This window comes from Kitasatospora sp. NPDC059973 (assembly GCF_042737525.1).
In the GTDB taxonomy this organism is placed as follows: Bacteria; Actinomycetota; Actinomycetes; order Streptomycetales; family Streptomycetaceae; genus Kitasatospora.
Genome location: NZ_JBHWUI010000063.1, coordinates 1 through 44,175 on the forward strand (window position 1 = coordinate 1; position 44,175 = coordinate 44,175).

Here is a 44,175-nt window from a genome sequence, read left to right on the forward strand (position 1 = left end):
ATGACGGCTTCGGTGCGCAGGGGGTTGATCTCGGAGACGGCGCCGACGAGCGTGGTCTTGCCGACACCGAAGCCGCCGGCGACGACGATCTTCGCGGAGGTGGTGGCGCGGGTGGGGGCGGCCGCGTTAGAGCTTGCGAAGTCCACTGAGGACCCTTTCGAGCAGCGTGACGTCGGGCTGGTTTCCGGATTCGCCGCCGGAAGCGGGCTGGTGGATGGCGACCAGGCCGGCTTCGGCCAGGTCGGCCACGAGGATGCGGGCCACCCCCAGAGGGAGGGAGAGCAGCGCCGACACCTCGGCGACGGACTTGACCTCGGTGCACAAGGTGCAGATCCGCTGGTGCTCGGGGAGCAGGGTGGCCAGGCGCTGCGGGTCGACGTCGGCCGAGACGAGCGCCTCCAGCGCCAGCTCGTAGCGCGGTCTGGTCCGCCCGCCGGTCATCGCGAACGGCCGGATCAGCGGGCCCGAGTCGTAGTCGTCCTCGAACTCCTCGACGTACCCCGGCTCCTGGGCCGGCTCCTGGCCGGGACCGGAGTGGTGCCGGCCGGGCTGCGGGGCGGGGGCGGAGTGCCGGCCGGGGAGGTGGCCGTCCGTCCTGCCCGGGGCCGGCCAGCCGGCCGGGGGCGCGTCGTACGAGGGCTGCTGCCGGCCGTACTGGTCGTACTGCTCCTGCGGGTACGGCTGGCCGTACTGCTGCTGGCCGTACTGGCCGTACTGGCCGTGCTGCTGACCGTGGCCGGCGACGCCGGGTGCTCCGAAGGCGTCATGGCCCGTGCCAGGGTACGGAACGCCGTACTGGCCGCTGCGGTCGTCGGGCGGTGTCACGGTTCCTCTCCTCACAAGGTGCGGCGGTGCGGTGCGAGCTCCGGACGGGTCCGGAGCCGGTGGTGCGAAGGCCGTACAACGTCCGAACCCGAGCCCGCCGAAGCGGGCCCGGGACGGGCGTGGAGGTGCTTCGAATACCAGGACGGTATCCGACGAACCGTCAGTGCAGGAGACTGCCCTGGAGTTCTGCGCGGAGCGCGGGGGTGAGGACGGCGCCGGCGCGGTCGACGAGCAGTGCCATCTCGTAGCCGACGAGACCGATGTCGGAGTCCGGGGAGGCGAGGACGGCGAGGGCGGAGCCGTCGCTGACGGCCATCAGGAAGAGGAAACCGCGCTCCATCTCGACAACGGTCTGGTTGACCTCGCCGCCCTCGAAGATCCGGCTGGCGCCGGAGGTGAGGGAGGTGAGGCCGGAGGCGACGGCGGCGAGCTGGTCGGCGCGGTCGCGGGGGAAACCTTCGGACATGCACAGCAGGAGGCCGTCCGCGGAGACCACCACCGTGTGCGACACCCCAGGGGTGTTGTCCACGAAATTGGTGATCAGCCAGTTCAGGTTCTGTGCGGCCTGGCTCATCTGACTCAACTCAACGCTCCTGGTGGTTCGAGCCGCCGAAGAGATCGGTGCTGCGGTTCTGCTGTCCGTTGCCGGACGGGTCTACCTGATCGGGGTCGATCCGGAAGCTTCCGGTGTTGCCGGCGCTGCGGCCCTGCTCCACGCCGCGGCGCAGGTTGGTGAGCCGGCCGCGGACCTCCTCGGGGCTGCGGGAGACCTGCGGCCCGTCCTGCGGAGTGGGCTTGGCGTTGCCGGCCACCAGGTTCTGCTTGGGCACCCGCCGGGGCAGGCCGGACGAGGTGGTCCCGCCGGAGGCGGGCTCGCGCAGCTGCTCGGCACGCTGCCAGGCGCCGTCGTTGGGCGACTGCCAGGCGGCGCTGGTCGGGCCGGTCGGTCCGGTGGGACCGTAACCGCCCAGCGCGGACACCTCGTGTCCGCGCGGTTCGGCGGGCGCCGAGGTGTCCTTGGCGCCGGTGAACCAGTTCGGGGTCTCGCCGGTGTCCTGGCCGCCGCCCTGCTGCGGCGCGGCGGCGGGGCCGCCGCCGGCCAGCTGCTGGCCGGGGCGGCGCTGCGGCAGCCCGGACGGCAGGGTGGCGGCGGGCTGGGCGGACGGCAGGGCCGGCGGCTCCGGGGTGTACGGGTGGCCGGCCGGGGCCTCCTCGGCCCCGTACTGCTCGTCGGCGTAGCCGTCGTAGCCCGGGTACTGGCCGTACTGGTCGTCCTGGCCCTGGTTCTGGCCCTGGTTCTGGTCCTGACCGTACTGGTCGTCGCCGTAACCCTGCTGGGGGAACCGGCCGTAGGCGTCCTGGCCGTAGTCGTTCTGCCCGTACTCGGCCCCGGCGTAGCCGTCCTGGGCGTACCCGTCCTGGGTGTAGCCGCCCTGGTCGTAGCCGTACTGCTGGTCGGCGTAGCCGGACTGGTCGTAGCCCTGCTGGGGGTACTGGCCGTCCTGGCCGTCCTGGCCGTAGCCCTCGTCGTTGCGCCGGCCGTACGCCGGGTACTCCTCCTCGACCTCGGCGTCGAGCACCTGCCGCTCCTCCGGCCCGAGCGGGCCGGACTCCAGGGCCGCGCGGCGGACCTGGTCGAGCCGCTGCGAGCGCTGGACGGCCTCCAGGGCCGGGCTGAAGCCGCTGGACCCGGCGCTGCCGTTGCCGGTGAGGTGGTCGTCGAAGCCCAGCTCGGCGGCGCTGCGCGGCTGGTTCTGCTGGACCTCGGCGGCCCAGTCGGCCGCAGACGGCTCCTGCTCGGCGAAGATCCGGGAGACGGTGAACTGCTCCTCCGGCTCCGGGGCGGCGCCCATCTGGGTCAGGAACGGCGGGAGCATGACCAGCGAGGTGGTGCCCGCGGACTCGCCCGAGGGGCGGAGCTGGACGCGGACGTCGTGCCGCTGGGAGAGCCGGCCGACCACGAAGAGGCCCATGCGGCGGGAGATGGTGGCGTCGACGGTGGGCGGCTCGGCCAGCTTCTCGTTGATCTCGGCGAAGTCCTCGGCGGTGAGGCCGATGCCCTTGTCGTGGATCTCGACCAGCACCCGGCCGTCCGGCAGGCGGGTGGCGTTGACCAGCACCCGGGTCTGCGGGCTGGAGAACGAGGTGGCGTTCTCCAGCAGCTCGGCGAGCAGGTGGACGAGGTCGGTCACGGCGGCGCCGACGACCTCGGCCTCGGGGATGCCGGAGAGCTCGACGCGCTCGTACTGCTCCACCTCGGACGCGGCGGCGCGGAGCACGTCGACCAGCGGGACCGGGGTGTTCCAGCGGCGGCCGGCCTCCTCGCCCGCGAGGACGAGCAGGTTCTCACCGTTGCGGCGCATACGGGTCGCGAGGTGGTCCAGCTTGAAGAGGTTCTCCAGCTGGTCCGGGTCGGCCTCGTTGTTCTCCAGGTCGGTGATCAGCGCCAGCTGGCGCTGGATCAGGCTCTGGCTGCGGCGCGACAGGTTGGTGAAGATCGCGTTGACGTTGCCTCGCAGCAGGGCCTGCTCGGCGGCGAGCGCGACCGCCTGCCGGTGGACCTGGTCGAAGGCCCGGGCGACCTCGCCGATCTCGTCCTTGCCGTGCAGCGGGATCTGGCTGACCGAGGTGTCCACCCGGTCCGGGTCGGTCTTGGAGAGCCGCTCGACGAGGTCCGGCAGGCGGTGGTCGGCGATCTCCAGGGCGGCGTTGCGCAGGGTGCGCATGCCCAGGATCATCGAGCGGGCCACGTAGCCGGTGAGGACACCGGCGAGGACCAGCGCGGCGAGCACGATCGCCGAGTTGAGGATGGCGTCGTAGAGCGCGTTGTCCCGCAGGTCGGCGGCGTCGTTGAGGACGTCGTCCAGCAGCGCGACCTCGGTGGCGCGCAGGCTGGCGATGTGGGTGTTGGAGGCCTGCTCCCAGTTCTCCTTGGTCAGACCGGCGTCCTTGGCCTCCTTGTAGGCGGCGTCGGCGGCGGCCTTGCCCTTGGACTGGCCCTCGGCGGCGGCCTGCGTGTAGGCGGCGCCGAGGCCCAGCAGGCCCGTCATGGTCGGCACGCTGCCGTTCGGCATCCGGTACGCGGCGCGCTGGTCGGCGGCGGCCTGGGCGACCTGGGCGTCGGAGTAGCGCTGGGCGTCCTCGGGGGCGCTGCCGGTGTTGAACTCGGAGAGCGAGACCTGCTCCAGCTTCTGGGAGACCAGGAGCTGCTGGATCAGGTCGGCGTTCTCGTACCGGGTGGTGGACTGGGCCGAGATGCCGACCAGCAGGTGGAGCATCAGCGCGCGCTGGGTCGAGGCCGAGGCCTTGGCCAGCGACATGGCGTAGATCGCGCGGCCCTTGCTGGTGATGTTGCTGCTGCCGAGGCCGACCGAGTTGTCGTAGGCCAGCAGCGGCGCGATCATCGTCGAGTACGCGGACTGGGTCGCGGTGGCGAACAGCTCGGGCTTGTAGGCGACGTCGCGCAGGTGCGGGAGGAACAGCACCATGCTCTGGAAGGCCGCGTGCCGGTGGGGCAGTTCGGCGGACTTGTCGCTGGCGTCGTAGGCCGCGTTGTACGCCTTGAGCGCGGCGTCGGTGGTGGCGCGGGTCTTCGGGACGTCGCCGTTCGGGTCCTGGCCGGTCAGCAGGGGGCTGAGCGACTTGTCGCGCTCGTTCTCCAGCGCCTCGGCGAGTTCGGTGGCCGCCTTGGCGAGGCGGGCGGTCTTCTCGGCGCGGGAGGCCTTGACGTAGCCGTCGACCGAGGTGTTGACGCGCAGGCCGCCGAAGATCAGGCCGATGATGACCGGGATCATCAGGATGGCTATCAGACGGGCCGGCACACGCCAGTTCCGCGGCCGGAGGAAGTCGTACCGACCACCCTTGCCGCCGCTGCCTCCGTCGTCCGCCGAGCCACCGCCGCGGCGCTCCGTGGAGGCGGCCGGCGGCTTGGGGGCGGGGGCCGGGGGTCGCTCCTCGACCGGCGTGAACGCGGAGAATCCGGCCGGGTCCGTTGCGGTACCGTTCGGCTCGCTCTGGCGGGGCTCGGAGCGCCGCTGCGGGGCGACCTGCTGCTTACGCCTCACTCGACAACAACCTCTCGGCCGATTGGCGGCCATGGATCAATCCAGCGCTACCCCTGGCAGCGGCCCGCTGGTGGTGGGACTGCCGAAATGGATTTAGGGGTAGCTGGAATTTCAGCACGTGCAGGGATGGGGGACAAACAGGTGTCGATGGCGGCCTGCTGCGGAGCAATCCGGACATTAGCCGACATCGAGGGGCAAAACCGTGGTCTTCTGGCGCTGAGCGATGCTAATTCGCTACGCATGGTCACTGTTGATCACAAAATGCCTACCGAACTGTTATCCGCTGCTTATGTGGGGGTCTTGCGTGGGCCGCCGCGGCGACACCCGCGCCCTAGCCGCAGCTGCCCCGGTGCCCGACCGTGACGGCGGGGCACCGGGGCGTGCGACCTGCGGGTTCCCGCTCAGCGCAGGCGGGCGAGGAGGGCGTGTTCGACGAGGGTGATGAGGGCGCTCTTGGCGCTGTCGCGTCGTCGGGCGTCGAGGGTGATGACGGGGGTGTCGGGGCCGAGTTGGAGTGCTTCGCGGACTTCGTCGCCGGTGTGGGGCTGGTGTCCGTCGAAGCCGTTGAGGGCGACGACGAAGGGGAGTCCGCTGTTCTCGAAGTAGTCGAGGGCGGGGAAGCAGTCGGCGAGGCGGCGGGTGTCGACGAGGACGACGGCTCCGATGGCGCCTCGGACGAGGTCGTCCCACATGAACCAGAAGCGGTCCTGTCCGGGGGTGCCGAAGAGGTAGAGGATGAGGTCTTCGTCGAGGGTGATGCGGCCGAAGTCCATGGCGACGGTGGTGGTCGTCTTGCCGGAGACGTGGCTGAGGTCGTCGATGCCGGCGGACGCGGAGGTCATGACGGCTTCGGTGCGCAGGGGGTTGATCTCGGAGACGGCGCCGACGAGCGTGGTCTTGCCGACACCGAAGCCGCCGGCGACGACGATCTTCGCCGAGGTCGTGGCGCGGGTGGCTCCGTTAGAGCTTGCGAAGTCCACTGAGGACCCTTTCGAGCAGCGTGACGTCGGGCGTTCCGCCCGACTCGCCCGCGGCGGCGGGCTGGTGGATGGCGACGAGACCGGCCTCGGCAAGGTCGGCGACCAGGATGCGGGCGACACCGAGCGGCACGCCGGCGAGTGCGGAGATCTCCGCGATGGACTTGACCTCACGGCAGAGGTTCACGATCCGGGCGTGCTCGGGCAGCAGGCCGCCGGTCCGCTCGGCGGAGCTGGTGGTCGAGATCAGCGCCTCGATCGCGAGCTGGTACCGGGGCCGGGTGCGGCCTCCGGTCATCGCGTACGGGCGGACCAGCGGCTGCTGCTCGTAGCCGTCGGACTGCTGCCCGCCGTAGCCGCTGCCGTACCCGCTGCCGTACGAGCCGGCGGGTGTCGAAGGCGGGGTCATGGGTCCTCCTTGTGCTGCAGCCTTGGGCAGCCGGTTCCAGCTGGGGCGATGCCAGCTGAGGCGAAATCAGCTGCCTGAGGGTAGCTGAGGGTGAGGCGCCGGGCCTGGTCGGGTCAGGCCCGGCGGGGAGGTGGGACGGGTGGGGTCGCCGCTCAGGGCACTCAGTGCAGGAGACTGCCCTGGAGTTCTGCGCGGAGTGCGGGGGTGAGGACGGCGCCGGCGCGGTCGACGAGCAGTGCCATCTCGTAGCCGACGAGACCGATGTCGGAGTCCGGGGAGGCGAGGACGGCGAGGGCGGAGCCGTCGCTGACGGCCATCAGGAAGAGGAAACCGCGCTCCATCTCGACAACGGTCTGGTTGACCTCGCCGCCCTCGAAGATCCGGCTGGCGCCGGAGGTGAGGGAGGTGAGGCCGGAGGCGACGGCGGCGAGCTGGTCGGCGCGGTCGCGGGGGAAACCTTCGGACATGCACAGCAGGAGGCCGTCGGCGGAGACCACCACCGTGTGCGACACCCCAGGGGTGTTGTCCACGAAATTGGTGATCAGCCAGTTCAGGTTCTGTGCGGCCTGGCTCATCTGGTTCAACTCAACGCTCCTGGTGATCTGCGCCGTTGCCGTCGGTGCGGCCCCCGAAGCTATCGAATCCGGACTGCTGGGCACCATGCTGCGGGCCCGCCTGGTTGCCCTGGCCCGGGCCCTGGCCGGCCGCCTGCTCGGCGCCGACCCGGCGGCCCTGCTGGATGCCGCGGCGCAGGTTGGTGAGCCGGCCGCGGACCTCCTCGGGCGCACGGGACACCTGGGGGCCGGTCAGCGGGGACGCCTCGGCGGTACCGGAGACCAGGTTGGCCTGCGGGGTCCGCCGGGGGAGACCGGACATGGTGACGCCGCTGGTCGAGGGCTCCCGGACCTGCTCGGCCCGGCGCCAGCGCTCGTCGTTCGCGGACGGGCGCCACGGCGCGTCACCCGGCCCGCCCGGCCCGCCCTGCGGGGCCTGCTGCGGCTGGCCCTGCTGGGGGGCCTGCTGCTGAGCCTGGTGGGGAGCCTGCTGGGCGTGCTGCTGCTGGGCGTGCTGGTGCTGCTGCGGGGCCTGCTGGTGCTGGCCCTGCTGCTGGACGCCGGGCGCACTGGTCCCGGGCCGACGCGGCTGGTACTGACCCGCCCGCGCCGCCTCGGCCTGCTCGGCCGACTCGAAGATCGGCGCACCGCCCTGCGGGCCGCCGTCGGACGGACCGGTCGGCAGCGCCATCGGCTCCTGGCGGACCGGCTCGGGGCGGAGCTGCTCCTGGCGGACCGGCTCCGGACGCGCCGGGTTCGGCAGCACCGGCTCGACCAGACCGAGGCCGAGCGGGTCACGCGGGTCGATCTCGCTCGCCTCGAAGCGCGGCCGGGCGAACTGCGCGGTGCTCTCCATCGACGAGGGCTCGGCCGCGGGGAGCGGCTGGGCCTGCTGCGGCGGGAGCTGCTGCTGCTGCCGCTCGCGCTGCGGTGCGTCCGGGCCGGGGCGCTGCGGACGGCGCGGACCCTGCGGGCCCTGGCCGCCGGGGCCGCCCTGACCCTGCGGTGCCTGGCCCTGCGGTGCCTGACCCTGCGGTGCCTGGCCCGGCTGGCGGCGCTGCGGCAGACCCTCCTGCGGGCGGTTGCCCGGGCGGGCGCCCTGCGGCGCGCCCGGACGGCCCGACTGGTCGGCCCAGCCGTGCTGCGGCTGCTCGCCGGTCCGGGGGCCCGGACCGCCGGCGAAGTCCCCGCCGGGGCGCGGCCGCTCCTGGCCGGGGCGCCGGCCCTGGCCCTGCTGGCCCTGGCCCGGCTGACCCGGACCGGGCTGGCCCTGGCCGGGCTGCTGCTGGCCGCGGCGCGGCAGCGCACCGGGACCGCCCTGCGGCGGAGCCTGCCGGCCCGCACCGCGCTGCGGCAGACCGCCCTGCGGGTTCTGGCGGGCCTGCGGGGCCTGCTGGCCCTGCTGCTGACCCTGGGGGGCCTGCTGGCCCTGCGGCTGGCCCTGGAGCGACTGGCCGACCTGGCGGGTCGGCAGCGCGCCGCCGGCCCGTCCACCGGGGCCGCCCTGGCCGCCCGGAGCACCGGGACCGCCCTGGCCGAGCTGCGGACGGCCCTGCGGGGCACCGCCCGCCGGACCCTGGCCGAGCGCGGCCGGGCCGCCGTTCGGGCCGCCGGCCGGACCGCCGGGCACCTGGCGCTGCTGGCGCGGCGTCGGGGCGACCCCGCGCTGCTGCTTGGCCTGCGCCGAACCGGGGCGGGCCGGAGCCCGGCGGTCGGCGGAGTTGGTGACGTCCACCGGGAGCATGACCAGCGCGGTGGTGCCGCCGGAGTCGCTGGGGCGCAGCTGGATGCGGATGCCGTGGCGCAGGGACAGGCGACCGACCACGAAGAGGCCCATCCGGCGGGAGACGGAGACGTCCACCGTCGGCGGGTTCGCCAGGCGCTCGTTGATGTCGGCGAGGTCGTCGGGGCTGAGGCCGATGCCGGTGTCGTGGATCTCGACCAGCACCCGGCCGTCCGGCAGGGCGTGGCCGGTCACCCGGACGCGGGTCTGCGGGCTGGAGAACGAGGTGGCGTTCTCCAGCAGCTCGGCGAGCAGGTGGACGAGGTCGTTGACGACGCGGCCGGCGACCTCGGCCGACGGCACGGTGGCCAGCTCGATGCGCTCGTACTGCTCCACCTCGGAGGCGGCGGCGCGGAGCACGTCGACCAGCGGGACGGGGCGGGTCCAGCGGCGGCCCGGGTCCTCGCCCGCGAGGACGAGCAGGTTCTCACCGTTGCGGCGCATACGGGTCGCGAGGTGGTCCAGCTTGAAGAGGTTGGCCAGCTGGTCCGGGTCCGCCTCGCGGCTCTCCAGCTCGGAGATGAGCGACAGCTGGCGCTGGATGAGGCCCTGGCTGCGGCGCGAGAGGTTGGTGAACATCGCGTTGATGTTGCCGCGCAGGAGGGCCTGCTCGGCGGCGAGGCGGACGGCCTCGCTGTGCACCATGTCGAAGGCGTGGGCCACATGGCCGATCTCGTCCGCGGAGTCGATGCCGACCGGTTCGACGGTGACGTCGACGTCGTGCGGGTCGCTCTCGGACAGCGTCTTGACCAGCTCGGGCAGTCGCCGCTCGGCGACGTCCTCGGCCGCGGACTGCAGCCGGGTCAGCGAGCGCACCATCGAGCGGGCGATCAGACCGGCGCCACCGAGGGCGACCAGCAGCACCAGCGCGACGGCGGCACCGATGATCAGGGCCTCGGTGTCGGCGGCGGACTGCAGCTCCTGGGCCTTGCCGTCGAGGTCCTCGATCAGCTTCGACTCGATCCGCCGCTCGGCGGTGATCTTGGCGGTGGCCTGCTCGTACCAGTCCTTGAAGCTGACCGGCTCGGTCTGGTGGATACCGCTCTGCTGGAGCACCGAGCGCGCGTACCGGTCGGCGGCGGCGACCACCGAGTTGTAGCTGAGCTGGCCGCGCAGGTTGTCCAGGTCGTGCGAGGTGTAGATGTTGTTGAAGCTGGTGAGCGCGTTGTCGTAGGAGGCGCGCAGCCGGATACCGAAGGACTCGTCGCTCAGGCTGAGGTCGGGGGCCTTGGGGTTGGCGAGCGCGGCGCTGATCAGGGCGCGCTGCTGCGAGGTGGCGTTCTTGGCCAGCGAGAACTGCTGGAGGGCGCGGGTGGCGCGGACCAGGTCGCGGTTGTTGGACGCGAGCGCGATGTCCTGGGTGATCGACAGCAGGTCTCGGATGATCACGTCGTAGGCCGTGATCGTCGACTGGATGTTCTGGTTGTTCTGGTACGGGGTGTTGCGCGCGTCCGAGATCGAGTTCAGGTCCTTGCGGATCTGGAACAGCAGCGCCTTGCCGCCGGAGAGCTCCAGGTTCTCGAACTTGTCCGAGGACGCGGTGAAGGTCCGGCTCAGGTCGTCGGTGATCTTGCGGGCGTTGACGATGTCGTCGTCGAGCGGGGCGTTCGGCTCGTGGGTGATCGGCCCGGCGCTGATGTCCCGCTCGGTCTGCAGGGCGTCGGCGAGGTTGGTCGCCTTCTTCGCCAGGTCCGAGAGGTTGGCCATCTGGGCGAGCTGCTGCGAGGCCTCGAGAGAGGTCTGGATGCGCAGCCCACCGAGCACGAGGGCGACCAGCACCGGGAGCGCGAGCAGCGCGATGAGGCGGGTACGGATCCGCCAGTTGCGCATCGCCAGCCGGCTCATGCCCTTGGCCCGTCGGCGGGTCAGCGTCTTGCGGAGCTTGCCCCGGGCCGATTTCCGGTCCTGTTCGGCGTCGTCCTCCGGGCGGCCGACCGCCTCGGGTGCCGGCTCGACGGGGCCGCCGGGCACCGCCGCCTGCTGGGGTGGTGCCACGGGCTCACGCGACTCCGGGTCACCCGCGGCGCCGCTACCCCTTTTGAAACGTCCCTGCACTGGCGTCGCAACCTCTGGACCGGGCGTCCCGCCGCGTCGCCGCAGCCTGGACGGTGTGGAGTTTCCATCCGCACCCCGGCCGGTCCGGGAGAGCGGGCACCGGGGTGGACTACTCCCTACCCACGGTCCGTGGCATTCCAGCACAGCCGGGGAATCCCAACAAGGGCCGCCAGGGCGAGTGGGGCCACACTACCGACCGCGCGCGCGATTTCACTGACTGTGCGGTAACCGGACCGGAATACCGCCTTTTTCGGACACTTGCCGGATACATGCCAACCGGACCCGAGATCAACGGGAGGTGCAGAGGTTCCCGAATGCCCGATATGCGGGACTTTGTCGGCGAAACTTGATGAAGCGATATGTCGGATATCGGAGAATTGCTCTTCAATTTGTGAGCAAAATCACAGCACAATGTGTAGCTTTGGTCACGGCGGCTGTGGAAAGAGATCCGTAACCTTGCTGTCTCCGGCGCACGGCCTCGATCAGCCTGCCCAGAATCTCCCCGAATCACTCAGGCCGGTGCCGCGCCACGTCGACGCGCCGGTCGCGACCCCGAGGTGCTGACGAGATGTCCCAGGCGAACACGGCCGCCACCAGTCCCGAGCTCTCCAGCCGTTCCACGGCGAACCCGCGCCGGACGACGCTGGCCTCGGTCGAGGACTTCAGCGGGATCCCGGGCGCCCGCCGGGCCGAGCACGTGGCGACCTACGCCACCGAGCTGCCCACCAACACGGCCAACCCGCGCCGCACCCAGCTGATGGTCGCCCCGGCGGTGGCCCCGCGGAGCTGACACCCCGCACGAACCCGGAAGGCGCCGCACTCGCGGCGCCTTTCGGTTTGCTCCCGCCAGGTCGGGCGCAACCGCGCTGAACAGGGGCAAAGCGGTCGGGGGAGGCCCCACGCGATAGCCTGGTCGACGATTGAGCGGGGCCGGGCCCACACGGGCGCGGCGCCCACCAGCGCCCGGGCGCGCCCCGGGCGGCCGACGAAGCGAGGGGTAGCCCAGCCGTGCGCATTGCCAGGTTTTCCGTCCGGGAGGGGAGCCCTGCCGCCGGCACCGTCTCCTTCGGTGTGGTCGAGGGTGACCCGGCGCAGCCCGAGTCCCTCGTGGTCCACGCCCTGGCCGGCCACCCGTTCGGGCAGCCCCAACCCACCGGTGAGAGCTACCGCTTCCAGGACGTGCGGCTGCTCAGCCCGATGCTGCCGAACAAGATCGTCGCGGTCGGCCGCAACTACGCCGCCCACGCGGCGGAGCTCGGCCACGACGTCCCGGACGTCCCGCTGACCTTCTTCAAGCCGTCGACCTCGGTGATCGGCCCGACCGAGTCCATCGCGTACCCGCCGTTCTCCTCCGACGTCCACCACGAGGCCGAACTGGCCGTGGTCATCGGCCGGATGTGCCGCGAGGTCCCGCTGGACCGGGTGCCCGAGGTGATCTTCGGCTACACCTGTGCCAACGACCTCACGGCCCGCGACATCCAGCAGCGCGAGGGCCAGTGGGCCCGCGCCAAGGGCTTCGACACCGCCTGCCCGCTCGGCCCGTGGATCGAGACCGACCTCGACCCGAGCGACCTCGCCGTCACCTGCACGGTCAACGGCGAGCTCCGGCAGGCCGGCCGCACCTCCCAGATGGTCCGCTCGGTCGCCGAGCTGATCGTCCACATCTCCGAGGCCATGACGCTGCTGCCCGGCGACGTCATCCTCACCGGCACACCCGCTGGGGTGGGCCCCCTCAACGTCGGCGACGCGGTCGCCGTCTCCATCGAAGGCATCGGCACTCTCACCAACAAGGTGATCAAGCGTGGCTAACACTGACCCGAGCGTTCGGGTTCGCTTCTGTCCGTCCCCGACCGGCAACCCGCACGTGGGCCTGGTCCGCACGGCCCTCTTCAACTGGGCCTTCGCCCGCCACAACGGCGGCACGATGGTCTTCCGGATCGAGGACACCGACTCCGCCCGCGACTCCGAGGAGTCGTACCGGCAGCTGCTCGACGCCATGCGCTGGCTCGGCTTCGACTGGGACGAGGGCCCGGAGATCGGCGGCCCGCACGCGCCGTACCGGCAGTCGCAGCGGATGGACATCTACGCGGACGTGGCCCGCCGGCTGCACGAGGCCGGCCACGCCTACCACTGCTACTGCTCCACCGAGGAGCTCGACGCCCGCCGCGAGGCCGCCCGCGCGGCCGGCCGCCCGTCCGGCTACGACGGCCACTGCCGGGAGCTGACGGACGACCAGGTCGCCGTCTACAAGCTGGAGAAGCGCGAGCCGATCCTGCGGTTCCGGATGCCCGACCGCACCATCGCCTTCGACGACCTGGTGCGCGGCACGCTCAGCTTCGAGCCGGAGAACGTGCCCGACTACGGCATCGTCCGGGCCAACGGCGCACCGCTCTACACCCTGGTCAACCCGGTCGACGACGCCCTGATGGGCATCACCCACGTGCTGCGCGGCGAGGACCTGCTCTCCTCGACCCCGCGCCAGATCGCGCTGTACGCGGCGCTCGCCGAGATCGGCGTCGGCGACGGCAGCACCCCGCGCTTCGGCCACCTGCCGTACGTGATGGGCGAGGGCAACAAGAAGCTCTCGAAGCGCGACCCGCAGGCCTCGCTCAACCTGTACCGCGAGCGCGGCTTCATCCCCGAGGGCCTGCTCAACTACCTGTCGCTGCTCGGCTGGTCGCTCTCCGCGGACGACGACATCTTCTCGGTGGAGCAGCTGGTCGAGGCGTTCGACATCGCCGACGTCAACGCCAACCCGGCCCGCTTCGACCTCAAGAAGTGCGAGCACATCAACGCCGAGCACGTGCGCCGGCTGGCCCCGGAGGACTTCGTCCGCCGCCTGGTGCCGTACCTCCAGGCGCCCGGTCTGCTGCCGGCCGAGCCGACCGCCGAGCAGCTGGAGCTGCTGGCCAAGGTGGCACCGCTCACCCAGGAGCGGATGGTCGTGCTGAGCGAGATCGTCACCATGGCGGGCTTCCTCTTCGTCGACCCGGCGGACTTCACGCTCGACCCGGACGACGCCGCCAAGGTGCTCACCGCCGACGCCCGTCCGGTGCTGGAGGCGAGCATCAAGGCGCTGGAGGAGCTGGCGGACTTCTCGCCCGAGCCGATCCAGGCCGCGCTGCGCGCGGCGCTGGTGGACGGGCTGGGCATCAAGCCCAAGTTCGCCTTCACGCCGCTGCGGGTGGCCGTCACGGGCCGCCGGGTGTCCCCGCCGCTCTTCGAGTCGATGGAGCTGCTCGGGCGCCCCGAGACGCTGCGCCGGCTGACCGCCGCGCTGGCCGCCGTCCCGGCTGCCTGAGCACCGCCACCGGCGGCCGCGGGCCGGGTTCTGACCTGGCCCGCAGCCGCCCCGGCCGCGGCCTGGGCTTATCGATTTTGGACCGGGGCCGGACGTCGGGTAATGTTCTTTCTGCGCCGCCCGGGAGGGAACGGACGAGGGAGCGAAACCCCGTCGGGACCGAGCGAGGGGCGCAACGCCTGAGAAGGGCCCGCAGGGGTTCAACTCTGGTGGGGTATGGTGTAATTGGCAGCACGAGTGATTCTGGTTCATTTAGTCTAGGTTCGAGTCCTGGTACCCCAGCGCAGTACAGGCACTGTCGGCTCCGTCGCAGTGCAGGCACCACCGCAGTACAAACAAAGATCCAAGCCCCCGTTGTGTAGCGGCCTAGCACGCTGCCCTCTCACGGCAGTAGCGCCGGTTCGAATCCGGTCGGGGGTACTGATCCCGCAAGGGATCGCCAGGATGCCCCCGTTGTGTAGCGGCCTAGCACGCTGCCCTCTCACGGCAGTAGCGCCGGTTCGAATCCGGTCGGGGGTACCAGAGCATTAAGCCGGTGGGCTTGCCCATCGGCTGAATTGCTTTGTTGGGGTATGGTGTAATTGGCAGCACGAGTGATTCTGGTTCACTTAGTCTAGGTTCGAGTCCTGGTACCCCAGCCAGAAATTAGCAAGGCCCTGGTCCGCCGGGGCCTTTTGTGTTTTCCGCCCGCATTTCCGGGTGATTTGGAAAAGGGCCCGCGCACCGAGGTGCGCGGGCCCTTTCCGACGTCGGCGGGTAGGGGTGGTCAGCCGCGGCGCAGGGCCTCGGTGAGCCGGTTGGCGGCCTCGATGATGGCCTGGGCGTGCAGCCGGCCCGGGTGGCGGGTCAGGCGCTCGATCGGACCGGAGACGGAGACGGCGGCCACGACCCGGTTGGAGGGGCCGCGCACGGGGGCCGAGACGGACGCCACACCCGGCTCGCGCTCGCCGATCGACTGGGCCCAGCCGCGGCGCCGGACGCCGCTCAGCGCGGTCGCGGTGAACCGGGCGCCCTGGAGGCCCCGGTGGAGCCGCTCGGGCTCCTCCCAGGCGAGCAGGACCTGGGCGGCCGAGCCGGCCTTCATCGGCAGGGTGCTGCCGACCGGGACGGTGTCCCGCAGGCCGGAGAGCCGCTCGGCGGCGGCGACGCAGATCCGCATCTCGCCCTGCCGGCGGTAGAGCTGTGCGCTCTCGCCGGTGACGTCGCGCAGATGGGTCAGGACCGGGCCCGCGGTGGCGAGCAGCCGGTCCTCGCCCGCCGCGGCGGAGAGTTCGGAGAGACGGGGGCCGAGGATGAACCGGCCCTGCATGTCCCTGGTGACCAGTCGGTGATGTTCGAGTGCGACGGCGAGCCGGTGGGCCGTGGGCCGCGCCAGACCGGTGGCGGCGACCAGCCCCGCCAACGTGGCGGGGCCCGACTCCAGTGCGCTCAGCACCAGAGCGGCCTTGTCGAGAACGCCGACGCCGCTAGAGTTGTCCATGCCCTAAGACTGCAGTCTCATTCCGCGAGACGCAAGTTCAATCCGGCGAGAAAAGCGCCACTCTGGATGCAGCAGCCCGGGAGACATCCAGAATGCGGCCTCAACAGAGTGTCCGCATGGTGGACACCGATCCGGCGTGCAGGTCACGCGGCGCGCCTCACAGGGCGGCGCAGGCAGTGACCCCGATGAACACGAGAAGGCCGGCAACGCGGCCGGCTGGAGGGAATCCGATGGGACGGACACTCGCAGAGAAGGTCTGGGACGACCACGTCGTCCGGCGCGCGGAGGGCGAGCCCGACCTGCTCTTCATCGACCTGCACCTGCTCCACGAGGTCACCAGCCCGCAGGCCTTCGACGGCCTCCGGCTGGCCGGGCGCACGGTCCGCCGGACCGATCTCACGATCGCGACCGAGGACCACAACACCCCGACCCTGGACATCGACAAGCCGATCGCCGACCCGGTCTCGCGGATCCAGCTGGAGACCCTGCGCCGCAACGCCGCCGAGTTCGGCGTCCGGATCCACTCGCTGGGCGACGTCGAGCAGGGCGTCGTGCACGTGGTCGGCCCGCAGCTCGGGCTGACCCAGCCGGGCACCACCGTGGTCTGCGGAGATTCCCACACCTCCACCCACGGCGCCTTCGGCGCCCTGGCGTTCGGCATCGGCACCAGCCAGGTCGAGCACGTCCTGGCCACCCAGACCCTCCCGCTGGCGCCGTTCAGGACGATGGCGATCACCGTCGAGGGCGAGCTGCCCGAGGGCGTCACGGCCAAGGACCTGATCCTGGCGATCATCACCCGGATCGGCACCGGCGGCGGCCAGGGCTACGTCCTGGAGTACCGCGGCTCGGCCATCCGCAGCCTCTCCATGGAGGCCCGGATGACCATCTGCAACATGTCCATCGAGGCGGGCGCCCGGGCCGGGATGATCGCCCCCGACCAGACCACCTTCGACTACCTGGAGGGCCGTCCGCACGCGCCGAAGGGCGAGGACTGGGACGCCGCGGTCGAGTACTGGAAGACCCTGGGCACCGACGAGGACGCGGTCTTCGACCACGAGATCTTCATCGACGCGACCCAGCTGACCCCGTTCGTCACCTGGGGCACCAACCCGGGCCAGGGCGCGCCGCTCGGCGCCCAGGTGCCGGACCCGGCCTCCTTCGCCGACCCGCAGGAGCGGATCGCCGCCGAGAACGCCCTGAAGTACATGGGCCTGGAGGCCGGCACCCCGCTGCGCGAGGTCGCGGTGGACGCCGTCTTCGTCGGCTCCTGCACCAACGGCCGGATCGAGGACCTGCGGGCCGCCGCGGCCATCCTGGACGGCCGGACCATCGCCGAGGGCGTGCGGATGCTGGTCGTCCCCGGCTCGGTGCGGGTCGCCCTGCAGGCCGTCGAGGAGGGCCTGGACAAGGTGTTCACCGCCGCCGGCGCCGAGTGGCGCCACGCGGGCTGCTCGATGTGCCTGGGCATGAACCCCGACCAGCTGGCCCCCGGCGAGCGCTGCGCGTCCACCTCGAACCGCAACTTCGAGGGCCGTCAGGGCAAGGGCGGCCGCACCCACCTGGTGTCGCCGCAGGTCGCCGCCGCGACCGCGGTGCTCGGCCGACTGGCCGCACCCGCCGATCTCCCGTCCGACGTCGCTGTGGAGGCCTGAGCAGCATGGAGAAGTTCACCACCCACACCGGTCGCGCCGTGCCGCTGCGCCGCAGCAACGTCGACACCGACCAGATCATCCCGGCCCATTGGCTCAAGAAGGTCACTCGTTCCGGTTTCGAGGACGGCCTGTTCGAGGCCTGGCGCAAGGACGAGTCGTTCGTCCTGAACCGGCCCGAGTACCAGGGCGCGACCGTCCTGCTGGCCGGCCCCGAATTCGGCACCGGCTCCTCCCGGGAGCACGCCGTCTGGGCATTGCAGAACTACGGGTTCCACGCGGTCGTCTCGTCCCGCTTCGCCGACATCTTCCGCGGCAACTCGCTGAAGAACGGCCTGCTCACGGTCGTGCTGCCGCAGGAGACGGTGGAGCGGCTCTGGGCGCTGGTGGAGGCCGATCCGACGGCCGGGATCACCGTCGACCTGGAGGCCCGGGAGGTGCGCGCCGAGGGCGTCACGGCCCCGTTCGAGCTGGACGACAATGTCCGTTGGCGGCTGCTGAACGGGCTGGACGACATCAGCATCACCCTGCAGAACGAGCCCGACATCGCGGCCTTCGAACAGACCCGGCCCGCCTTCAAGCCGCGTACTCTGCCGGTCGCCTGAGCGGCTCGGGAGAACAAGCATTCTGACGTTCCACCGGATGGTCCGCCTCCCCTCGGGGGGGCGGACCATCCGCCGTTCCGGGCCCGGAGTTACCCCCCGGCGCCGGCCCCCGATTGCCGATTTGGCATTGCCGCAGAGGCCCCGCGCAAGCACAACTGCGGGTAGATGGCACAATCAGTACATGCACCGGCACCATGAACCTCCGTACGCGGGCGGCGAACCCGCGTCACCGGAGTCCACGGGCCGGGGATCCGAACGCCGAATTGACGATCGGCCGGACGCCGCCACCTCACCTGCTGAGGGGCCGGACGACCCGGAAGTCGCAGCGCTCTACGCGCTTGTGGCCGAGCGGTTGAAGCAAGCTCACGCCCGCGTGCATGCGCTGAACGTGTCTGCCGATGCAAAGACCGCTCTCACCCGTCAACTCCTGATCGTCACCGAGGCCGCCAAGCGCGATCTTCCGGAGGCGGCAAGGCGGTTGAGTCGCTTTGTGCATGACCTCGACGAGGGGCGCCCGCCCGTCGCCTGAGGTCGCCGACGCGCAAATCCATTGCGACACTAGGGTGATTCGCGCGTTTGGTAATTGAAAGTCCGCAGATACATACCTAACGTGCGAAATGAACGGATGGAATCATCCGGCGCCCGTTTCCGAAGGGGAAGACGTGAACAAGGCTCAGCTTGTCGAAGCGGTGGCCGAGCAGCTGGGCGGTCGCAAGGCTGCCGCAGAGGCCGTCGACGCAGTGCTCGACACCATGGTCCGCGCCGTCGTGGCCGGTGACCGGGTGTCGGTCACCGGTTTTGGCACCTTTGAGAAGGTGGAGCGCTCCGCGCGCTTCGCCCGCAACCCGCAGACCGGCGAGAAGGTCAAGGTCAAGAAGACCTCGGTGCCCCGCTTCCGTCCCGGCCAGGGCTTCAAGGACCTGGTCAGCGGCAGCAAGAAGCTGCCGAAGGAAGGCCCCTCGGTGAAGAAGGCCCCCAAGGGCTCCCTCACCCCGGGCAAGAGCGGTGTCGCCGCGACCCCGGCCGCCAAGCGCGCCGCCACCAAGCGCGCCGCCTCGGCCGCCGCCGCGGCCCCGGCCGCCACCAAGAAGGCCGCTGCCAAGAAGACGGCGACCACGGCCGCCGCCAAGAAGACCACGGCCACCCCCGCCAAGAAGGCGACCGCCACCAAGAAGACCACGGCCGCCGCCGCCAAGAAGACCACGGCCGCCGCGACCAAGAAGACCGCCACCGCCGCCAAGAAGACGGCGACCACGGCCGCCGCCAAGAAGACCACGGCCACCGCCAAGAAGGCGACCGCCACGGCCAAGAAGACGGCTCCCGCGAAGAAGACCGCCACCCGCAAGACCACGGCGCGCAAGACCAGCGCGAAGTAGTCCTCGGACGGCTCTCCAGGGCCGTGGCGCACCCCCTCCCGGAATTCCGGGTGGTCGGGCCGCCACGGCTCTTCGGTTTTCCGGGGCCTGTCCCGGCCCCGGCGCGCGGCTGTGGAGCGGCGCGGGCCGTCAGGCCTCGGCGGGGTCCGGGAAGGTCTGCAGCGTCAGGAAGACCACCCGGCGGGCGTCGCCCGCGCCCTCGGTGCGGATCCGCACCCGCTGGCCGGGGCGCAGCAGCCGCAGGCCGCCGGCGTCGAAGGCGGCGGCGTCGAACGGCACCGGGGTCCCGTCGTCGAGCAGCACGGAGCCGGCCCGGGTGGCGGGGTCGAAGGTGAACGCGGTGGCCTGCATGGAAGCAGCATAGCGAGCAGCACCGACAGGCCCCCGGGGCAGCTCGCGGAGACGGCCCGGCGCGGGTGGGGAGTTGCTCGCGCGCCCGTCCGGAGCGGGGGTCAGAGTTGCTCGCGCGCCCGTCCGGAGCGGTTCGCGGCGGGGAGTCCGAGCGCCTGCGCGAGCCGGGCCGACAGCGCGCCGGTGTGCGGGCCGACGCCGAGTGCGAGCGCCGCGCCGAGGTCGGCGCCGGTGTCCACGTCCCGGCGCACCGACTCCACGTCGTCCAGCCGCAGTTCGCGGGCGCCGCCGGCCGCGTGCCGGGCCCGGGAGCCGTCGCCGAAGGCGGGTGCGAGCGGACCGCCGGGGGAGCGGGCCAGCAGCGTGGTGCCCAACCCGGGGGCGTCGGCCAGGAAGGACCGCCCGGCCGGCCGGGCCGCGGCCAGCACCCGGGCCAGTTCGGCCGGGCGCAGGGCCGGCAGGTCGGCGGAGAGCGCGGCCAGCGGGGCGTGCGGGGCGAGCGCCAGCGCGGCCGCCGCGCCGTGCGCCAGCGCGTCGTTGAGGCCGCCGCCCGGTTCGTCGCCGACGACGACCGCGCCCAGCGCGGCCAGCCGCTCGCCGGCGGCGCCGTCCCGGGTGACCACCAGGACGCGGGACACGCCCGGGGTGGCCAGCGCGGCGGTCACGGTGTCCAGGGCGAAGGAGAGCGCCAGGTCCGCGCGGTGCGGCCCGGCGAAGGGCGCCAACCGGCTCTTCGCCAGGGCGAGCCGCTTGAGCGGCAGCACCAGCGACCAGCCTGCGGTGGGTGCGGGGGGCGCGACGGGCCCGCTGGGGCGTACGGTGTCCTGGGTCATCGGCGTCATTGTGACGCCGGTCCCGGAACCCTCGCCAGGCCGTCCGAACTGTGCGGACGTGCGTTTGGTCACGCCCGCCCGACGTGCTGGCGGGGTTGCTCGACAGCCGCTCCGCGGTCGGGCGAGACTGTTCCGCGCCCCGACCCCGTCCGACGGGGGTCGCGGGAGGCGAGAGACTGCGGCACCCCGCGTGCCGCACCGGATGAGGAGGACCTGGGGTGGCCCGCCGCTCGTATGCCGGCTTCGGCAACGCCGATTACGGCATCTGGTACCGCTTCGCGGCCGTGCTGGTGAAGCCGGTGACGACCGCGCTGGTCAAGCCAGACTGGCGGGGCTGGGAGCACCTGCCGAAGGAGGGCGGCTTCATCGCCGCCGTCAACCACAACTCGATCATCGACCCGGTGGTCTACGCGCACTGGCAGTACAACAGCGGGCGGCCGCCGCGGATCCTCGGCAAGTCCTCGCTGTTCTCGGTCCCGTTCATCGGCTTCATGCTGCGCAAGACCGGCCAGATCCCGGTGTTCCGCGAGTCGACCGACGCCGCGCACGCGTTCCGGGCGGCCATCGACGCGGTGAACGGCGGCCAGTGCGTCCAGTTCTACCCGGAGGGCACGCTCACCCGGGACCCGGACCTGTGGCCGATGACCGGCAAGAGCGGGGTGGCCCGGGTCGCGCTGATGACCGGTGCGCCGGTGATCCCGGTGGCGCACTGGGGTGCGCACGAGATCATCCCGCCGTACGGCCGGGGCGGCTCGGGGAAGGGCCGGTTCAACCTGTTCCCGCGGCACCGGGTGACGGTGGCGGCCGGGCCGGCCGTGGACCTGAGCAAGTACCAGGGCCAGGAGCTGACCGCCCAGGTGCTCCGGGACGCGACCGAGGACATCATGCGGGCGATCACCGCCGTGCTGGCCGACATCCGCGGCGAGGAGCCGCCGGCCGAGCGCTACGACATGCGCACGGCGGCCCGGCACCGGGCGGAGGCGGCCGCCGCCGAGCGGCAGCGGGCCGCCGGCACGCGCAAGAACAGCACCGAGGAGGCCGGCAAGTGACCCGATGTGCCGTGTTCGGAACGGGTTCCTGGGGGACCGCGTTCGCGATGGTGCTGGCCGACGCGGGCTGCGAGGTCACCCTCTGGGGGCGCCGGCCGGAGCTGGTGGACGCGATCCACACCACCCACGTCAACCCCGACTACCTGCCCGGCGTCCCGCTGCCCGGGTCGGTCCGGGCCACCGTGGACCCGGCGCGGGCCCTGGCCGGCGCCGACTTCGCGGTGCTGGCGGTGCCCTCCCAGACGCTGCGCGAGAACCTCGCCGCCTGGGCCCCGCTGATCGAGCCGCAGACCGTGCTGGTGAGCCTGATGAAGGGCATCGAACTCGGCACCGCCAAGCGGATGAGCGAGGTCATCGCCGAGGTCGCGAAGGTCGGGGCGGAGCGGGTGGCCGTCGTCAGCGGCCCCAACCTGGCCCGGGAGATCGCCAACCGGCAGCCCGCCGCGAGCGTGGTGGCCTGCACCGACGAGGCGGTCGCCAAGCGGCTCCAGGCGGCCTGCCACACGCCGTACTTCCGCCCCTACACCAACACCGACGTGATCGGCTGCGAGCTGGGCGGCGCGGTGAAGAACGTGATCGGCCTGGCGGTCGGCATGGCGGACGGCATGGGCCTCGGCGACAACACCAAGGCCACGCTGATCACCCGGGGCCTGGCCGAGACGACCCGGCTGGGGCTGGCGCTCGGCGCCGACGCGTACACCTTCGCCGGGCTCGCCGGGATGGGCGACCTGGTGGCGACCTGCTCCTCGCCGCTCTCCCGCAACCACACCTTCGGCACCAACCTCGGCCGCGGGATGTCGCTGGCCGAGACCATCGCGGCCACCCGGCAGACCGCGGAGGGCGTCAAGTCCTGCGAGTCCGTGCTCGACCTGGCCCGGCGCAGCGGCGTCGACATGCCGATCGTCGAGGCCGTGGTGGACGTGGTGCACAACGGGCGCCCCACCCAGGAGGCGCTGCGGGCGCTGATGTCGCGCTCGGCCAAGGCCGAGCGGCACTGACCGCACGACGCCGGGCGACCGGGGCGGTTGACGTCCCGGAAACGGCTCGCACGGTAGTCTCACACCCGATATGAGCATCGAACAGACCCCCCCGAATCCGTCCGCGAAGCCGCGCGTAGCGCTCGTCTTCGGTGGCCGCAGCTCCGAGCACGCCATCTCGGTGTCCACCGCGGGCAGCGTGCTCAGGGCGATCGACCGCGAGAAGTACGACGTGCTGCCGATCGGCATCACCCACGAGGGCCGCTGGGCGCTGGTCAGCGACGATCCGGCCCGGATGGCCATCACCGACGGCCGGCTGCCGGACGTCGCCCAGGTCGCCGAGGCCGTCGACGGCCAGGTCGTGCTGCCGGTCAGCCCGGACAGCCGCGAGGTGGTCTGGAGCGAGCCGGGGGCGGTGCCGAAGGCGCTCGGCGAGGTCGACGTGGTCTTCCCGCTGCTGCACGGCCCCTGGGGCGAGGACGGCACCCTCCAGGGCCTGCTGGAGCTGTCCGGAGTGCCGTACGTCGGCAACGGCGTGCTCTCCAGCGCGGTGGGCATGGACAAGGAGTTCACCAAGCGGGTGCTGGCCTCGCACGGCCTGGGCGTCGGCTCGTACACCATCGTCCGGCCGCGGGAGTGGGAGAGCGAGGCCGGCCGCGCCGCCGTCCGCGAGCGGGTCGGGGAACTCGGTCTGCCGGTGTTCGTGAAGCCCTGCCGGGCCGGCTCCAGCATCGGCATCACCAAGGTCAAGGACCTCGCCGGGCTGGACGCCGCGATCGAGGAGGCCCGCCGGCACGACCCCAAGCTGATCATCGAGGCCGGGGTGTCCGGGCGCGAGATCGAGTGCGGGGTGCTGGAGTTCGAGGACGGCCCGCGGGCCAGCGTCCCGGCCGAGGTCCTGGTCGGCGGCGACTACGAGTTCTACGACTTCGAGGCCAAGTACATCGACTCCTCCGAGGTGCGCATCCCGGCCGAACTCGGTGCGGCCGAGCTCGCCGAGATCCGCCGTCAGGCGGTCGCCGCGTTCGAGGCGCTCGGCTGCGAGGGCCTGGCCCGGGTGGACTTCTTCCTGCTGGACGACGGCAGCTGGATGATCAACGAGGTCAACACCATGCCCGGCTTCACCCCGATCTCGGCCTACCCGAAGATGTGGGAGGCCAGCGGGCTGTCGTACCCGGAGCTGATCGACCGGCTGCTCCAGGCGGCGCTGCGCCGCCCGACCGGGCTGCGCTAGCCGCCCGGGCAGCACCAGCCGCACACGCGCGCAAGGGCGGTCCGGGAGCTCCCGGACCGCCCTTCCCCTGCTCTCGGCCGCTACGGGATGCTGGCCTTCACCACGCCGTTCAGGGCGGAGACCGGGTCGAGCGGATTACTGAAGGCCCCGCCGGGGACGGTCACCTCGACGTACGCCCGGCGCATCGTGGTGATGAACCGGTATCCGCCGTCGTCGAGCTTCTGCGCCCACCAGGTGACGTCGTCGATGGTGGGGGAGAGGTCCTTGGCGTGCTCGCCGTTCAGCGCCTCCGGCCGGTCCACCCCGCAGCGCAGCACGGTGCGCGGCGAGCTGGCCCAGGCCGCCACGTACGGGGAGCCGGGCGACGGGTCCTTGCGGGCGTGGCCGAGCACCTCCTGGGGCAGCGCCGCGGCCAGGTCCCGGCAGTAGCCGGCGGCCCTCCCGGTCGGCTTCGGCACCTCGATCGCCGCGGGCGCGCTCCAGCTGCCGAGCAGCACCACGACGGTGCAGCTCAGCGCCAGCGGCAGGGCCAGCCACCGGACGGGGGCCGGCAGCGCAGTCAGGAAGCGGGGGACGCGGAGTTCTCGGGCCACCCGCCGATGGTAGCCGGGGCCTACAGGTGGACCACCGGACAGGTGAGGGTGCGGGTGATGCCCTCCACCTGCTGGACCTTGGCCACGACCAGGCGGCCGAGGTCGTCCACCGTCTCGGCCTCGGCCCGCACGATCACGTCGTACGGTCCGGTGACGTCCTCGGCCTGGAGGACACCGGGGATCTCGGAGATGGACCGGGCCACGGCGGTGGCCTTGCCGACCTCGGTCTGGATCAGGATGTATGCCTGTACCACGGGGGGACCTCCCGGCGGCTGGGAACGGGGATCGGCGCCGTGATCGCCCGCTCGGGCGTTCGGGGGTGGGGAACGGACTCACCGGCATTCCGATCACCACGCTACCGCGCAGCGGGCCGGGGAGGGGAGACTTCTGCACCCCCGGAGGGCGTACGCTGCGCGCGGGGGAGCGGGGGGCACCAGTTCCGATTCGGATGGAAACGCGAGAGGACGGCAGATGCAGGGGACCGTGGGCGAGCTCGGCGAGTTCGGACTCATCAGGGAGCTGACGGCCCGGGTACCGCTCACCGACGCGGTCGACCTCGGTCCGGGCGACGACGCCGCGGTGGTGAAGACGCCGGACGGCCGGGTGGTCGCCACCATGGACGTGCTGATCGAGAACCGGCACTTCCGCCGGGACTGGTCGACCGCCTACGACGTGGGCCGCAAGGCCGCCGCCCAGAACCTCGCCGACGTGGCCGCGATGGGCGCGGTGCCGACGGCGATCCTGCTCGGCCTGGTCACCCCCGCCGATCTGCCGACCACCTGGGCCACCGAGCTGATGGACGGGCTGCGCGACGAGTGCCAGGTGGCCGGTGCCACGGTGGTCGGCGGCGACGTGGTGCGCGGCGACGTCATCACCCTCGCCATCACAGCGCTCGGGGATCTCCAGGGGCGCGCACCGGTGACGCGCGCCGGGGCTCAGGTGGGCGACGTGGTCGCCGTCACCGGCTGGCTCGGCTGGTCCGCCGCCGGGCTGACCGTGCTGCAGCGCGGGTTCCGCTCGCCGCGCGCCTTCGTCGAGGCGCACCGCCGGCCCGAGCCGCCGTACCACGCGGGCCCGGCCGGCGCCGAGTTGGGCGCCACCGCGATGGTCGACGTGAGCGACGGGCTGGTGGCCGACCTCGGCCACGTCGCCCGGGCCAGCGCGGTGGACATCGACCTGCGGGCCGCCGACTTCGACGTCCCGGCGCAGATGGCCGACATCGGGCAGGCCGTCGGGGTGGACCCGCTGGTCTGGGTGCTCTCCGGCGGCGAGGACCACGCGATCGTGGCGACCTTCCCGCGCGGGGTCCAACTGCCCGCCCGCTGGCGGGTGGTGGGCGAGGTGACCGGCCGGGCCCGGCCGTCCCGCGGTGGCCGGGTGACGGTGGACGGCGAGCCCTGGGACCGGGTCGGCGGCTGGGACCACTTCGCGGAGTGAGCGGAGTGAGCGGAATGAGCGCGGCGTCAGCCGCCCGGCGGGAGGCCGCGGGCCGGCGCGGGTGCGCGCATCGGCCCGGACGCGCGGGGCGCCCCGGCGAGCGGCGCGCGGGCCCGCGCCGGGGGACGGCGTAGGCTTGCGCTGAACCGGATCCACCTGCTGCTCCTCGGGCGCGGATGGTCTGAACCACTGCGGAGCGGGAGAGCACAGCCACCATGCGCATCGGTGTCCTGACCAGCGGCGGAGACTGCCCCGGGCTCAACGCGGTGATCCGCTCCGTGGTGCACCGGGGAACCGATGTGCACGGTGACGAGATCGTCGGCATCGAGGACGGCTTCCTCGGCCTGATCGAGGGCCGCACCCGGCCGATCTCGCACGACGACGTCACCGGCTTGCTCACCCTCGGCGGCACCATCCTGGGCTCGGCCCGCGTGCAGCGCGACCGGATCGCCTGGGCGGTGGAGAACGCCGAGACCCTCGCCCGGGACATCGGCATCGACGCGCTGATCGCGATCGGCGGCGAGGGCACGCTGACCGCCGCCAAGATGTTCAGCGACGCCGGACTGCCGGTGGTCGGCGTGCCGAAGACCATCGACAACGACATCGACGCGACCGACGTCACCTTCGGGTTCGACACCGCGGTCCATGTCGCGACCGACGCGATCGACCGGCTGAAGACCACCGCCGAATCCCACCAGCGGGTGATGGTGGTGGAGTTGATGGGCCGGCACACCGGCTGGATCACCCTCACCGCCGGAATGGCCGGCGGCGCCCACGGCATCCTGATCCCGGAGAAGCCCTTCGACATCGAGGCGGTCGCCCGGATGGTCGAGGACCGCTTCTCCCGGGGCAAGAAGTTCGCCATCATCGCGGTCGCCGAGGGCTCGGCCCCGATGCCCGGCACGATGCGCTTCGACCACGGCGTCGTCGACCAGTTCGGCCACCGGACCTTCGGCGGGATCGGCAACCGGCTCGCCAACGAGCTGGAGAACCTGCTCGGCAAGGAGGCCCGGCCGGTCATCCTCGGCCACACCCAGCGCGGCGGCACCCCCACCGCCCGGGACCGGGTGCTCGCCACCCGGTTCGGCTGGCACGCGGTGGAGGCCGTCCACAAGGGCGCCTTCGGGCACTTCACCGCGCTGCGCGGCAACGACATCGAGCTGGTGCCGGTCGCCGAGGCGGTCACCCACCTCAAGACCGTGCCGCAGGACCGCTGGGCGGAATCCGAAGCCGTGCTCTGAGGCGGCGCGGGTAGGTTGGGGCCCATGTCCCTCCCGTCTTCCGCCCCCGCTCCCGGCGGCCGCCCCCAGGGCGGCCCCTTCTCCGCACCCCCGCGGGTGCTCACCGTCGCCGGATCCGACTCCGGCGGCGGCGCCGGCATCCAGGCCGACCTCAAGGCGATGCTGGCCCTCGGCGTCCACGGCATGAGCGTGATCACCGCCGTCACCGCGCAGAACTCGCTCGGTGTCCAGGGCTACTGGGAGCTGCCGGCCGAGGCCGTCCGGGCCCAGTTCTGCAGTGTGGTGGACGACATCGGCGTCCAGGCCGTGAAGACCGGGATGCTCGCCTCGATCGAGCTGGTCGAGACCGTCTCCGAGCTGCTGACCGGGGTGGACGCCCCGGTGGTGGTCGACCCGGTCGGCGTCTCCAAGCACGGCGACGCGCTGCTGGCCGCCGAGGCCGTCGCCACCGTCCGGGAGCGGCTGCTGCCGGTCGCCACCCTGGCCACGCCCAACCTGCACGAGGTGACGCAGCTCACCGGGCGCACCGTCGAGGACGAGGCGCAGATGCTCGACGCGGCCAAGGCGCTGCTCGACCTCGGGCCGCGCTGGGTCCTGGTGAAGGGCGGGCACCTGGAGGGCGAGGCCGCCGACCTGCTGTACGGCGGGCCGGGGGAGGAGCACTGGTACCGGGCGCCCCGCTACGACAACCGGCACACCCACGGCACCGGCTGCACGCTGGCCAGCGCCATCGCCGCCGGGCTGGCCAAGGGCGAACCGCTGCCCGCGGCGGTGGCCTCGGCGAAGGCCTACATCACCGGCGCGATCGCCGGCGGCTTCGCGCTCGGGTCCGGCATCGGCCCGGTGGACCACGCCTGGCGCTGGCGCTGAGCGCACCGGGGCCGCAAAACGACCACGGGCGGGCCCGAGGGCCCGCCCGTGGCGGCTCCGGGCAGGCCCGGAGAGAGGGGTCGGCACTGGAGAGCCGGGATCCAGAAACAGGAAGCCGGCCCATCCGAGGATGGACCGGCTTCCTGGAGGACCGGCTTACCGGTCTGCGCGTCAGCGCGAGACCTTACCGGCCTTGATGCACGAGGTGCAGACGTTGAGCCGCTTCGGCGTCCGCCCAATCACAGCGCGCACCGTCTGAATGTTGGGGTTCCAACGACGGGGGGTACGGCGGTGAGAGTGGGAGATGCTGTTGCCGAAGCCCGGCCCCTTGCCGCAGACGTCGCAGTTGGCAGCCACAGGAGTCACTCCAAGACTTCAGATCATTTACGTTCGAAACCCCGCCAACCCACCGGAGCACTCACGTGAACCAGATCAGATCAATGGGGTGAGCCTGGACTGTTCCAGGCAACCGGAAGAGCATACAACGCTTGCTTCCGTTCAACGAAACTACCACGTCTGCGCAGGTGATCGCCGCGCTCGGCGCTTCCGGCGGCGGCCCCCGGCCCCCGATAACCTGCCGGTACCAACCCTCGCCGTTCAACCTCAGGCCATCACGGCGTCCCATCCGGAGGAGACCTGGTGCTGACCACGCTCGACGCCCCGGCCGTGCGCAGCTGGTGCCAGCTGGCCCTGCGCGCGCTCGGCCAGGCCCGCGAGGAGATCGACGCACTCAACGTCTACCCCGTCCCGGACGGCGACACCGGCACCAACCTCTACCTGACCGTGGAGTCCGCCGCCGCCGCGGTGGAGAGCCGGTTCACCGACCCGGCGGGCGGCCCGGCCCCCGGGCTCGCCGAGACCGCCCGGGCGATGGCCCGGGGCGCGCTGGTCGGCGCCCGCGGCAACTCCGGCGTGATCCTCGCCCAGTGGCTGCGCGGCACCGCCGAGCAGCTGGCCCGGGGCGGTGGCGCCGACCAGCTGCGGGCCGCCCTCCAGGGGGCCGCGGACGCCGCCTACCAGGCCGTCGCCGAGCCCGTCGAGGGCACCCTGCTGACCGTCGCCCGGGTGGCCGCCCGGGAGGCGACCCGGGCCGGCGACGGGCTCGGCCAGGTCGCCGACACCGCGTACCGGGCCGCCCGGGACGCGCTGCGGCGCACTCCCGAGCAGCTCTCCGTGCTGGCCGAGGCCGGGGTGGTGGACGCCGGCGGGCGCGGCCTGGTCGCCGTCCTCGGGGCGCTCGCCGACGCGGTGGCCGGCCACCAGCCGATGGGCCCGGTCGCGCTGCGCGGTGACGTCCGGCCGGTCGAGAGCTGCCAGGGGCACGTCCGGCCGCCCGGCCCGGGCCACCCCGCCTTCGAGGTGATCTACCTGCTGGACGCCCCCGACGAGGCGCTGCCCGCGCTGCGCGAGCGGCTCGCCGGACTGGGCGACTCCCTGGTGATCGGTGGCGGGGACGGCCTCTGGAACGTGCACGTCCACGTGGACGACGCGGGGGCCGCGGTGGAGGCCGGGCTGGGGGCCGGGCGGCCGCACCAGATCCGGATCACGCACTTCGCCGAGGCCGCCGCCCGGGCCGGGACCGCCGACGACCGCGGCGAGCACGAGGAGCGCACCCGGGTGGTGCTCTCGGTGGTCTCCGGCGCGGGACTGGCCGACCTCTGCGAGCAGGCCGGCGCCGTCGTGCTGCACGCCGACCCGGACCGCCCGCCGGCCAGCGCCGAACTCGCCGCCGCCGTCCGCCGGGCGGGCGCCCGGGAGGTCGTCCTGCTGCTCAACGACCCCGAGCTGCGGGCCGCCGCCGGGGCCGCCGCCGACCAGCTGCGCGAGGAGGGGGTGCGGATCGCCGTCCTGCCCACCCGGTCACCGGTCCAGGGGCTGGCCGCCCTCGCCGTGCACGAGGCCGGCCGCCGGTTCGACGAGGACGTGGTCGCCATGACCTCGGCGGCCGGCGCCACCCGGTACGCCGAGCTCGCCGTCGCCGAGGGCGAGTCCTGGACGATGGCCGGGGTCTGCCAGGCCGGGGACGTGCTCGGGCTGATCGACGGGGACGTGGTGGTGATCGGGGCCGCCCCGGCCGAGGTCGGCGCCAGCGTGCTCGATCGGATGCTCGGCGCGGGCGGCGAACTCGTCACCCTGATCCTCGGCGACGGCGCGGACGAGGAGCTGGCCGACCGGCTGGTGGCGCACGCCCGGCACCGGCGGCCGGAGGTCGACGCGGTGGTCTTCCACGGCGGGCAGGAGTCCGCGCCGCTGCTCATCGGCGTGGAGTAGCGGTCCGGGCGGCGGGCGCCGCGGTCCGGCCGGGGCGCCGGGCAGCGGGTGGCGCCCGGAATGTCGGTCCGGTGGTGTAAACAAGGGCCTGATGGGCGCTCTCGATGAACCACTGACCAAGCTCGTCGGCGACCGTACCGCCAAGGTGCTCGCCGACAGCCTCAAGCTGCGCACGGTCGGGGACCTGCTGCACCACTATCCGCGCCGCTACGTCGAGCGCGGCCAGCTCACCAGCCTGGACGAGCTGGAGATCGACGAGCACGTCACCGTGCTGGCCCGGATCGAGAAGGTCACCCTGATCCCGTTCCGCGGCCGCAAGGGGGACCGCCTGGAGGTGGTCGTCACCGACGGCCGCAGCCGGCTCTCGCTGGTCTTCTTCAACCAGGGCTGGCGGCAGAAGGAGCTCCGCACCGGCGCCCAGGGCCTGTTCGCCGGCAAGGTCGGCGTCTTCAACCGCACCCGCCAGCTGGTCTCGCCGGACTACCAACTGCTCGACGAGGACACCGGGTCGGACGCGGCGCAGCAGTTCGCCGGCCGGCTGATCCCGGTCTACGGCGCCAGCGCCCAGATGCCCAGCTGGAAGCTCTCCCTCTGCGTCGAGACCGCCCTCACCAAGCACCTCTCCGACGTCGGCGAGCCGCTGCCCGCGGAGCTGCGCGAGCGGCACGAACTGATCCCGCTGCCCGAGGCGCTGGAGCTGATCCACCGCCCGCGCGGCCAGGCCGACCGCGAGCGCGCCCAGAGCCGGCTCCGCTGGGACGAGGCCTTCGTCCTCCAGGTCGCGCTCGCGCAGCGCCGGGCCGCCGACTCCGCCCTGCCGGCCAAGCCCCGCGAGCCCCGGGCCGGCGGCCTCCTGGACGCCTTCGACGCCCGGCTCCCGTTCACCCTCACCGACGGCCAGTTGAAGGTCTCCGCCGAGATCGCCGCGGACCTGGCCACCGAACACCCGATGCACCGGCTGCTCCAGGGCGAGGTCGGCTCCGGCAAGACGCTCGTCGCGCTGCGCGCCATGCTCGCGGTGGTCGACGCGGGCGGCCAGGCCGCCCTGCTGGCGCCCACCGAGGTGCTGGCGCAGCAGCACCACCGGTCGATCGTGGAGATGATGGGGGACCTGGCCGAGGGCGGCCTGCTGGGCGGCTCGGACCTCGGCACCCGGGTGGTGCTGCTGACCGGCTCGATGGGCGTCCCGGCCCGCCGCCAGGCGATGCTCGACATGGCCTGCGGGGACGCGGGCATCGCGATCGGCACCCACGCGCTGATCGAGGACAAGGTGCAGTTCCAGGACCTCGGCCTGGTCGTGGTGGACGAGCAGCACCGCTTCGGCGTCGAGCAGCGGGACGCGCTGCGCGCCAAGGGCGAGCAGCCGCCGCACCTGCTGGTGATGACGGCCACGCCGATCCCGCGCACCGTCGCGATGACCGTCTTCGGGGACTTGGAGACGTCGGTGCTGGACCAGTTGCCGGCCGGCCGCTCGCCGATCTCCACCCATGTCGTCCCGGCCCTGGAGAAGCCCAACTTCCTGGCGCGGGCCTGGGAGCGGGTCCGCGAGGAGGTGGCCAAGGGCCACCAGGCGTACGTGGTCTGCCCCCGGATCGGGGACGAGGAGCCCGCCCCCGACGCCAAGCGGAAGCGCCGGCCGGTCCCGGCCGAGGACTTGGAGGAGCTCACCGGCGCGGAGCCCGACGCGGGCGCCGGGAGCGACGACCGGCGCCCCCCGCTGTCGGTCGTCGAGACCGCCGAGAAGCTGCTGAAGGGCCCGCTGGCCGGGCTGCGGGTGGAGATCCTGCACGGCCGGCTGGCGCCCGACGCCAAGGACGAGGTGATGCGCCGGTTCGCGGCCGGCGCGGTGGACGTCCTGGTGGCGACCACGGTGATCGAGGTCGGGGTCAACGTCCCCAACTCCACCGCGATGGTGATCATGGACGCCGACCGCTTCGGCGTCTCCCAGCTGCACCAGTTGCGCGGCCGGGTCGGGCGCGGCAGCGCCGCCGGCCTCTGCCTGCTGGTCAGCGACATGCCGGCGGGCAGTCCGGCCCGGGCCCGGCTGGACGCGGTGGCCGCCACCCTGGACGGCTTCGAGCTGTCCCGGATCGACCTCGAACAGCGGCGCGAGGGCGATGTGCTGGGCCAGGCGCAGTCCGGGGTGAAGTCCTCGCTGAAGGTGCTCTCCGTACTGGAGGACGAGGAGGTCATCGTGACCGCCCGGGCCGAGGCCACCCGGCTGGTCGCCGAGGACCCGGAGCTGGCCGCCCACCCGGACCTGCGCACCGCGCTGGAGAGCCTGCTGGACGCCGACCGCGCGGAGTACCTGGAGAAGGGCTGAGCCCCCGGGGGCCCGGCCGGCGGGCCGGTGCCCGGGCCGCCCGTGCGGGCTGACCGTCGGGGCCGACCGCCAGGGCCGATTGTCAGACCCCCGCGAGAGAATGTAGTTGTTCAGGACGCACCCTCAAGGTGCGTACCTGGCACGACACTTGGGGGTCCTGCCATGGCATTCCGTCATCTCAACGAGCTCCCGCTCGGCGACAAGGTCTTCCGGATCGAACTCGCCAGCGACGACGACCGCGAGGTCACCCTCACCCTGACCGGCTGGCGCGAGGGGGCGGCCGCCGCGCCGCTCGCCTCGGGCAAGCTCCGCCTGCCGGTCGAGGACGTCGCCTCGCTGCGGATCGCGCTCAACCGCGCGCTCCGGGCCCTGGCGATCGTCGCCGACGTCTCCGAGCCCATCCCCGACCGTGACGTGCTGCGCGAGCTCTACCCCGGACACGGCGCCCCCTGGGTGCCGCAGCACGAGGAGGAGCTGGTCCGGCGGTTCCACGACAGCGAGACCGTCGCCCGGATCGCCGCCCGCTTCGGCCGCACCCCCGACTCCGTCCGCACCAAGCTGCGCGAGCTCGGGCACGACCCGCGCCGCCCCGAGTTCTGCCCGCCCGACGGCTGCCTCTCGTGGTCCCGCTACGCCTCGCCGGCGCTGCTCGGCGCGGCGATCCCGCCCCAGTCGACGGCGGCCGACGCGAGCTGATCCCGCGGCCTCGCCGCGACCTTCGCCGCAGCCCTCCGCCGGGGCTGCGGCGAGGGGTTCGGGGCGGCCCTTCGGGTGGGAGCCGTATAGCGTGGTCGGGCAGCGACGAAAGGACCTCCCACCACCATGACCCGCGTCATCGCCGGGGCGGCCGGCGGCCGCCGGCTGGCCGTACCGCCCGGCCGGAGCACCCGCCCGACCTCCGACAAGGCCCGCGAGGCGATGTTCTCCACGCTGGAGGCCCTGCGCGGCACCCTGCACGGGGCCCGGATGCTCGACCTGTTCGGCGGATCGGGCGCGGTCGGCCTGGAGGCGCTGTCCCGCGGCGCCGAGCACGTCCTGCTGGTCGAGGCCGACGGCCAGGCGGCCCGGGTGATCCGGGAGAACGTCCGGACGATCGACCTGCCGGGCGCGGTGGTGGTGGCCTCCCGGGCCGAGAAGGTGATCGCGGGACCGCCCCCGGAGACCCCGTACGACCTGGTCTTCCTCGATCCGCCGTACGTCGTCACCGACGACGAGGTGCGCGAGATGCTGATCACACTCCTGGCCGGGGGCTGGCTCGCGGCCGACGCACTCGTCACCGTGGAGCGCAGCACCCGAGGCGGCGAGTTCGGCTGGCCCGAAGGCTTCGAGGTACTGCGCTCGCGCCGCTACGGCGAGGGCACGCTCTGGTACGGTCGCGCCGCCGCCGAGGGCCGCCCACACTCGTAGCGGGCCGAGGCCCGCAGGACCCGTCACCCCACGAGGGAGCATCCACGCCATGCGCCGCGCCGTCTGCCCCGGATCGTTCGACCCGATCACCAACGGTCATCTCGACATCATCGAGCGGGCCTCGAAGCTGTACGACGTGGTGCACGTCGCGGTGGCGGTGAACCGGAACAAGCAGGGCATGTTCACCATCGAGGAGCGGATCGCGCTGATCGAGGAGACCACCGCCAAGTACGGGAACATCGTGGTCGAGTCGCACCTCGGCCTGTTGGTGGACTTCTGCCGGGAGCGCGGCATCCCCGCGATCGTCAAGGGCCTGCGGGCCGTCAGCGACTTCGACTACGAGCTGCAGATGGCCCAGATGAACCACGGGCTGAGCGGGGTCGAGACGCTCTTCCTGCCGACCTCGCCGACGTACAGCTTCCTGTCGTCGACGCTGGTCAAGGAGGTCGCCTCGTACGGGGGCGACGTCTCGCACCTGCTGCCGGAGACGGTGCACCGCCGGCTGGTCGAGCGGATCGCGCAGCGGAAGGCCCAGTAGCCGCCGGGCCGGAGCCGGGCCGGTCCGTTTCTGCCGATTCGTCACCAGTTGTCCGGGGGCCGGTCCGGCCGCCCGGTCCGGGCGTTGTGACCTCGCCCCGCCGTGGCCGTAAAGTCTGTGTTCCTGCCCTGCGGTGAGGTCCACCGCGCCGGGCCTGCCTCCGCCGGACCGTCGGCGGCACACGGAAAGACGAAGCCCCGTGGACGTGCAGAACAAGGTCGACGAGATCGTCGCGGCCGTCGAGAACGCCCGCTCGATGCCCATGTCGGCCTCCTGCGTGGTGAACCGAGCCGAACTGGTCGGCCTGCTCCAGGACCTCAGGGCGGCACTGCCCGCCGAGCTGGCCCAGGCCCAGTCGGTGATGGCCGACCACGAGCAGGTGGTCGCCGGCGCCGAGGCGGAGGCCGAGCGGATCATCCAGGGCGCGCACGCCGAGCGCGGCTCGCTGATCTCCGACACCGAAGTGGTCCGCCGGGCCCAGGCCGAGGCGGACCGCATCCTCGCGGAGGCGCGTGCCGAGGTCGAGACCAAGCGCGCCGAGGCCGACGACTACGTGGACAGCAAGCTCGCCAACTTCGAGGTCGTGCTGACCAAGACGCTCGGCGCGGTCGGCCGCGGCCGGACGAAGCTGCGCGGCGACTCCAGCGTCTTCGAGACCCCGTACGAGGGCGAGACCGACGGCGAGGAGTTCCGGCCGCAGCCGCGGATCACCCCGAGCCCCGAGGTCGACGAGTACGTCGATGTGAAGCTCGCCACCCTGGAGAACGTCCTCAGCGCGACGCTGGAGGCGGTCGGCAAGGGCCGCGACAAGCTGCTCGGCAAGGCCCCGATCGACGAGCTGGGGGCCTACCTGGCCGCCGCCGACGAGGCCCAGCAGGCCAAGAACCGCGCCGAGGCGGTGGCGGCGGGCTTCGCCACCGACGCCGACGGCGAGGAGGTGCCGTGGTACCGCGAGGAGGTGCCGCAGCAGCAGACCTGGCCGGAGCAGACCCCGGCCGCGGCCGGCTGGCAGGCGCCCGGAGTCGACCAGTACGCCGCCGCGCAACAGCCGGGCGGCCAGTACGCCGAGGTGTACGGCGGCGGCTTCGACCCGGCGGGCCAGGGCGATCCGTACGGCGGCCAGTACGGGTACGGGCAGCAGCAGCAGCAACACCAGCAGCAGCAGCACCAGCAGCAGGGGTACCCGGCCGCGCAGGAGCAGGGCGGCTACGGCTATCCGCAGCAGCAGCAGGGCTACGCGGCGCAGCAGTACGACGCCTACGGCTACCCGCAGCAGCCCGCCAACCCGCCGGCCGTCCCGCAGCAGCCGGGCCTGGACGAGACCAGCTTCTTCGACACCAGCATGATCGACATGACCAGGCTCCGGGAGCTCGGCGGCCGCTGAGCCCGCTCGCCCTCCGTGGGCGAAGTTGGGCCTGGCGGGAGACTCCGGTAGTCTGACCACTCCGGCCTCTCCGTGTCGGGCCGTCGGTCTGCCCGCGCATCGTCCGGTGAGCAGCACCGCGCATCAGTTTTCTCAGGAAGTCAGGACACCTTGAACCGCCTCGACCACCGCGACCCACTCGTGTTCGACACGCACGAGCTCGGCCGTCGCCCGGGCTCGCTGCGCAAGGTGTCCCGCACCCTGGAGGCCCCCGAGGGCCTCGGGATCATCGATGTGATCGGTGTCCCGGAGAAGAGCGAACTGCGGCTGGAGCTCCGCCTGGAGTCGGTGGTCGAGGGCGTGCTGGTGACCGGCACCGCCGAGGCCGTGATCGAGGGCGAGTGCGTGCGGTGCCTGGAGCCCGTCGAGGACGACCTCGACGTGGACTTCCAGGAGCTGTACTACTACCCGGAGTCCGACGAGCGTCACCGTGCCCGCACCGCCGGGACGGACGACCTCGACGAGGACTCGGAAGATGAGACTTACCGTCTGGAGGGCGACTTCTTCGACCTCCAGCCGGTGCTGCGTGACGCGGTGGTGCTCGCACTGCCGCTGCAGCCGGTGTGCCAGGAAGACTGCCTGGGCCTGTGCTCCGAGTGCGGAGCGCGCCTGAGCGACGACCCGGCGCACCACCACGACGCCGCCGACCCCAGGTGGGCGGCTCTGCAGGGACTCTCCGCCGCCCCCGGCGACGAGGGTGACGGAATCAAGAACAGCGACACCCGTGAGGGTGCCGCCGAGAACCAGGAGAAGTAGCCGTGGCTGTTCCGAAGCGGAAGATGTCGCGCAGCAACACGCGCCACCGCCGTTCCAACTGGAAGGCCGTCGTTCCGGCCCTCGTGGCGTGCGACAGCTGCCACGAGCCGAAGCTCGGCCACATCGCGTGCCCGAGCTGCGGCACGTACAACCGTCGCCAGGTCCTCTCGGTCTGATCGGCGGGGTGTACGGATCGATGTCGGACAGTAACTCTTCCCGCAAGGCGACCATCGCCCCGAAGGCTTCTTCGGGCGGCGGAAAGGCCGGCGGGCCGGCTTCGACCGAATACGACGTCCTGGAAGGGCGCCTCGGGTACACGCTCGAGCGCGCCCTTCTGGTGCGTGCCCTGACCCACCGCTCGTTCGCGTACGAGAACGGCGGGCTGCCCACCAACGAGCGCCTGGAGTTCCTCGGCGACTCGGTGCTGGGCCTGGTGGTGACCGACACCCTCTACCGCGTCCACCCGGACGTCCCGGAGGGCACGCTCGCCAAGCTGCGCGCCGCGGTGGTCAATTCCCGCGCGCTCGCCGACGTCGGCCGTGGCCTGGAGCTCGGGACGTTCATCCGGCTCGGCAAGGGCGAGGAGGGCACCGGAGGCCGCGACAAGTCGTCGATCCTCGCCGACACCGTCGAGGCCGTGATCGGCGCCGTCTACCTGGACCAGGGCCTGGACGCGGCCACCGAGTTCGTCCACCGCCTCTTCGACCCGCTGATCGAGGAGTCCTCCCAGCTGGGCGCGGGCCTGGACTGGAAGACCAGCCTCCAGGAGCTCACCGCCTCGGTGGGCATCGGGGTGCCGGAGTACGTGGTCGAGGAGTCCGGTCCCGACCACGAGAAGACTTTCACCGCCGCGGCCCGGGTGGCCGGCGAGGACTTCGGCAGCGGCGTCGGCCGCTCGAAGAAGGAAGCCGAGCAGAAGGCCGCGGAGAGCGCCTGGCGGGCGATCAAGGAGAAGTACGCCGACCGCCTGCCCGCCGGCGCCTGAGCACGCAGTACTCTTCCTCCTGCATGTTTCAGTCGCAGGAGGCTTGTTTCCCGTGCCCGAACTCCCCGAGGTAGAGGTCGTCCGCCGAGGTCTGGCGAACTGGGTCGCCGGGCGGACCGTCGCCGCCGTCGACGTGCTGCACCCGCGGGCGGTGCGCCGCCAGCCGGCCGGTGCGGCCGACTTCACCGCGCGGCTGACCGGGGCCACGCTCGGCGCCGCGCAGCGTCGCGGCAAGTACCTCTGGGTGCCGCTGTCCACCGCGGCCGACGGCTCGCCGGTCGGCGGGTTCTCGCTGATCGGTCACCTGGGGATGAGCGGCCAACTGCTCGTCCAGGACCCGTCGGTGCCCGACGAGAAGCACCTGCGGGTACGGCTGCGGTTCACCGACGGCGGCCGGGAGTTGCGCTTCGTCGACCAGCGGACCTTCGGCGGGCTGGCCGTCGAGGAGGCCGAGGAGGGTGACCCGGAGGGCACCCCGCTCTCCATCGCGCACATCGCCCGGGACCCGCTCGACCCCCGCTTCGACGACGCCGCCTTCGTGGCCGCGCTACGGGCCAGGCGCACCACGGTCAAGCGGGCGCTGCTGGACCAGACGCTGATCAGCGGGGTCGGCAACATCTACGCGGACGAGGCGCTCTGGCGCTCCCGGCTGCACTACGACCGCCCGACCACGGCGCTGACCCGTCCGCAGGCCGCAGTCCTGCTGGCCCACGCGCGGGACGTGATGACGGCCGCCCTCGCGGTCGGCGGCACCAGCTTCGACAGCCTCTACGTCAACGTGAACGGCGAGAGCGGGTACTTCTCCCGGGACCTCGACGCCTACGGCCGCGAGGACGAGCCGTGCCGCCGCTGCGGCACCCCGATCCGCCGGGCCGCCTGGATGAACCGCTCCAGTTACTTCTGCCCCCGCTGCCAGCGCGTCCCGCGCGCCCGCAGCGGGGCCTGAGCCCGAGCGGCCCCGCCCGGGGCCGCCCGGCGCTACCGCTTGGTGAGCTCGGGCTGCGGCTGGGACCCGGCCGAACCGTGGGCGTCCTGGCCGAAGTAGGCGACGCCGACCGCCGAGACCACGGCGAGCAGGAAGCCGACCGCGCCGAGCCAGGCCAGGCCCTCCTTGGAGGAGTCGCCGAGCCAGAGGACGCCGACGGCGCCGGGCAGCACCGTCTCACCGACCACCAGGGCGGCGGTCGCGCCGTTCACCGAGCCGATCTGCAGGGCCACGGTGTGCACGTACATCCCGCCGATGCCGCCGACCAGGATCGCGTACAGGGCGGGGTCGGAGAGCAGCGCGCCGAGGTCGAACGGCTCGACGCCGTTGAGGATCCGCACGCCGACGCCGAGCGCGCCGAAGCCGAGGCCGGAGAGCAGGCCGGCGACGATCGCGCCGTTGGCGCCCATCCGCCGCACCAGCAGGGCGCCGCCGACCAGCAGCACGGTGGTGATCAGCAGCAGCCACCAGTGGAAGGACATCTCCACGTGGTGGCCGCCCTCCGGCCCGGCGGAGACGGCCAGCAGCACCAGCGCCGAGCAGAGCACGCCGATCGACGCCCACTCCAGCTGCTTGAGCCGGAGGCCGAGCAGCTTGATGCTCAGCACCGCGGTGATCACCAGATTGGCGCTGATGATGGTCTGGGAGAGGAACAGCGGCAGCAGTCGCGCGGCCAGGGCGCCGAGTCCGAACCCGATGAAGTCGAGGACGGTGCCCAGGATGAACTCCCAGGTGACGGCGGCCTTCGCGGTGGAGGCGAGGCTGGGCCCGCCGTGTGCGGTGACCCCGGCCGAGCCGCTGCCCGCGGCGGCGGCCTCCTCCCGGGCGGAGCGACGTGATCCGACGGCCTGCAGGACCGAACCGGTGCCGTAGCAGGCGGAGGCCGCCACGGCGGTGACGAGGCCGATGAACACCCAGATGCTCCGATCGGGAGAAGAGGTCAGGAGTAGGTGAGGGGGCCGAGGCCCGGCCACCACTATGCCTGGTCGGGGGAGAGGGTCCGATCGGCCGTCGAGCGCTCCTCGACCACCCGTGGACCCGCCGGGACGGACGACCGGGCCGACGGCCGGGTTCCCGCCGCGGCCCGTCTCCGGGGCGGCCGGGGGAAACATCATCCGCGAGGAGGGGAGCGACCCCGGCGGACGGTGGGGGTGCGCGGGGCCGCCCGTACGCGAAGGGGATGCCCTGTCGACGTGGCGGGAGGGGTAGCGTCGATGGCATGAGAACCCTCGCTCGACGACGCTCCCGGAGCGCCGGGCTGTCGGCCCTGGTGGCGCTGCTGCTCGGGCTGCTGCTCGTGCTGGCCCCGGCGGCCGCCGCGGCCGGCGGGCTGGACGACGCCACCGCCGCGCTCAAGCAGGGCCGGGTCTACGTCGACCCGGCGATGACCGGCCGGTTCAGCCAGGGCCAGGCCGACGCCCTGACCGAGAAGATCCGCAAGGCCGACAAGCCGATCTTCATCGCGGTGGTCCCGGCGGCGGACCCGTACGGCGCGAGCACGGTCTTCTCCGACCTGCGGACCAAGGTCGGCATCACCGGTGTCTACGGCATCTGGCGCGGTGACCGGTTCCTGGCCCAGTCCGACAAGGAGGCGCTGCCCACCGCGAGCGCCGAGCGCATCGCGGGCGCGTCCGCGCGCTCGCACCCGGGCGACGTCGACGCGACCCTGAACGACTTCGTCGACACCACCGCGCCCCAGGTGAAGGGGCACGGGGTGAACAGCGGCTCCGGCGGCTTCTCGGTGGCGGCGGTCGTCGTGCCGCTGGCCCTGCTGGCGCTGGCCGGCGCCGGGGTGTTCCTGCTCTTCCGCCGCTCGAAGAAGCGCAAGCAGGAGCGGCGCCGGGCCGAACTGGCGCAGCTGCGCCGGGTGGTGGACGAGGACATCACCGCGTTCGGCGAGGAGCTGGACCGGCTCGACTTCAGCCCGGGCGCCCCGGACGCCGACGACGTCCAGCGGGCCGACTACACGCACGCCCTGGACTCCTACGAGCGGGCCAAGCGCAGCATGGACGAGGCGAAGGGGCCGGAGGACGTCAAGCCGGTCACCGAGGCACTGGAGGACGGCCGGTTCGCGCTGGCCACACTGGACGCCCGGCGCGCGAAGCGGCCGCTGCCCGAGCGCCGGCCGCCGTGCTTCTTCGACCCGCGGCACGGCCCGTCCGTGCGGGACGCCGACTGGGCACCGGCCGGCGGCGCGGCGCGCACCGTCCCGGTCTGCCGGGCGGACGCCGAACGGCTGGCCACCGGGCAGGACCCGGAGGTCCGGACCGTGCCGACCGAGCACGGCCCGCAGCCGTACTGGAACGCCGGCCCGGCGTACGGCCCCTGGGCGGGCGGCTACTTCGGCGGCTTCGGCGGCGGCGGGCTGCTGCCCGGCCTGCTGGTCGGCACCATGCTCGGCTCGATGATGAGCTCCCCGGCCTACGGGGCCGGCTACGACGGCGGCTCCGGCTACGAGGGCGGCGACTTCTCCGGCGCCGACTTCGATTCCGGTGACTTCGACGGCGGCTTCGACGGTGGCGGCGGGGGCGACTTCGGCGGCGGTGGCGGCTTCGACGGTGGCGGCGGTGACTTCGGCGGGGGCTTCTGACCCCGGCGGTGTGACGACCGGGCCCGCGGCCCGCCGGTGGACGGCGGGGACCGCGGGCCCTGCCGGTGGTGCACCCGAGGAGGTTTGAGAACGCAACCCTGTGTGGCAGGCTGGTGGTGTGACCTCCCACACGCCTTCGGCCCCGCCCGCACTCCCCGGCCGGCCCTGCTCGATCGCCGCCGCGCTCCACGTGGTCGGCGAGAAGTGGGCCCTGCTCGCCGTCCGCGAGCTGTTCTACGGCAACCACCGCTTCGACCGGATCGCCCGCAACACCGGCGCTCCGCGCGACCGGCTCACCGCCCGGCTGCGCGCGCTGGAGGAGGCGGGCGTGGTCGAGCGCCGCGCCTACAGCGAGCGGCCGCCGCGCTACGAGTACCACCTGACCGAGGCCGGCCGCGACCTCGCCCCGCTCACCCACGCCCTGCTCGGCTGGGGCGACCGCTGGCTGCTCCCCGAGCCGCCGGTGAGCTTCGAGCACGGTCCCGAGGGACACGAGCCGCACCCGTACGACCCGGCCTGGGTCTGCCGCACCTGCGGCGAGGAGGGCCGGCGCGGGGACCTCCGGGCGGAGATCCACAGCCCGGACTGGACGATGGCCGGCCCCACGGCGCCGTAGCGCGGCCCGCGATCCGGCCCGATAGGGTCGGGGCCATGCACGGTCGCGACGCCCACAGTGATGAACCGGTCCGGGTGACCGCCTGGGTGCGGGGCAAGGTCCAGCAGGTCGGCTTCCGGTGGTGGACCAGGGCGCGGGCGCTGGAGATCGGGCTGACCGGCTATGCCAGCAACCTCGGCGACGGCCGGGTGCAGGTGGTGGCCGAGGGACTCGCGGCCGACTGCGAGCATCTGCTGGCGCTGCTGCGCGGCCCGGACACGCCCGGCCGCGTCAGCGGGGTGACGGAGATCTGGACGGCCGTCGGAACCGGCTACCCGGGTTTCGAGATCCGCTGACCGGGGCCCCGCGCGCCGTGGCGGACGGGCCGGGGCCCGCCCCCGTGAAATGATCGGCGGCCTTCGGTGTCATACGGTTGCCATCTGGGCAGACTCGTGGTTGACTCCGCATCGAACGATGATCCACGAGCGACTGGTGGACCGGCCCGAGATCCCCCTGGTGTGACCACACCGCCAGGCAGGTGACAGGGGCGCGGTAGCGTGCGGTGATCGTGTTGACCCTTTCCGTCTTTGGTGAGACGCTGGAAGCCCGCGCACACGACCGCGTTTACCCGGTAGGCGCACGCCCTCGTGAGCCCAGCTCACGGTGGTTGTGCCGTAGTGCCCAGCCAGCACTGCCGGTGGCGCGACGCGCGTGCGTCCCCTTCCCCCTAGACCTGTACCGTTCCGGTTCGGTCACTCAGCGTGGAGGACCATTCATCATGGCAAAGGCGCTTCTCGGGTACGTCGGCGGCCCCGACCCGCGAATGCTCACCGAGGTGCGACGGCTTCAGCAGCGTGTCCAGGATCTTGAGTCCGAGCTCCTTCGGATGCAGGCCGAGAACGACGCGCTCACCGCTGTCGCTGACGAGCACTCGCTGCTCAACAGCATCGATCTGGATCAGCGGGAGCCGGCTCTCACCTGAGTCCCGCCCGGTCCTCGCAGATCGACGCAGCAGTGCACTGAGCCGCCCCGATAAGGGACGCAGCTTGCAAGGGGCGCCCTGAGTGGCGTCCCTTCGTCGTGTCCGGGCGCCGTCGGCGCCGGTCCGTCCGGATACAGTCGCCGCTGGGGCCCTGGCGAGCGACGAGGAGACCGGCGCGTGCACCTGAAGAGTCTGACCCTGCGCGGGTTCAAGTCCTTCGCCTCCGCCACCACCCTGCGGTTCGAGCCCGGGATCACCTGCGTGGTCGGTCCCAACGGCTCCGGCAAGTCCAACGTCGTCGACGCGCTCTCCTGGGTGATGGGGGAGCAGGGCGCCAAGTCGCTGCGCGGCGGCAAGATGGAGGACGTCATCTTCGCCGGGACGAGCGGGCGCGCCCCGCTCGGCCGCGCCGAGGTCAGCCTCACCATCGACAACTCCGACGGCGCGCTGCCGATCGAGTACGCCGAGGTGACCATCACCCGGACGATGTTCCGCAACGGCGGCAGCGAGTACGCGCTCAACGGCGACACCTGCCGGCTGCTGGACATCCAGGAGCTGCTCTCCGACTCCGGCATCGGCCGCGAGATGCACGTCATCGTCGGGCAGGGACAGCTCGACTCCGTGCTGCACGCCGACCCGATGGGCCGCCGCGCCTTCATCGAGGAGGCGGCCGGCGTCCTCAAGCACCGCAAGCGCAAGGAGAAGGCGCTGCGGAAGCTGGACGCGATGCAGGTCAACCTCAACCGGGTGCAGGACCTGGTCGCCGAACTGCGGCGCCAGCTCGGACCGCTGGGCCGGCAGGCGAAGATCGCCCGGCGCGCGGCCGGCATCCAGGCCGAACTGCGCGACGCCCGGCTCCGGCTGCTCGCCGACGACCTGCTCGCGCTGCGCACCGCCGTCGAGGCCGAGGTCGCCGACGAACTGGCGCTGAAGCTGCGCCGCTCCACCGTCGAACAGGAGCTGTCCCGGGCGATCCAGCGGGAGGCCGTCCTGGAGGCGCAGGTCCAGCAGCTCGGTCCGGGCCTGGAGGCGGCCCGGCAGACCTGGTACCGGCTCTCCGCCCTGGCCGAGCGGACCCGCGGCACCGTCGGGCTGGCCGAGGCCGGCGCCCGGCACGCGGCCGCCGGGGGAGCGGTCGAGGAGCGGCGCGGCCGGGACCCGGAAGAGCTGGAGCGCGAGGCCGAGCACGTCCGGGAGGAGGAGGCCGCCCTGGCCGAGGCCCTGGAGGAGGCCCGGTACGCGCTCGCCGAGGCGGTCGAGTCCCGGGGTGAGCTGGAGCGGGAACTCGCGGCGGAGGAGCGGCGGTTGAAGGACGCCGCCCGGGCCATCGCGGACCGCCGCGAAGGGCTGGCCCGGCTGCAGGGGCAGGCCGCGGCCGCCCGGTCCAAAGCCGCCGCCGCCGAGGCCGAGATCGGCCGGCTCACCGAGGCCAGGGACGAGGCACTGCTGCGCGCCGAGGCCGCCCGGACCGCCTACGAGGAGCTGCGGGAGCAGGTCGACGCCTCGGCGGGGGACGGCGAACGGGCCGAGGCCGCCCACGAGGCGGCCCGCGCGCGGCTCGCCGCCGTCGAACGCGACCTGGTCGGTGCCCGCGAGGCCGCCGGCGCCGCCGAACGCGAGCGGGCCGGGCTGACCGCGCGGCACGACGCCCTGGCGC

Annotated in this window: 42 protein-coding genes, 4 tRNA genes and 1 pseudogene; 32 read left to right on the forward strand and 15 right to left on the reverse strand. The window is 72.8% G+C overall.

Translation table 11 applies throughout. From position 1 onward, the window contains the following. The 8 genes and pseudogenes from ACFWA9_RS18720 to ACFWA9_RS18755 form a co-directional block, all read right to left on the reverse strand. Positions 1–146, reverse strand: a pseudogene (locus ACFWA9_RS18720) (ATP-binding protein); the annotation flags it as partial. After that, a complete protein-coding gene (locus tag ACFWA9_RS18725) occupies positions 127–825 on the reverse strand; it encodes a DUF742 domain-containing protein (protein ID WP_329489723.1) in 699 nt (232 codons plus the stop codon). The pseudogene ACFWA9_RS18720 and the gene ACFWA9_RS18725, both read right to left, overlap by 20 nt. A gap of 160 nt (positions 826–985) precedes the next feature. Further along, entirely contained in the window at positions 986–1,399 is a 414-nt protein-coding gene (locus ACFWA9_RS18730; protein WP_030057391.1) for a roadblock/LC7 domain-containing protein, read from the reverse strand. A 10-nt stretch (positions 1,400–1,409) separates the two neighbouring features. Further along, positions 1,410–4,889, reverse strand: coding sequence for a nitrate- and nitrite sensing domain-containing protein (locus ACFWA9_RS18735; protein WP_380388336.1), 3,480 nt, complete (start codon positions 4,887–4,889; stop codon positions 1,410–1,412). 401 nt (positions 4,890–5,290) lie between these two features. Further along, on the reverse strand, positions 5,291–5,869 hold the full coding sequence (locus ACFWA9_RS18740; protein ID WP_329489725.1) for an ATP/GTP-binding protein: 579 nt from the start codon (positions 5,867–5,869) through the stop codon (positions 5,291–5,293). Then, positions 5,850–6,275: a DUF742 domain-containing protein gene (locus tag ACFWA9_RS18745; protein ID WP_329489726.1), complete on the reverse strand. Its 426-nt coding sequence runs from the start codon at positions 6,273–6,275 to the stop codon at positions 5,850–5,852. Before ACFWA9_RS18745 ends, ACFWA9_RS18740 begins: the two co-directional genes overlap by 20 nt. A gap of 161 nt (positions 6,276–6,436) precedes the next feature. Continuing rightward, the gene (locus ACFWA9_RS18750) at positions 6,437–6,850 is read right to left on the reverse strand and encodes a roadblock/LC7 domain-containing protein (protein ID WP_030057391.1); all 414 of its coding nucleotides are present in this window, start codon (positions 6,848–6,850) and stop codon (positions 6,437–6,439) included. Between the two features lie 10 nt (positions 6,851–6,860). Further along, on the reverse strand, positions 6,861–10,607 hold the full coding sequence (locus ACFWA9_RS18755; RefSeq protein ID WP_380388338.1) for a nitrate- and nitrite sensing domain-containing protein: 3,747 nt from the start codon (positions 10,605–10,607) through the stop codon (positions 6,861–6,863). Between the two features lie 628 nt (positions 10,608–11,235). On the opposite strand from ACFWA9_RS18755, the gene ACFWA9_RS18760 reads away from it, so the two are divergent. The 7 genes from ACFWA9_RS18760 to ACFWA9_RS18790 all read left to right on the forward strand — a co-directional run bounded on the left by ACFWA9_RS18760 (position 11,236) and on the right by ACFWA9_RS18790 (position 14,609). Beyond that, positions 11,236–11,457, forward strand: a complete 222-nt coding sequence (locus ACFWA9_RS18760; RefSeq protein ID WP_329489728.1) for a hypothetical protein — start codon at positions 11,236–11,238, stop codon at positions 11,455–11,457. A gap of 218 nt (positions 11,458–11,675) precedes the next feature. Then, positions 11,676–12,476 (forward strand): fumarylacetoacetate hydrolase family protein, encoded by an 801-nt coding sequence (locus tag ACFWA9_RS18765; protein WP_329489729.1) that lies wholly within the window; start codon positions 11,676–11,678, stop codon positions 12,474–12,476. Beyond that, on the forward strand, positions 12,469–13,968 hold the full coding sequence (gltX, locus tag ACFWA9_RS18770; RefSeq protein ID WP_380388341.1) for a glutamate--tRNA ligase: 1,500 nt from the start codon (positions 12,469–12,471) through the stop codon (positions 13,966–13,968). Before ACFWA9_RS18765 ends, gltX begins: the two co-directional genes overlap by 8 nt. A gap of 210 nt (positions 13,969–14,178) precedes the next feature. Then, positions 14,179–14,250: transfer RNA gene (locus ACFWA9_RS18775), tRNA-Gln, on the forward strand. A gap of 65 nt (positions 14,251–14,315) precedes the next feature. Then, a tRNA-Glu gene (locus ACFWA9_RS18780) sits at positions 14,316–14,388 on the forward strand. Positions 14,389–14,414: 26 nt separating this feature from the next. Next, a tRNA-Glu gene (locus tag ACFWA9_RS18785) sits at positions 14,415–14,490 on the forward strand. Positions 14,491–14,534: 44 nt separating this feature from the next. After that, a tRNA-Gln gene (locus tag ACFWA9_RS18790) sits at positions 14,535–14,609 on the forward strand. Positions 14,610–14,734: 125 nt separating this feature from the next. Here the strand turns inward: ACFWA9_RS18790 and ndgR are convergent. Then, the gene (gene ndgR, locus ACFWA9_RS18795; RefSeq protein WP_148642806.1) at positions 14,735–15,448 is read right to left on the reverse strand and encodes an IclR family transcriptional regulator NdgR; all 714 of its coding nucleotides are present in this window, start codon (positions 15,446–15,448) and stop codon (positions 14,735–14,737) included. Positions 15,449–15,678: 230 nt separating this feature from the next. Here ndgR and leuC point away from each other — a divergent pair, with 230 nt between their 5' ends. From leuC to ACFWA9_RS18815, 4 genes are all read left to right on the forward strand, one after another. Continuing rightward, a complete protein-coding gene (leuC, locus tag ACFWA9_RS18800; RefSeq protein ID WP_329489731.1) occupies positions 15,679–17,100 on the forward strand; it encodes a 3-isopropylmalate dehydratase large subunit in 1,422 nt (473 codons plus the stop codon). Between the two features lie 5 nt (positions 17,101–17,105). Next, complete coding sequence (leuD, locus tag ACFWA9_RS18805; RefSeq protein ID WP_329489732.1) at positions 17,106–17,702, forward strand: 3-isopropylmalate dehydratase small subunit; 597 nt, start codon at positions 17,106–17,108, stop codon at positions 17,700–17,702. A gap of 181 nt (positions 17,703–17,883) precedes the next feature. Then, complete coding sequence (locus ACFWA9_RS18810; RefSeq protein WP_380388343.1) at positions 17,884–18,231, forward strand: hypothetical protein; 348 nt, start codon at positions 17,884–17,886, stop codon at positions 18,229–18,231. Between the two features lie 133 nt (positions 18,232–18,364). Continuing rightward, positions 18,365–19,078 (forward strand): HU family DNA-binding protein, encoded by a 714-nt coding sequence (locus ACFWA9_RS18815; protein ID WP_352291613.1) that lies wholly within the window; start codon positions 18,365–18,367, stop codon positions 19,076–19,078. 129 nt (positions 19,079–19,207) lie between these two features. Here the strand turns inward: ACFWA9_RS18815 and ACFWA9_RS18820 are convergent, their stop codons facing one another. Both ACFWA9_RS18820 and cofC read right to left on the reverse strand, forming a co-directional pair. Further along, complete coding sequence (locus ACFWA9_RS18820; RefSeq protein WP_329489734.1) at positions 19,208–19,429, reverse strand: hypothetical protein; 222 nt, start codon at positions 19,427–19,429, stop codon at positions 19,208–19,210. Positions 19,430–19,530: 101 nt separating this feature from the next. Further along, entirely contained in the window at positions 19,531–20,262 is a 732-nt protein-coding gene (gene cofC, locus ACFWA9_RS18825) for a 2-phospho-L-lactate guanylyltransferase (protein WP_380388346.1), read from the reverse strand. A 218-nt stretch (positions 20,263–20,480) separates the two neighbouring features. Between cofC and ACFWA9_RS18830 the strand changes: the two genes are divergently transcribed. The 3 genes from ACFWA9_RS18830 (at position 20,481) to ACFWA9_RS18840 (ending at position 23,522) form a co-directional block, all read left to right on the forward strand. Next, positions 20,481–21,311: a lysophospholipid acyltransferase family protein gene (locus tag ACFWA9_RS18830; protein ID WP_352291617.1), complete on the forward strand. Its 831-nt coding sequence runs from the start codon at positions 20,481–20,483 to the stop codon at positions 21,309–21,311. Next, complete coding sequence (locus ACFWA9_RS18835) at positions 21,308–22,309, forward strand: NAD(P)H-dependent glycerol-3-phosphate dehydrogenase (RefSeq protein WP_329489737.1); 1,002 nt, start codon at positions 21,308–21,310, stop codon at positions 22,307–22,309. Before ACFWA9_RS18830 ends, ACFWA9_RS18835 begins: the two co-directional genes overlap by 4 nt. A gap of 70 nt (positions 22,310–22,379) precedes the next feature. Then, the gene (locus tag ACFWA9_RS18840) at positions 22,380–23,522 is read left to right on the forward strand and encodes a D-alanine--D-alanine ligase family protein (protein ID WP_329489738.1); all 1,143 of its coding nucleotides are present in this window, start codon (positions 22,380–22,382) and stop codon (positions 23,520–23,522) included. Positions 23,523–23,602: 80 nt separating this feature from the next. Here ACFWA9_RS18840 and ACFWA9_RS18845 read toward each other — a convergent pair whose 3' ends face one another. After that, the gene (locus ACFWA9_RS18845; RefSeq protein WP_380388349.1) at positions 23,603–24,115 is read right to left on the reverse strand and encodes a DUF3515 domain-containing protein; all 513 of its coding nucleotides are present in this window, start codon (positions 24,113–24,115) and stop codon (positions 23,603–23,605) included. A gap of 20 nt (positions 24,116–24,135) precedes the next feature. After that, positions 24,136–24,369, reverse strand: a complete 234-nt coding sequence (locus ACFWA9_RS18850) for an Lrp/AsnC ligand binding domain-containing protein (RefSeq protein WP_329489740.1) — start codon at positions 24,367–24,369, stop codon at positions 24,136–24,138. Between the two features lie 217 nt (positions 24,370–24,586). Between ACFWA9_RS18850 and ACFWA9_RS18855 the strand changes: the two genes are divergently transcribed. The 3 genes from ACFWA9_RS18855 (at position 24,587) to thiD (ending at position 27,663) form a co-directional block, all read left to right on the forward strand. Continuing rightward, complete coding sequence (locus ACFWA9_RS18855) at positions 24,587–25,552, forward strand: thiamine-phosphate kinase (protein ID WP_329489741.1); 966 nt, start codon at positions 24,587–24,589, stop codon at positions 25,550–25,552. A 215-nt stretch (positions 25,553–25,767) separates the two neighbouring features. After that, positions 25,768–26,793 (forward strand): 6-phosphofructokinase, encoded by a 1,026-nt coding sequence (locus tag ACFWA9_RS18860; protein ID WP_329489742.1) that lies wholly within the window; start codon positions 25,768–25,770, stop codon positions 26,791–26,793. 24 nt (positions 26,794–26,817) lie between these two features. Then, the gene (gene thiD, locus ACFWA9_RS18865) at positions 26,818–27,663 is read left to right on the forward strand and encodes a bifunctional hydroxymethylpyrimidine kinase/phosphomethylpyrimidine kinase (protein WP_380388352.1); all 846 of its coding nucleotides are present in this window, start codon (positions 26,818–26,820) and stop codon (positions 27,661–27,663) included. Between the two features lie 171 nt (positions 27,664–27,834). Here thiD and rpmB read toward each other — a convergent pair whose 3' ends face one another. After that, complete coding sequence (rpmB, locus tag ACFWA9_RS18870) at positions 27,835–28,020, reverse strand: 50S ribosomal protein L28 (RefSeq protein ID WP_014138233.1); 186 nt, start codon at positions 28,018–28,020, stop codon at positions 27,835–27,837. Positions 28,021–28,302: 282 nt separating this feature from the next. Between rpmB and ACFWA9_RS18875 the strand changes: the two genes are divergently transcribed. From ACFWA9_RS18875 to mutM, 10 genes are all read left to right on the forward strand, one after another. After that, positions 28,303–29,934, forward strand: coding sequence for a DAK2 domain-containing protein (locus tag ACFWA9_RS18875; RefSeq protein WP_380388354.1), 1,632 nt, complete (start codon positions 28,303–28,305; stop codon positions 29,932–29,934). Positions 29,935–30,025: 91 nt separating this feature from the next. Next, positions 30,026–32,257: an ATP-dependent DNA helicase RecG gene (gene recG, locus ACFWA9_RS18880; RefSeq protein ID WP_352291627.1), complete on the forward strand. Its 2,232-nt coding sequence runs from the start codon at positions 30,026–30,028 to the stop codon at positions 32,255–32,257. Positions 32,258–32,419: 162 nt separating this feature from the next. Continuing rightward, complete coding sequence (locus tag ACFWA9_RS18885; protein WP_352291629.1) at positions 32,420–32,953, forward strand: hypothetical protein; 534 nt, start codon at positions 32,420–32,422, stop codon at positions 32,951–32,953. A gap of 126 nt (positions 32,954–33,079) precedes the next feature. Further along, complete coding sequence (gene rsmD, locus ACFWA9_RS18890) at positions 33,080–33,664, forward strand: 16S rRNA (guanine(966)-N(2))-methyltransferase RsmD (RefSeq protein WP_380388356.1); 585 nt, start codon at positions 33,080–33,082, stop codon at positions 33,662–33,664. Positions 33,665–33,713: 49 nt separating this feature from the next. Then, a complete protein-coding gene (gene coaD, locus ACFWA9_RS18895) occupies positions 33,714–34,202 on the forward strand; it encodes a pantetheine-phosphate adenylyltransferase (RefSeq protein ID WP_329489748.1) in 489 nt (162 codons plus the stop codon). Between the two features lie 199 nt (positions 34,203–34,401). Further along, complete coding sequence (locus tag ACFWA9_RS18900) at positions 34,402–35,586, forward strand: ATP synthase F0 subunit B (RefSeq protein ID WP_380388358.1); 1,185 nt, start codon at positions 34,402–34,404, stop codon at positions 35,584–35,586. A gap of 150 nt (positions 35,587–35,736) precedes the next feature. Continuing rightward, positions 35,737–36,381 (forward strand): DUF177 domain-containing protein, encoded by a 645-nt coding sequence (locus ACFWA9_RS18905; RefSeq protein WP_329489750.1) that lies wholly within the window; start codon positions 35,737–35,739, stop codon positions 36,379–36,381. Positions 36,382–36,383: 2 nt separating this feature from the next. After that, positions 36,384–36,557 (forward strand): 50S ribosomal protein L32, encoded by a 174-nt coding sequence (gene rpmF, locus ACFWA9_RS18910; RefSeq protein ID WP_188303282.1) that lies wholly within the window; start codon positions 36,384–36,386, stop codon positions 36,555–36,557. Positions 36,558–36,577: 20 nt separating this feature from the next. Then, on the forward strand, positions 36,578–37,366 hold the full coding sequence (rnc, locus tag ACFWA9_RS18915; RefSeq protein WP_329489751.1) for a ribonuclease III: 789 nt from the start codon (positions 36,578–36,580) through the stop codon (positions 37,364–37,366). A 52-nt stretch (positions 37,367–37,418) separates the two neighbouring features. Beyond that, entirely contained in the window at positions 37,419–38,312 is an 894-nt protein-coding gene (gene mutM / locus ACFWA9_RS18920) for a bifunctional DNA-formamidopyrimidine glycosylase/DNA-(apurinic or apyrimidinic site) lyase (RefSeq protein WP_329489752.1), read from the forward strand. Positions 38,313–38,344: 32 nt separating this feature from the next. Here mutM and ACFWA9_RS18925 read toward each other — a convergent pair whose 3' ends face one another. Then, positions 38,345–39,265, reverse strand: a complete 921-nt coding sequence (locus tag ACFWA9_RS18925) for a hypothetical protein (RefSeq protein ID WP_380388361.1) — start codon at positions 39,263–39,265, stop codon at positions 38,345–38,347. A 305-nt stretch (positions 39,266–39,570) separates the two neighbouring features. Here ACFWA9_RS18925 and ACFWA9_RS18930 point away from each other — a divergent pair, with 305 nt between their 5' ends. From ACFWA9_RS18930 to ACFWA9_RS18950, 5 genes are all read left to right on the forward strand, one after another. Continuing rightward, positions 39,571–40,941, forward strand: coding sequence for a hypothetical protein (locus ACFWA9_RS18930; protein WP_380388363.1), 1,371 nt, complete (start codon positions 39,571–39,573; stop codon positions 40,939–40,941). A 118-nt stretch (positions 40,942–41,059) separates the two neighbouring features. After that, positions 41,060–41,557: a winged helix-turn-helix transcriptional regulator gene (locus ACFWA9_RS18935; protein WP_380388365.1), complete on the forward strand. Its 498-nt coding sequence runs from the start codon at positions 41,060–41,062 to the stop codon at positions 41,555–41,557. A 35-nt stretch (positions 41,558–41,592) separates the two neighbouring features. Next, the gene (locus ACFWA9_RS18940) at positions 41,593–41,892 is read left to right on the forward strand and encodes an acylphosphatase (RefSeq protein WP_329489756.1); all 300 of its coding nucleotides are present in this window, start codon (positions 41,593–41,595) and stop codon (positions 41,890–41,892) included. A 422-nt stretch (positions 41,893–42,314) separates the two neighbouring features. Further along, entirely contained in the window at positions 42,315–42,518 is a 204-nt protein-coding gene (locus tag ACFWA9_RS18945; protein WP_329489757.1) for a hypothetical protein, read from the forward strand. Between the two features lie 177 nt (positions 42,519–42,695). Beyond that, on the forward strand, positions 42,696–44,175 hold a 1,480-nt coding region (locus ACFWA9_RS18950; protein WP_380388367.1), incomplete at its 3' end, for a chromosome segregation SMC family protein.

Bases quoted from the DNA above. Each gene is read 5' to 3' on its own strand.
- ACFWA9_RS18730 (WP_030057391.1), bottom strand. From the start codon at position 1,399: ATGAGCCAGGCCGCACAGAACCTGAACTGGCTGATCACCAATTTCGTG.
- ACFWA9_RS18745 (WP_329489726.1), bottom strand. From the start codon at position 6,275: ATGACCCCGCCTTCGACACCCGCCGGCTCGTACGGCAGCGGGTACGGC.
- ACFWA9_RS18750 (WP_030057391.1), bottom strand. From the start codon at position 6,850: ATGAGCCAGGCCGCACAGAACCTGAACTGGCTGATCACCAATTTCGTG.
- ACFWA9_RS18760 (WP_329489728.1), top strand. From the start codon at position 11,236: ATGTCCCAGGCGAACACGGCCGCCACCAGTCCCGAGCTCTCCAGCCGT.
- ndgR (WP_148642806.1), bottom strand. From the start codon at position 15,448: ATGGACAACTCTAGCGGCGTCGGCGTTCTCGACAAGGCCGCTCTGGTG.
- leuC (WP_329489731.1), top strand. From the start codon at position 15,679: ATGGGACGGACACTCGCAGAGAAGGTCTGGGACGACCACGTCGTCCGG.
- leuD (WP_329489732.1), top strand. From the start codon at position 17,106: ATGGAGAAGTTCACCACCCACACCGGTCGCGCCGTGCCGCTGCGCCGC.
- ACFWA9_RS18810 (WP_380388343.1), top strand. From the start codon at position 17,884: ATGCACCGGCACCATGAACCTCCGTACGCGGGCGGCGAACCCGCGTCA.
- ACFWA9_RS18820 (WP_329489734.1), bottom strand. From the start codon at position 19,429: ATGCAGGCCACCGCGTTCACCTTCGACCCCGCCACCCGGGCCGGCTCC.
- cofC (WP_380388346.1), bottom strand. From the start codon at position 20,262: ATGACCCAGGACACCGTACGCCCCAGCGGGCCCGTCGCGCCCCCCGCA.
- ACFWA9_RS18840 (WP_329489738.1), top strand. From the start codon at position 22,380: ATGAGCATCGAACAGACCCCCCCGAATCCGTCCGCGAAGCCGCGCGTA.
- ACFWA9_RS18855 (WP_329489741.1), top strand. From the start codon at position 24,587: ATGCAGGGGACCGTGGGCGAGCTCGGCGAGTTCGGACTCATCAGGGAG.
- ACFWA9_RS18860 (WP_329489742.1), top strand. From the start codon at position 25,768: ATGCGCATCGGTGTCCTGACCAGCGGCGGAGACTGCCCCGGGCTCAAC.
- thiD (WP_380388352.1), top strand. From the start codon at position 26,818: ATGTCCCTCCCGTCTTCCGCCCCCGCTCCCGGCGGCCGCCCCCAGGGC.
- recG (WP_352291627.1), top strand. From the start codon at position 30,026: ATGGGCGCTCTCGATGAACCACTGACCAAGCTCGTCGGCGACCGTACC.
- ACFWA9_RS18885 (WP_352291629.1), top strand. From the start codon at position 32,420: ATGGCATTCCGTCATCTCAACGAGCTCCCGCTCGGCGACAAGGTCTTC.
- rsmD (WP_380388356.1), top strand. From the start codon at position 33,080: ATGACCCGCGTCATCGCCGGGGCGGCCGGCGGCCGCCGGCTGGCCGTA.
- coaD (WP_329489748.1), top strand. From the start codon at position 33,714: ATGCGCCGCGCCGTCTGCCCCGGATCGTTCGACCCGATCACCAACGGT.
- rnc (WP_329489751.1), top strand. From the start codon at position 36,578: ATGTCGGACAGTAACTCTTCCCGCAAGGCGACCATCGCCCCGAAGGCT.
- ACFWA9_RS18930 (WP_380388363.1), top strand. From the start codon at position 39,571: ATGAGAACCCTCGCTCGACGACGCTCCCGGAGCGCCGGGCTGTCGGCC.
- ACFWA9_RS18940 (WP_329489756.1), top strand. From the start codon at position 41,593: ATGCACGGTCGCGACGCCCACAGTGATGAACCGGTCCGGGTGACCGCC.
- ACFWA9_RS18945 (WP_329489757.1), top strand. From the start codon at position 42,315: ATGGCAAAGGCGCTTCTCGGGTACGTCGGCGGCCCCGACCCGCGAATG.